The sequence below is a fragment of the Mesorhizobium sp. L103C131B0 genome, assembly GCF_000502275.1.
Classification (GTDB): Bacteria; Pseudomonadota; Alphaproteobacteria; order Rhizobiales; family Rhizobiaceae; genus Mesorhizobium.
In genome coordinates this window covers 332,501-390,171 of record NZ_AYXC01000005.1, presented here as the reverse complement: position 1 = coordinate 390,171, position 57,671 = coordinate 332,501, and the positions used below count along the sequence as shown (strand labels likewise).

Genomic DNA, 57,671 nt, shown 5'->3' with positions numbered 1-57,671 from the left:
TTGAAAGTTGCCTCGAAAGCCTCGATGCGCGGCATGGCGGTGTCGAACAGTTCGGCGACGCGGCGCCCGGCATCGGTGGACGTCGATTGCCAGGTCAGGATCGGCCCAAGCCCCTCGTCGACCACCGCCTGCACCAGGGCTGCCTGGCTTGGGAAATAGCGATAGGCGGTGGCGCGCGACACTTGCGCCGCCTCCGCGACTTCGCTGACAGACGGGGTGACGCCCGCCTGCATCAGCCGCGTCGCCGTCTCCAGCATCAGCCGTTTTGTGCGGGCCCGCGGGCCGCGTTCGGCAGCCTCGTTGGCGTCGTCGTTCCCAGCGGCTTGTTGACGTGAGACTTCCATGTCAATACGATACGCGCGTCTCAAAAAATTGCAATGACCTTTGCCTACCGAAAGGCCGGCAAAGGGCGACAGGCGGCCCGGCGCCGGTCGGCCGGTGACGGGAGAAACGCGATGAAGCGCATCTACGTGGTGGGCACAGCCGACACCAAGGGCGAGGAACTTGCCTTCCTGGCCGATGCTATTGCCGCCACCGGCAGTTCGGTTGCCCGCGTCGACATCGGAACGCGCGGTGCCACGGTGCCGGTCGATATCCCGGCCAGCGAGGTCGCGGCGCATCATCCGGGTGGAGCCAGTGGCGTGCTCGGCATCGATGATCGCGGCACGGCAGTGGCCGGCATGGGCGCCGCCTTCACCAGTTTCATTCAGTCGCGCGACGACATATCAGGCGTGATCGGCATTGGCGGCGGCGGCGGCACGTCGATCATCACTGCCGGCATGCGCGCGCTGCCGCTTGGGCTGCCCAAGATCATGGTCTCGACGCTCGCCTCCGGCGACACCGCGCCCTATGTCGACGTCTCCGACATCATCATGATGCCATCGGTCACCGATATGGCGGGACTGAACCGGCTGTCACGCGTCGTGCTGCACAATGCGGCGCAGGCAATCGCCGGCATGGCCGCCAGGCCGGCGCCGACTGCCACCGGCAAGCCGGCACTCGGGCTCACCATGTTCGGCGTCACCACGCCTTGCGTGACCGCCATCGCCGACCAGCTGCGCGCCAACTACGACTGCATGGTCTTCCACGCCACCGGAACCGGCGGCCGCTCGATGGAGAAGCTCGCGGACTCGGGCCTGCTCGCCGGCGTCATCGACATCACCACGACGGAAGTCTGCGACCTGTTGTTCGGCGGCGTGCTGCCGGCGACGGAAGACCGCTTCGGCGCTATCGCCCGCACCAAGCTGCCCTATGTCGGCTCGGTCGGCGCGCTGGACATGGTCAATTTCTGGGCGCCGCCGACCATTCCCGAGAAGTTTAGGGGCCGGCTGTTTTACGAGCACAATCCCAACGTCACGCTTATGCGCACCACGGCGAATGAATGCCGCGGCATAGGCGAGTGGATCGGCACCAGGCTCGCTCGCTGCGACGGCCCTGTGCATTTCCTGATCCCCGAAAAAGGCGTCTCGGCACTCGACATCGAGGGCGGCGCCTTCTTCGACCTCGAAGCCGACGCCGTGCTGTTCGATGCCATCGAGCGCACCATCAGGCCGAGCGCCACGCGCCGCGTCACACGCCTGCCGTTGCACATCAACGATCCGGAATTTGCCAAAGCCGCAACCGCGGCCTTCCTCGACATCGCCAGATAGTGAGAGTCAACAAATGCCCGCAATACCGCGCAAAGACATATTGAAGAAGTTCAAGGCGATGATCACCGACGGCGTGCCCATCGTCGGCGGCGGCGCCGGCACCGGCTTGTCGGCGAAGGCCGAGGAAGCCGGCGGCATCGACCTCATCATCATCTACAATTCCGGCCGCTACCGCATGGCCGGGCGCGGCTCGGCTGCCGGCCTGCTCGCCTATGGCAACGCCAACGAGATCGTCAAGGAAATGGCCTACGAGGTGCTGCCGGTGGTCAAAAAGACGCCGGTGCTGGCCGGTGTCAACGGCACCGATCCCTTCGTCATCATGCCGCTGCTGCTTGCCGAGCTGAAGACGATGGGCTTTTCCGGCGTGCAGAATTTCCCGACCATCGGCCTGTTCGATGGCAGCATGCGCCAGAGTTTTGAGGAAACCGGCATGGGCTTCGGGCTGGAGGTCGACATGATCGCCGAGGCGCACAAGCTCGATCTTCTGACCACGCCCTATGTCTTCAACCCCGACGAGGCGCGCGCCATGACAAAAGCCGGCGCCGACATCGTCGTTGCCCATATGGGGGTGACGACCGGCGGCTCGATCGGAGCCACGTCGGCCAAGTCGCTCGACGACTGCGTGGTCGAGATCGACGCCATCGCCAACGCGGCGCGCTCGGTGCGCAAGGATGTCATCCTGCTTTGCCATGGCGGGCCGATCTCGATGCCGGATGATGCCCGCTACATCCTCGACAGCTGCAAGGGCCTGCACGGCTTTTATGGCGCGAGTTCGATGGAACGGCTGCCGGCTGAAGCCGCGATCGCCAGGCAGACGGCGGATTTCAAGGCCGTCACGCCGCACGACCAGAAGAAAAAGAAGGGATGAGATCATGACCGACAAGAGCAAGGTGTTCGTATACCCGAAGGACGTGAGCGCCTTCGGCTTTGACTGGGGCAAGCTGTCGCTGACGGTGGCGCCTGAAGTGAATGGCGCTGAGCGCTTTTCCGGCGGTGTCGTCGACCTGCCCTCAGGCAAGGGCCATACGCGCCACAACCATCCCGGCGCGGAAGAGATCATCTTCGTCATCTCAGGCAATGGCGAGCAGATGGTCGAGGACGAGGAGGGCAATCCGGTCGTCGCCAACGTCGGCCCCGGCTGCACCATCTATGTGCCGGAAAGCCGTTTCCATTCGACGCTGAATACCGGCGATGGGCCGATGCAGCTCTTCGTCGTCTATTCGCCGGCCGGACCGGAACTGGTGCTGCGGGAGCTGCCGGATTTCAGGCTGATCCCGGCGGGGAAGTAATCGCGAAAGGCCCCCTTCATCCGGCCGCTTCGCGGCCACCTTCTCCCCGAGGGGAGAAGAGGCAGAAGCCAGCGCCGGCGCAAACTCCTCTCCCCTCGGAGAGAGGTCGGATAGCCCCGAATTGCCCTTCGCAATTCGGATGGCAATCCGGGTGAGGGGGTAGCGCCGAGCTAGGCTATCCCACCTCTATTCCACCCCCGTGCCCGATCCCCAAACATCACATACCCCGCATCCGTCACCGCCAGCGTATCCTCCAGCTTGATGAACCCCCGCGTCGGGTGAAGCATGGTCGTCTCCACCGACAGCACCATGTTTGTCTCCAGCGGCTTGGCGGCATAGGTGCCTTCATAGGTCACCGGATGGTTGGTCATCAGGAACGGAGCCTCATGCGTGATCAGCCCCATGCCATGGGCGAAGAAATCCGTATAGGGCGCGACCTTGGAGGCCTTCAGCACGCCCTCGGCATGCGAAATCATATCGCCGCCGACGGTGCCTGCGCTCACCTTCGAGAACGCCGCCTGCTGCACTGTCTCGACCTCGGCCAACAGATCTTCCAGTTCGGCATCCGGTTCGCCCAGAATGCCCATGCGGCAGAGATCGCCAATATAGCCGTGATAATTGCCGCCGGAATCGATCGACAGCACCTCGCCCTTTTTCCACGCCTGCGGTGACGCCGCGCGGTTGTGGCTGGCACCCAGCGTCAGCAGGCAGTATTCGAAATGCGCGCCGCGATTGGTTTCCTCGCGCCTGAGCTGCTCGATCATCTCGGCCTTGGTCGTGCCTTCATGCGCCCACCGGATGGTCGCCAGCATGGAATCCGTGATCAGCTCGGAGGCAATACGCAGCTTTTCCAGCTCGGCGTCCGTCTTGATGGCGCGCATGCTCTCCAGCATGCCGGTCGCGTCGATCAGCCTGGCATCCGGTAACGCCCTGCGGATCAGCGCATAGGCGTCCGACGGCAGGAAGGCCGGCTCGATGCCGATGCGGGCGCCGGCCTTGCCGATCTTGCTGATGTGCTCGACCGCAAGATTGGCAGCATCGAGCGTGCCCCAGCAGGCGGCATGCAGCGTCGGCGTCCAGAACGGGCTGTTCTGGTGCTCGGCGCCTTCCATGCGGTTGCCGATATAGGCGGCATGACCGGGCCCGCCCTTTTCATAGAGGACGACAGGCAGGTAACGGCTATGGCCGATCGCATCCATGGCGGCAAAGAAGATGAACCTGTAGCCGCCGAGCAGATACTGCGTGTTGTGCTTGGACGTCGCGAGCAGAACATCGATACCGGCCTCTTCCATCAGCCGGTCGACCCTCGCCTGGTCGAACGGGATATTGCTGACGGCGCTCTTGCCCGGGGCAATGTTCATTGTTCTCTCCCTGATTTCCGTGGGATCGCCGGTCGTGTAGCGGCCGATCCCTTGGCTTTCGATCAAATCTGCACCATTTTGCTCACTCTGGTCCAGCCAGAAACAAGGAAAATAGCTTCAGCAGGCAGTCACCAAGTCGTCATCGCTGCACATCAAGGCAATCTGGTCCTACCAGAATACCAGAATGAAAGGGCCACCTCTAACTGGTCCAGCGGACGAAAATTTCAAAGCCAAGCAAAGATGCGCCAATTCCGTCTCTGGCGAAACCCTTGGCAAGGGCCATAATCGCCGCGAGGATGCTGGCGGGTGCCGCCAGCTTCGAGGGGTGCGCCCATCTGGTCGCGGAGAGGACGGAGGTTGATCATGTCGGATATTTCCAGACGCACGCTGCTTGGCGGCTCAGTTTTACTGCTGGCCTCCACCGCCATGCCCACATTCAGCTGGGCGCAGACGCCGAAGAAGGGCGGCCGCCTCGTGCTTGCCGCCGATTCCGAGCCGCGCAACCTCAATCCGGCCATCGTCGCCTCCAACGGCGTCTTCTTCATCTCCAGCAAGATCGTCGAAACGCTGGCCGAAGCCTCGTTCGAAGGCAAGGACGGACTGGAACCGCGCCTTGCGCTCTCCTGGGAAGGTGCTGCCGACGGGCTGTCGGTGACCTTCAAACTGCGCGACGGCGTCAAGTGGCATGACGGCAAGCCGTTCACCTCGGCCGACGTCGCCTTCTCGGCGCTGCAGATCTGGAAGCCGCTGCAAAATCTCGGCCGCACCGTGTTCAAGGATCTGGCCAGCGTCGACACCCCTGACGATCTAACCGCCGTGTTCAAATTCGCCAAGCCGACGCCGTTCCAGCTGATCCGCAACGCCTTGCCGGCGCTGTCGAGCGTGGTGCCGAAACATATCTACGAAGTCGGCAAGATCGAGGACAACCCGGCCAACAACGCGCCCATCGGCACGGGACCGTTCGAGTTCGGCGAATACAAGGCCGGCCAGTATTACAAGCTGACCAGGAATGCCGATTACTGGGCCAAGGACGAGCCGTATCTCGACGAGATCATCTATCAGGTGCTGCCCGACCGCACGTCGGCTGCAGCGGCGCTCGAGGCCGAAGAGATCCAGCTCGCCGCCTTCTCCGCCGTGCCGCTCGCCGATCTCGACCGCATCTCCAAGGTGCCGGGCCTGAAGGTGATCTCCAAGGGCTATGAAGGGCTGACCTATCAGCTCGTCGTCGAGATCAACCATCGTCGCAAGGAACTGGCCGACGTGAAGGTCCGCCAGGCGATCGCGCATGCCATCGACAAGGACTTCGTCGTCAAGACGGTGTTCCTCGGCTATGCCGCCACCGCCACCGGCCCGGTGCCGAAGAACGATCCGCAATTCTACACTGCCGACGTGCCGATCTATCCATTCGACGTCGCCAAGGCCAACGCCTTGCTCGACGACGCGGGGTACAAGCGCGCCGATGACGGCAAGCGTTTTGCGCTGAAACTCCTGCCGGCACCCTATTTCAACGAGACGAAGCAGTTCGGCGACTATCTGCGCCAGGCGCTGGCGGCAATCGGCATCGACGCCGTGATCGTCAACAACGACTCGGCCGCGCACATCAAGGCCGTCTACACCGACCACACCTTCGACCTCGCCGTCGGCCCGCCGGTGTTCCGCGGCGACCCGGCGATCTCGACCACCATCCTGGTGCAGAGCGGCATTCCCGACGGCGTGCCGTTCTCCAACCAGGGCGGCTACAAGAACGCCGCGCTCGACGCGCTGATCGCCAAGGCTTCGGAGACGCTGGATACGTCAGCGCGCACCGACCTCTACAAGGAATTCCAGAAACAGGTCGCGGCGGACCTGCCGCTGATCAACGTCGCCGAATGGAGCTTCATCAGCGTCGCGCGCGATACCGTGGGCAACATCGCCAACAACCCGCGATGGGCGGCGTCGAACTGGGCGGACACCTATCTGGAATCGTGACACATTTGCGCGGATGAAAGTTCGCAAAGAAATTGGTGTGAAGGCATGGCGTAGGGCCGCGTTTCGTCACACCGCACCTCTCCCGACTGGCGCAGCGCTATGCCTTTCCCATGACCCGCGCCCTCACCCTCATCCGCCGTCGCCTCGTCGGCAGCATCTTCGTGCTGCTGATCGTCATCATCGGCACATTCCTCCTCCTGGAAGCTGCCCCCGGTGACGCGGTCGACGCCTACATCGTCTCGACCGGCGGCGACGCCGGCATGATCGAATTGCTGCGTCATCGCTGGGGCCTCGACCAGTCCGAGCTGACACGGCTCGCGAACTATCTCTGGGCGCTGCTGCATTTCGACCTCGGCCAGTCCGTTACCTTCTCGCGGCCAATTCGCGATGTTATCCTGGAACGCCTGCCGACGACACTGCTCCTGATGGTGACCGCCACCGCGCTCTCCTTCGGTTTGGGCTCGGCGCTCGGCATCTACGCCGGCGCCAGACCCGGCAGCTTTCGCGACTGCTTCCTGTCGATCGGCTCGCTGGCGCTTTATGCCGTGCCGGGTTTCTGGCTTGGCCTGGTGCTGATCGTCGTCTTTGCCGTCGACCTGCGCTGGCTGCCGATCGGCGGCATCGAGAGCCTGGCCTCGGACAAGACCGGTTTTGACCGCGCCACCGACATCGCCGTCCACCTCGTCCTGCCGGTTTCCGCGCTCGGCTTCATCTATCTCGCGCTCTATCTGCGCATGATGCGCGCCGGCATGGCCGAGGCGTGGCGGCAGGATTTTGTGCTCGCCGCCCGCGCCAGGGGGCTGTCACGCCGCCGCATCGTGCTCGCCCATGTCGCCCGCAACGCGCTCTTGCCGCTGGTCACCATGCTCGGCCTGCAATCGGCGCAGATGCTGGGCGGCAGCGTCGTCATCGAAAGCGTCTTTGCCGTGCCCGGGCTCGGCCGGCTGGCGCAGGAAGCGGTCGCTTCGCGCGACACGCCGCTGCTGCTCGGCATCATCCTCACCAGCGCCGTCCTCGTCATTGCCGTCAACCTTGCCGTCGACATCGCCTACGCCTTCCTCGACCCGCGCGTCGGCGCCGGCGAGGCCAGCGCGTGAGCGCGCTGCCGCGGTTCCTGCGCCGGCCGGAAGCGGTCGCCGGCGCGATCATCCTGGCGCTTCTGTTCGCCATGGCGCTGTTTGCGTCGCTGCTCTTCCCCGGCNTCCTGGCGCCTCTGTTCGCCATGGCGCTGTTTGCGTCGCTGCTCTTCCCCGGCGACCCGCAGGCCATTGCCGGACCAGCACTGCTGCCGCCCTTCCAGGACTGGTCGCTGCCGCTCGGCACCGACCGGCTCGGCCGTGACGTGCTGGCCGAACTGTTCCACGGCGCCCGCACCTCGCTGGCGGTCGGCCTGGCGGCGGCAGCGGCGGCACTCTTCATCGGCGCGGTCGTCGGCACGCTGGCCGGCTTTGCCGGCGGCCTTGTGGACGAGGGGCTGATGCGCATCACCGATGCCTTCCAGACCGTGCCGAGTTTTCTCCTGGCGCTGGCCTTCGTCAGCGTCGTCGGGCCGTCGCTCGGCGTCGTCGTCACGGCAATAGCGCTTGGCGCCTGGACCGGACCGGCGCGTGTAGCGCGCGCCGAAGTGCTGTCGATCCGCGAGCGCGATTACGTCGCCGGCGCTCGCGTCATCGGCATGCATCCGCTTGAGATCGCTTTTCGCGAGGTGTTGCCCAACGCGTTGCCGCCGGTGCTGGCCTTGTCCTCGGTGATCGTGGCCGCCGCGATCCTCACCGAGGCAGCGCTGTCCTTCCTCGGTCTCGGCGACCCCAATCGCGTCACTTGGGGCGGCATGATCGCCGAGGGCCGCACTGTGCTGCGCACCGCGCCCTTTCTGTCGATCGTTCCGGGCATCGCCTTGGTGCTGACCGTGCTTGGCGTCTATCTCACCGGCGAAGGCGTGGTCGAAACGACGGCGGTGCGGAGGAGCCTGTCGTGACCGCACTGGCTGAGATACGCGATCTGTCAGTGCGCTATCGGCGAGATGGCAGCGAGGTGACGGCGCTGAAGGGGGTCAGCCTGGATGTTATTGCCGGCGAGCGGCTGGCGATCATTGGCGAAAGCGGTTCGGGCAAGAGCACGCTGGCGCTGGCGGTGGCTGGACTGCTGCCGGCGAGCGCCAAGATTGAAGGGCATGTCAAGTGGCAATTTCAGGCGCCGCGATCCTTCCCACCCCCCTCTGTCCTGCCGGACATCTCCCCCGCAAGGGGGGAGATCAGCAGCTTTGCCCACGGCTTCCCTTCTGCAACGTTCGTGGTTGGCGAAGGCGGAGATGAGAGAGCAATCTCCCCCCTTGCGGGGGAGATGTCCGGCAGGACAGAGGGGGGTGTGACGGAACGCCGACCTCTCAAATTAACCGAGCCCAGCACGCTCCCCCTTCCCGGTCGCGACATTGGTTTCGTCTTCCAGGACCCCTCCGCCAGCCTCGACCCCGTCATGACCGTCGGCAAACAGATCGCCGAAGTCGCCCGCACCCACCTCGGCCTCGACTGGCCACAAGCTTACGCCAAAGCCAAAACCCTGCTCCAACGTGTCCGGCTGCCCGACCCACAAACCGCCATGCGTGCTTTCCCGCACCAGCTCTCCGGCGGCCAGAAGCAGCGCGTTGCTGTTGCCGCGGCCATTGCAGCCGGTCCGAAACTGCTGATCGCCGATGAGGCGACCAGCGCGCTGGACACCATTGTGCAAGCCGAAATCGTCAGCCTCATTCGGCAACTGGTGGCGGAGGACGGCATGACGCTGCTGTTCATCAGCCACGACATCGCGCTGGCCGCCGAACTCGCAGAGCGTATCGCTGTATTCCGGAACGCCGAACTGATCGAACTCGGCCCGACGGAGCAAATCATAAACGCCCCGCGCCATGCCTATACGCGAACGCTGCTCAACGCCCATCTCGGCCTCGACGCCGATCCGCTGCTACGACGGGCGCCGGCATGAACTTGCTCACCGTCTCCGGTCTTACCAAGCGATACCGTCGTGGCGGCAAGGCCATCGCGGCCGTCGACGGTGTCTCCTTCGCCATCGAACCCGGCGAGACGCTGGCGCTGGCCGGGCCCTCCGGCAGCGGCAAGTCGACGATCGCGCGGCTGGTGCTTAGGTTGATCGAGCCCGACGCCGGCACCGTCCAATTCGAAGGCGATGACTTTCTGCTCTTGAAGGGTGCGGCCCTGCGCACCAAGCGCGCGCGCCTGCAAATGGTGTTCCAGGATCCGCTCGCCGCGTTCAACCCGCGCGCCACGGTGGCTCGCGTGCTTGACGATCCCTTGCGCATCCATGCCATCGCTTCCCGCGCCGAGAGGCCGGCCCGCATTGCTGCCTTGCTGGATCGCGTCGGGCTGGCAGCCGATCTCGCCCCGCNTCTCCGGCGGCCAGCGCCAGCGCGTCGCCATCGCCCGAGCCATCGCGACCAAACCGTCGCTGATCGTGCTCGACGAGGCGGTGTCGGCGCTCGACGTTTCGGTCCGCGGACAGATCCTTGAGTTGCTGCTCGACCTGCAAGCCAGGGAACGGATCGCCTATCTCTTCATTTCGCATGATCTCGGCGTCGTACGGGCCATCGCCCACCGCGTCGTTCTTCTCAACGCCGGGCGGATCGCCGAGAGCGGCGACCCCCGCAACGTAGTCGACGCGCCGCAATCGGCAATCGGCAAGGCGCTGGTTGCGGCGGCGCCAAGATTGGACAGAAGCAGCAGGCAAGTACCATGACCGAACCAGAAGCCAGAGCCGAAAAACTCTCGCGCGAACTCGATTCCGCCTTCCGCAACCGCGCCGATCTCTACCGTCTGTTTCTCGACGAGCTGACCGGCGAACTCGGCGCGGAAAAGGCCGAGGCGATCATGATCCGCACCATCGAGCAGCGCGGCAAGGAGGTGGCGGCGGCCGCCTTCGCCCGTTTCGGACCTAACGACGCGCCGGCCATCGGCGAGGCATTTTTGGCCGTCAGCCCGGATGGCGGCCTGATGTATCCGACCGATGTCGAGCGCGGGCCGGACCACATCGCCTTCAAGGTGAAGCGTTGTCCGCTGAAGGACGCCTGGGTCGAGGCCGGTGTCGGTGATGAAAAACTCGCCACGCTCTGCCGCATCGCCGGCGCTTTCGACCGTGGTCTGTTCGAGGCAACGGGCGTGCGCTTCGACAATGTCACCTGGACGCCGGGCCACGGCCCCGGCTGCTGCCACATCGCGCTGACCAACAGGGATGCCGCCGGATAGCCAATGCTGATCAGTCGGCGGCAAACACATGCAGCTCCGTGCCCGCCTGTTCGGCAGCAGTGCGCAGGTCGGCCTTCGGTTCGCTGTCGGTGACGATATCGGCAATGTCATCGAGCCCGCAGATGCGTTCCAGACTGCTGCGGCCAAACTTGTCGTGGGTCACCACCAGCACCGTCGACAGTGAACGCGATATCATTGCGCGTTTAACGGCTGCGGCGCCCGAGATCATGTCGCTCGGACCATCGGCGCTTATCCCCGATGCCCCGATAATGGCGACGTCGGCATTGTAGCGGCGCAGGAACTCGACGGTGTCTTCGCCAAGCACGCTGCCTTCGCGGCTGTCATAGGTCCCGGGGCAAAGCAGCACGCGGAAGGTCGGATTGGCGCCGGCCACCGAGGCCACGCCGGTGGAATTGGTGATGATGGTCAGGTCGCGCTTCAGCTGCGAAAGGTTGCGCGCCACCTCATAAGTGGTCGAACCGCCATCGATCATCACGATCTGGCCCTTCTGGACCAGGCCCGCTGCGCCGCGGCCGATGCGGGCGCGCTCCTCGACCAGGGTCAGGCCGCGCTCCGAAATCACCGGCTCTGATGTCACCAGCGAGATCGTCGCACCGCCATAGGTGCGGTTGATCAGCCCGGCATCGCCGAGTTCGATGAGATCGCGGCGGATGGTCTCGCCGGCGACGCCGATGCGCCGTGCAAGTTTGGAGATGCGGATGGACGCCGACCGGCGCACTTCCGAAAGGATAAGCGCGTGCCGCTCCTTCTTCGTCAGTCGGCCCTGATCCATGATTATTCCATTCCCTTTGCAGCAATCAGTGCGTCGGCAAGCTCGGCAAACCCTTGCGCGCCGCGCCCGCTTGTGACGAAGGCAGGAGATGCCGGAAGTTCGCCGGCGAAGTCCAGCACATTAGCGACACCGACGCTGTTGGGGAAGAAGCCGAACATTGGCGCATCGTTTGGACTATCGCCGACGAAGACAATGCTGTCCTTGTCGTGGTCTATGTCTATACCAAAACAGTCGCGCAAGAATAGCCGGCTTGTTGACAGTTTGTCGTATTTGCCGAACCAGCCATTGACATGGATGGACGAGATTTTCGCCGCCGCTCCATAGCGCTGAAAGATAGCGACGATCTTCAGCACTTCAGATTTGGGCAGCGGCGCGACATCCTCGCGAAAATCGATCGCCAAATCGGCTTCGCGATAGGCCTGGTCAGCGGCGACCGCCGCACCCGGAATTTCCGCGAGCACGGCGCGTTCGATCTCGCGCAGGCGCGCCGCGTCAGCCTGCCTTTCCCCGGCACTCCTGGCATAGTGACGAACGATGCGCTTGGCAGTGCCGTCATAGCGGAAATAGAAAGCGCCGTTCTCGCCGATCACGCCATCGACCGGCCATTGCCGCGCGATCAGGTCGCACCAGCCGGCAGGGCGGCCGGTCACCGGCGCGACAAGGAAGCCGGCCTGCTTCAGCCGCTCGAGCGCCGCATAGGCTTTTGCCGGCAGCCGTCCCTTGTCGGTCAAGGTGTCGTCGATATCGGTCAGAACGACGGCGATGTTGCGCCGGTCTAGCGCGGTGAAGTCGGCAAGCGGACGCAGCACCCGCTCAGGCTCCCGCCGCAACCGTTTCGAGCGAGGCAGCCGCGACGTCGAGCATGGTGAACCTGTCGCGGATCAGCCGGGCATTGGCGACCGCCTCGTCGTAGAAGCCAGCCGGTATGGCAACCTCCTGCGGCGTGGTCGGCGCGCCGGCGGCGCGCAGTGCTGCCGCGATCTCGCGCGCCGGGCGTGCCACCCGCACCAGCCTTTCACGATGCGAGCGCCATTGCTTGGCCAGCATGGTGTTGATGGCGTTTGCCCGTTCGCGGTCCAGCAGCTTGGGCTTGAATGCCGCCCAGCAGGAACGTCCGAGCGTTTCGCCGAAGATTTCGATGAAGCGGTCTGGCGTATCGGCGGACGGCGCGAGCTGCAGCTCCCGCAGCGCCAGCACGCGTTCCTGCAGCCGCGCCATCGTCAACGTCGTCACCGCTATGTGTTCGCCGTGATGCGTCTCAGGCAATCCCTGGCCCCGCATGTCGATATAGTGGGCGATCAGATGTTCGCCCTGGCTGGCCGGATAAGAGCCGCCGCACAGTGTCATGCCGAGACCGGACATGACCAGCGTGCGCACCAGCACTTCCATCGCCTCAAGGTCGCCGGTCCCGAGTTCGCCGGCCTTGGCGATGAGCGCCTCCTCGTCCTCGGCCAGAAGCATGAACGGCGCCTCCCGGTAGGGCGTGCCGAGCAACAGATGCGCCATCAGCCAATCGGTCTGCGCGGTCGGCCGCGCCATCGAATCGCCGAAGCCGGCAGCGATCAGCCGGTGCGGCGCTCGCGCCATGACATCGAGATCGAGGAAGACACCGACCGGCAGGCTCGCCGTCAGCGATTTCTTCAGGCCGTCCTCTGTGATTGCCGCAGACACCGAGGTGTAGCCGTTCATCGACGGCGCGGTGCCGAACACCGCATAGGGCTTTTGGGTCAGATGGGCGGCATATTTGGTGATGTCATTGATCGAGCCCGATCCGACCGCGACCAGACCGCTGGCGTCTTTCGTGCGGGCGATCACCGATCGCACGGCGTCCATGTCGGGATGCGGATGGCGCGGCAGGATGATCTTGTCGACATCGATCGAGCCGCGCAGCGCAATCGACACTCTCTCGCCGAGAGCCAGCCTTGTGTCGGGATCCATGACAACGGCGAGCCTGCGGCCGAGCGGCAGCGGCTTGACCAGCGCATCGGCTTCGTCGCCGAGACCGCGCCCTATGACGATGGTCTTCAGCGGCACCGACAGCATTCCCTGGCTATCCGGGTCAGGCAGCGTGCCGGCAATAAGGCGATCGAGCATTTGTCTGGACATAGGATGCAGTCCGGTCAGTCAGCATGAAGCGGGGTCAGGGCATCGAACAAGGTGCGATACCGGCGGTAACTTCTGTCGTAGGCGGCCTTGGCGGAAGGATCAGGGTCGATCGTCTCGATGTGGCCGGCCAGCCTTTCAGCCGCCTGCTGCACTGAGGAGGTAAGGCCGATGGCTGCGGCGGCAAGGATTGCAGCACCGATCGGCGAGGCATCGGCCGCATCCGCGATCTCGACCGGCCTGCCGCTGACATCGGCACGGATTTGCGCCCATACCCGGCTGCGCGCGCCACCGCCTGAGAGCCGGATGCGCCCGGTTGTTATGCCGAGCTCGTCCAGCCGGTCGACAACGTCGCGCATGGCGAAGGCGCAGCCTTCCAGCACTGCGCGAGCGCAGGCCGCTTTGCCGTGGAAGGATGTCAGGCCGTAGAAAGCGGCACGCGCTTCGGCGATCCAGCGCGGCGCCATGGCACCGGACAAGGCCGGCAGGAACAGCAAATCGTCGCTGCCGGCAACCACCGTCGCCGCCAGTTCCGACATCGCCGCCGGCGAATCGACGCCGAAGGTTGTTAGAAACCACGTCACCGCGCCGCCCGAGAGCCATCCGGGATTGGAGATGAAATAGCCGTCGCCGAGAAAGCCATGGGTCTCGACCAGGCCGCCGGGGTCGAGGCGAAGCGTGCCGGACACCGCGCCGACCACTTCGGCCGTGCCGAGATTGCAGGCGACGACACCGGGCACGACGACCCCGGCGCCTATGGCGGCCGAAAAATCATCGCCGGTGCCGACCGCCAGCGGCGTGCTCACAGGCAGACCGGTGAGCTCGGCGCCGGCGTGCGTCAAGGCGCCGGCGATCTCAGATGCATCGTCGATGCCGGGCAATTTATCTGCATCGATGTCGAAGGCCGCCAGCAGATCGCCGGCATAGTTGTGCTCCTTCAGCCCATAGAGCATGGTCGTCGAGGCCAGCGCGTGATCGATGACGGCACGACCGCACAACGCTGCGACCACGAATGATACCGGTTGATGCCAGAGCGCCACTCGGCGCGCTTCGGGCAGGTTGCGCGCGGCCCAGCGGATTTTCGCCGCCATATGCGTGGCGTCCAGAACGAGACCGGTGCGCTCGCGGATGAAGTCCGGATCGATGGCGGCGATCTCTGCCGCCGCGCGCCGATCCATCCAGATGATGCACGGCGTCAGGGCCTGGCCGCTGCTGTCGACCGCAACACAGCCGTCGAGTTGGCCGGCAATGGCAATGCCCTTGATGTCGGACGGCGCAAGCCCAGCCTTGTCGAGCGCGCCGGCAATGGCCGGCTTGAGCGCCGCCAGCCACAGCGCCGGATTCTGTTCGGCCCAGCCGGGCGCCGGGAAGGCCGGCTGGTACAACACAGCGGCCTCGCCACGCAGCCGCAATTCGTCATCGACAACGATCGCCTTCAGGCTTTGTGTGCCGAGATCGATGCCGATGACTGGCATTAGACACGCTCGCAATCCGCGAGAACATCCCGCAGTTGCGAGAGGATAGAACCTTTCGTCGGCGAATAGGAACCGTCGAACACCGCTGTGCCAATGGTAAAAGCGTTGGCGCCGGCCAGCTTGATCGCCTTGATCCGATCGGCTGATGCCACGGCGCCGGCGACGATCAGATGCCGCGACGGACCAAGCCCGCGCCGGGCTGCGCGCACCAGTTCGGCCGGGTCGGCCTCGGTGGCGCGATAGGCGAGGATGTCGCATCCCGCACAACCCTTCTCGGCGAAGGCGCGGCAGTCGGCCTCGACATCCTCGGCCGAACCGCCGAGCTTGGTCGGATGGCCGACCGGCCGACCCGGAAAAGGGTAGTATTCGGTGCCGCTCCCCTCCAGCAACGCCATGATCTCGTCGACCTGGGTTCCACCGAGCAGGCGCCGGACGCCGAGATCCCTGGCGATGCGCGCGGAATTAAGGCAGGCCTCAGCCGTCGTCGAGACAACTTCCATGTAAGTGGTGGCGCCTGTCCGGCCAATGGCGACAGCGAGCTTGCGCAGCACATCCGGCGCGACGCCAATATCCTTGAAGCCGACATGCTTCAGGCCGACCGGCTCAATCAATTCGACCAGGTCGAGACAGTCCTCGACCGTGCGATCGTTGCGCGTCAGCATGAAGATGAAGTCCATCCGAAAGGTCCCTCGCCTGGTCGGGAAAGCCGGTTTGCTGCCGGTCTGTTAACACCTCCCAGCCATTTGTTGCAAGGTGCCACATTTTGATTTGCAGTACCACACATTTTATGACAGAACGGGCGCCAGCCCGCCAGGCACGACTTCTAGGGAGAGGGAAGAATGCTCAAGCCGCTGAGACGTACTGCGTCCAGACTGCTCGTCGCAGCCGTATTTGTGTGGCCCCTGACGTGGCAAGTGACACAAGCGGCCGCGTGGGATCTGAAAGAGGCGTCGAAACCCTATAGCGGCCAGACCATCCGCATGGTCGGCGAGGCGCTGCCGCCGCTCGAAGCGCTGAAGAAGATGGCGCCGGAGTTTGAAAAACAGACCGGCATCCATGTCGAAGTCGAGATGTACGAGCACTCGGAAGCCGTCAACAAGGTGCAGCTCGATCTCAACTCGCACCGCGGCCGCTACGACGTCATCATCCAGCCGCATCGCGAACTCGGCAAGTTCGCCACCAACAACCATCTGGTCGAAATCGCCAAGATGATGGCCGACCCGGCTTTGCGCGATCCGAGCTTCGAGCCGGAGAAGCAGCTCTACCAGACCGCCTGGCACGAAATCTCCTGGTATGACGGCAAGGAGTACGGCTTCCCCTTCACAGTGCTCAACATGTTCATGTGGTATCGCTCGGACCTGCTCGCCGATCCCAAGGAGCAGGCAGGCTTCAAGGCCAAGTATGGCTACGACCTCGCTCCCGCCAAGGACTGGAAGCAATATCGCGATATCGCCGAATGGTTCTATCGCCCCGACCAGGGCTTTTACGGCACCGCCCTGCAGGGCAAGCGCCACGAGGCGCTGTGGTATGAGTGGCTCAACTTCCTTTATTCCTTCGGCGGCGACGTGCTCGACGTGAAGAGCGGCTCGGCCTGCGGCCCGGTCATCGTCAACAGCCCCAAGGCCGTCGCCTCGCTCGAATATTACAAGAGCCTGCTGCAATTCTCGCCGCCGGACAGCCTCAACTATTTCTGGGATGATGTCATGGCGCTGATGCAGCAAGCCAAGGTCGCCGAGCTGATCATGTGGAACGACGCAACCTATGCCGTATCGGTCGACACCACGGCCTCCACCGTGGTCGGCAAGGTTGGCTTCGATCTCGTGCCGCAAGGCGACGGCGGCAAGATCGGCCAGGTCGAGGGCTGGACCTATCTGATCCCGGTCTATTCGAAGAACCAGCAGGCCGCATTCCTCTTCGTCCAGTGGATGATGGGCTATGACCGCCAGCTCGAGCAGCATCTCAATGGCGGCGCCTCGGGCCGGCCCGATGTCTATGCCTCGGCGGAGGTGCAGAAACTGCCCTACGCCAAGGCGTCGATGGAGGCCAACGAGCATGCGGTGCCGAAGGCGACGCTGCCGCAATCGGCCGAGATGACCGACATACTGGTGCGCGAACTGTCATCCTACCTCGCCGGCGAAAAGGAGGCGCAGGCCGCCCTCGACACCGCCGCCACCGACATCTCGACACTGCTCGGTTCTTGCGCACCCATGACCTATCCGGCACGATAGGCCTTGAGATGTCGCGCAGAGGCTACCCGCACAAGCGGGTAGCCGTTCTTGTCCGCAGGAAACGCCCGTGACGAACCGCACTCCATCGCCGCGCGGAATGCCGCTTCTCGACCGTGGGGTGGGGCCGCTCTTGATGCTGCCGGCGACGCTGCTCGTCGTCGTCTTCCTGGTCGGCCCGTTCTACTACATGGTCTACACCGCGCTGACCGACCTCAGCTTCGCCGACGCCAGCCATGCCGGCGCCTTCGTCGGTTTCGACAATTTCCGCAAGCTGATGCGCAACGACCCATTCTTCTGGGCATCGTTCCTGCTGACGCTGAAATTCGTCATCATCGCCGTCGGCCTGGAATTCCTGCTCGGCTTTGCGCTGGCCTTCCTGATCTTCCGCTTCGTCGCCAGCCAGCGGCTTCTCACCACACTGCTGCTCATCCCGATGATGATTGCGCCGGTCGCCGTCGGGCTGATCTGGCGGCTGCTGTTGCAGGGCGATTTCGGCATGCTCACCTTCTACATGCGCAAGGTCGGCCTGCTGGCGCAGAATTCGGCGGTGCTTTCGGCACCCGACCTGGTGTTTCCGACCATCGTCGCCATCGATGTCTGGCAGTGGACGCCTTTCGTCACCCTGATCATGCTCGCCGGCATGATGAGCCTGCCGCGCGCGCCGTTCGAGGCGGCGATGATGGATGGCGCAAAACCGTTTCAGATCTTTCGCGATGTCATGCTGCCGCTGCTGCGGCCCGTCATCGCGCTGGTGCTATTGCTGCGCGGCATCGATGCCTTCAAGGAGTTCGACAAGGTTTTCCTGATGACCGGCGGCGGTCCCGGAACGCTGACCGAACTGGTGTCGATCTATGCCTACCGCGTCAACTTCCGCAACTGGGACCTCGGCTACGGCGCCGCGGTCGCCTTCATGATCTATCTCGTCGTGCTGATCCTGTGCTCCGTCTTTTACAAGGCCGTCTACTGGTCGAGCCGCAAGCAGGCGGCGGCGTTTTGAGGGCGCGGCGATGATCGATCAGTCCACCAACCGCGCCTGGAAAAGCTTTGCCTGGTCGGTGTTGCTCGTCGCCGTCGTGGTCGCGCTGACGCCTTACGTCTGGATGGTGCTGGCGTCGTTCAAGAACCGCGTCGATCTTCTGTCTTCTGTGCCGAAATGGATTTTTTCACCGACGCTTGCCAACTATCCCGCCGTCTTCATCGACAAGGAATACTGGCCGCTGGCAATCAACTCGGTGCTGATCTCGGTGTCGTCTACGGTGCTCTGCATCGTCATCGGCGCGCCGGCTGCCTATGGCTTTGCCCGCTCCAATTTCCCCGGCAAGGAAGACCTGTTCTTCTTCTTCCTGACCACGCGCATGGCGCCGCCGATCTCGATCGCCGTGCCGCTGTTCCTGTTCTTCACCTCGCTTGGCCTGATCGACACCATCTACGCCGTTGTGATCGCCCACACCTCCTTCAACCTGTCGCTCGTCGTCTGGATGATGCGCGGCTTCTTCGCCGAAATCCCCAGGGAGATCGACGAAGCCGCGATGATGGACGGCCGCTCGCGGCTCGGCGCATTCTTCTTCGTCGTCGCGCCGCTGGCCGCACCCGGCATGGGCGCCACAGCGGTGCTCTGCTTCATCCTGTCGTGGAACGAGTTCCTCTATGCCTTCATACTCGTCGCCTTCGACGGGCGGCCGCTGACCGTCGGCATACCGGGGCTGGTGACGCCGCATGGCACGCTATGGGGCCAAGTCGCGGCGGTCGCCATCGTGGCGACGCTGCCGATCGTGCTTTTCACTTTCCTTGTCCAGAAACAGCTCGTGCGCGGCCTCACCTTCGGCGCGGTCAAGGGTTGAAGGGATCTCGCATGGCAATTGTTTTCGACGGCGTCACCAAGGCTTTCCCCGACGGGACGGTGGCGCTGCAGGCGCTCGATCTTGCTTTCGAGCCCGGCGAATTCCTGGTTCTGCTCGGGCCCTCTGGTTCCGGCAAGACGACAGCCTGCCGGCTGCTTGCCGGCCTTGAACGTCCCACGGCCGGCCGCATCATGGTCGAGGGTCGCGATGTCACCGACCTGCCGCCGCGCCTGCGCGGCATGGGCATGGTGTTCCAGAACTATGCGCTCTACAGCCATAAGAGCGTCTACGAGAACATCGCCTATCCCTTGCGCATCCGAAAAATGCCGGCCGCCGAGCTCGACCGCTGCGTGCGCGCCATGGCCGAACTCTTGGAAATAACCCGCTACCTCGACCGCCGCCCTTCGCAATTGTCGGGCGGCCAAGCGCAGCGCGTGGCTGTGGCCCGCGCACTCGTCTGGCAGCCGAGCCTCTGTCTGATGGACGAGCCGCTGTCCAATCTCGACGCCTTGTTGCGGCTCCACATGCGCACCGAGCTGAAGCGTCTGCATCGCGAGCTGAAAAAGACCTTCGTCTTCGTCACCCACGACCAGGAAGAGGCGATGACGCTGGCGACCAGGGTCGCGGTATTGCGCGAAGGCGCACTGATCCAGTACGACGACCCGCGCGAGATCTATCGGCGGCCTGCCAATCGCTTCATCGCCGAATTCATCGGCCGTCCAGCGATGAACACGTTCGATGGCGATGTCCGCGCCGGCGTCTTCCACGCCAGCGGTTTCACTTGCCCGCTTCCGGGAAAGCCTGATGGTCCCATCGTGCTCGGCATTCGCCCGGAGCAGATCCAGCTTGTCGACGCGACTGCCGGCGACGCCATCCTGTTTGCCGTCGACGTCGTCGAACCGGTCGAGCCGGACGTGCTGATCTTCGCCAATAGCGAGGCCAACGCGCTGATCGTCAGGACCGTGAATGACGATCGCGCTTTCGATCCCGGCCAGCCGCTTTATCTACGCTTTCCGCCGGCAGCGCTGCACACATTCGATGCTGTGTCGGGAGCGCGGCTGCCGTGAGCACGCTGCTCGCTTTGGTGCCGCTGGCCGCCGCAGCCTTGGTCTGGTGGCTGTTCTACAGCTTCAACCGGTCGCGGCGCTGGTTCTCGACAGGCGAACTCATCTTCTGGGACGCCATTGCACTGGTAACCCTGCAGCTTGTCTGGCTGATCTGGTTCTGAATGCGCATTCCAGCAACGCAGATCAGTAGCCCAGCGCACAACCGTCCTTGCGAGGATCGGAGGCACCGGTGAGCGTGCCCTTTTCCCAATCGATCAGCACCAGCTGGCCGCCGCCATGCGGCTCCTCGGCGATCGAAACCTGATGACCGCGCTGACGCAGGCCGGCGATCGCCTCAGCCGGAATCCCGCGCTCGGCCAGCACGGCATTGTCCTTGTAGAACACCCGTGGCGCATCCAGTGCCTGCTGCGGGTCCATCCCGAAATCGATCATGTTGGTCAACAGATGGACATGGCCGAACGGCTGGTAGCCGCCGCCCATCACCCCGAACGGCATCACCACCTTACCCCCTCGCGTCGCCATGCCAGGCATGATGGTGTGCATCGGTCGCTTTCGCGGCGCGATACGATTTGGATGGCCTTCCGTGAGGCGAAAACTGCTGCCGCGATTCTGCAGCACGACGCCTGTCTTGGGACCGACGACGCCGCTGCCGAAGGAACCGAAGGTCGAGTTGATGAAGCTGACTGCATTGCGGTCGCGGTCGACCACGGAGATATAGACGGTGTCGCTGCGCGGCAGCTCAAGCCGCGGCAGATGCGTCATGGCGAGGGCCGGATCGATGGCGGCGCGCAGCCGCTCCGCATAAGCTGCCGACAGCAGTTGTTCGACGGGGACCTGGACGAAATCCTGGTCGCCGATGAAAGTATCGCGGTCCTGGTAGGCAAGCCGGCCGGCTTCGATCTCGAGATGCAGCCGCTGGGCACTGTTCGGCTCCAACGAACCAAGGCTGAAGCCCGAAAGCACATTCAGCATGATCAGCGCCGTCATGCCCTGATTGTTCGGTGGCATCTGATGGATATCGTAGCCGCGATAGGACGTATTCACCGACGTGACGTAGTCGCCTTGGGTCTCGGCGAAATCCTCCAATGCATGCAGCCCGCCCAGCGCGCGAAGACGTTCCACCAGATCGTCCGCGACTTCACCTTCATAAAACCCTGCACGGCCTCGGTTGGAGATGATGCGCAAGGTGTCCGCCAAGTGCGGCTGCCGATGCACATCGCCGGCTTGCGGCGCCCTTCCCTCGGGCAGGAATATGCGCGCGGCATGTTCATCGGCTGAGAGCAGGGCGACCTCGTCGGCCCAGTCGAAGGCGACGCGATCATGAACGACATAGCCTTGTTCGGCATAGCGAATGGCTGGCGCCAGCGCGGCGTCGATGCCCTTTTTTCCGTGGTCCTCGAGTAGCCGGCACCATGCATCGATGGCGCCTGGTATGGTGACGGCATGCGGTCCGGCCGCAGGCAGTTCGCAATGCCCCCGCTCCAGATACCATTCGGCGGTTGCCGCAGCGGGCGAACGCCCCGAGCCGTTGAAAGCGAGAACATCGCCCTCGCCTTTGGGACTGTAGAGCACAAAACAGTCGCCGGCGATGCCGGTCGATTGCGGCTCGACGACGCCTTGCACCGCCGCAGCGCACACAGCGGCATCCATGGCATTGCCGCCGGAGCGCAGCATGTCGATGGCGGCCAGCGTCGCCAGCGGATGCGATGTCGCCGCCATCGCTTCTGTCGCGCGAACTGGCGAGCGTCCGGGGGACTGAAAATCACGCATGCAATCGCCTCCAATGATTTCGCGCCCGCCGGCCGCAGCCTTCAATGCTTGATGCGGTCGCGCATGGCGTACCACAACATCCCCAGCACATAGAGCGGGCCCCGCAGCGCCGTACCGCCCGGGAACGGCATCGGCGTCAGCGTCGAGAACAGGTCCAGCCGCGAGGCGTCGCCCGTAATCGCTTCGGCCAAGAGCTTGCCCGACAGCGTTGACAGGATGACGCCCTTGCCGGAATAGCCATGCGCGAAATAGACCTCGCCATAGTGCCCGACATGCGGCAGCCGCGACGTGGTCACCGACACCAGGCCGCCCCAGGCATGATCGATGCGGCAGCCCTTCAATTGCAGGAAGGTGGCCTCCATGTGCGGCCGCACGAAGCCGGCAATGTCGGCCGGCGGCGATGGCGTGTAGCGCTCGCCGCCGCCGAACAGCAGCCGACCGTCCGCCGACATGCGGTAGTAGTTGACGACGAAGCGCGTGTCGGACACCGCGACATTGGCCGGGATGACATTGTGTTTGCCCTCCAGCGGTTCGGTGGCGACGATGTAGTTGCCGACCGGCATGATGCGGCTGTTGACGCGCGGCTCCAGCCCATGCAGCAACGCGTCGCCGGCCAGCACGACATGTTTGGCCCTTACCGACCCCTGCGCCGTCGAGACCCGGATCGAAGGCTCGCGCTCCAGCTTTACCGCGACGGAATTTTCATGGATGACGACACCGGCCGCCACGGCGGCACGGGCAAGGCCGAGCGTGTAGTTCAGCGGATGCATATGGCCGCCAAGCGGCTCATACATGGCGCCATGATAGGGCGTGTCCACCTTGCCGCGTGCCTGCGCCGCCGACAGGATCTCGACGTCGTGGAACTTCATCACGCTCTCGAGGCATTTGGCCTCGTCTTCGAGATCCCTGAGGTCGGAGCCATTAACGGCACCGACGAGATGGCCGGTCAGCCGCAGATCGCAGTCGATGGTGTGGCGCTCGATGATGTCGAGCACCAGGCCCCGCGCCTCGAAGGCGAGGTCGAACAGCGCCTTCGCCCGCTCGGGGCCGTAGAGCTTGACCAGCCCCTTGGCGCCTTTGCGCAGGCCGGGGATCATCTGGCCGCCATTGCGGCCCGACGCGCCCCAGCCGATCTTGCCGCCTTCGAGCAGCACCACCTTCAGGCCGCGCTCGGCGGCATGAAGGGCGGCCGACAGGCCGGTGCAGCCGCCGCCGACCACCACCAGATCGGCGCCGACATCTCCCACCAGCGCCGGATGGTCCGGCGCCGGATTGGCGGTGGCGACATAGTAGGATTTGCCGATATCGAGGCCCGAATTGAAACCCGTTGAGCCGGAGGCCATGATCACACCTTCAGCAGCAAATGGTCGCGTTCCCAACTCGTCACCACGCTTTGGAACAGGTCGAGTTCGACGCTCTTGACGCGCAGATAGGTCTGGAAAAAATCCTCGCCGAGCAATGCCCGCACCGGCTCGCAAGCAGTGAAACGATCAAGCGCCTCCTCCATCGTTTTCGGCAGCGTGCTTTTGATCCTGTAGGCATTGCCCGAGGCCTCAGCCGAGCGCGCCAGCTTCTGCTCGACGCCGAGATAGCCGGCAAGCAGCGAACCGGCGATCGCCAGATAGGGATTGCAATCCGCACCCGGCAAGCGGTTCTCTACCCGCCGGGCGGCGCGGCCACCTGCCGGCACGCGCAGGCCGCAGGAGCGGTTGTCATGCGACCATTCGATGTTGGCCGGCGCGCTGTGGTTCGGCCGGATGCGGCGGAACGAGTTCACGTTGGGTGCGAACAGCGGCATGATCTCGGGCACATATTTCTGCAGGCCGCCGATGAAATGGCCGAACATTTCGGTGTCTGCATCATCTCTGTCGGCAAACAGCTCGGCGCCTGTCGTTTCATCGACGACAGACATGTGCAGATGCATCGAGCTTCCCGCCTGCGCCGCGATCGGCTTGGCCATGAAGGTCGCGTGCATGCCGCTCTGCTGCGCCGCCTGGCGAGTCAGCCGCTTGAACAGCAGCACCTGGTCGGCGAGCGGCACCGCGTCGCCGTGCAAGAGATTGATCTCCAGCTGCGCGGTGCCGGACTCATGGATCAGCGTGTCGAGCGGCAGGCCGGCGGCTGCGGCATAATCATAGACGCGCCTTATCACCGGCTCGAATTCTTCCAGCGCCACCATGTCATAGGGATGCTGCGAGCCCTCGGCGCGGCCATTGGCGCCAACCGGTGCCGTCAGCGGCTGGTCGGGATTCGGATTGGGCGCGGTCAGATAGAATTCGATTTCCGGCGCCACCACCGCGCGCCAACCGCGCTTCCGGTAGAGATCGAGCACGGCGCGCAGCACATGTCGTGGCGAGGCCATCCAGGGCTTGCCTTCCATGTGGAAGGCGTCGGCGAAGACATAGGCTTTGCCAGGGCCACCGCCCGGCGCCAGGCACAGCGTCGACATATCAGGCACCATGCGCATATCCGGGTCTTGATAGGCAAAGCCTTCGTCGATCGAACCGGAGTAGCGGCCATCGATGCTGACCAGGAAAGCGCTGCTCGGCAGGTAGAGTGCGCGGTCTTCCAGCGCCTTGAGGAATTTTGCTGTCGGCAGCGCCTTGCCGCGCAGCACGCCATTCATGTCGGGCACCAGGCACTCGACCTCCGTGATGCCGTGCTGGGCGAGCCAGGCCTTGGGATCGTTGCCGGTGAAGAGAGCGGTGTTGGTATTTTTGTCCTGCATTTTGGTTCACGTACCTATGAGAGAGAGAGTATGGCTTGCGCGGCCACATCCGTTCCAGGGGTCAGCGCCATCTTGGCAGCATTGTCCCTGAGGCGGGCGCGCATCGCATCGTCGGCCAGCAGGCCGAGAATGGCTCTCTCCAATCCCCCTTCGGTCCAGGCGTCGCGGCCGATATGGTCGCCCACGCCCGTCTCTCCCGCGCGTTGCGCATTGTCATGTCCGTCCCAGCAATAGGGCATGATCAGCGACGGCACGCCGAAGCGCAGCGCCTCGCAAAAACTGTTGTTTCCTCCGTGATGAATAAACAGGTCCGACTTCGCCACCACCGAAGGCTGCGGAAACCAAGCGTCGAGATAGACATTGTCCGGCACCGCGCGATAGGCGTCGCGCAGGCCGCCGGCATTGACGATGAAGCGCGCCGGCAGCCTGTCGAAGACGGCGAGCATGCGCTCGATCAGCCCGACATCCATCGCGCCGAGGCTGCCGAAGCTGACATAGACCAGCGGCCCGCAATTGCGCGGAAACACCGGCACCTCGAATGGCCCTTCCGAACGCACGCAGCCTTCGAGATAGACAAAGCGTTTGGGGTCGAGCGGCTCGGCCCGCTCACGCCGTACGATCGCTGGCGTCAGCAGCAGATTGAGGTCGGGTGATGTCTCGAGGAACAGGCCCTTGGGCAACGGCGCCAGGCCGGCATCCGCGCGAAAACGGTTGAAGCACTCATGCGCGGGTGCGGAGGCCGCGAGATAGCGCGCTTCGAACGCCGCACGTTGCGGGTCGTCGGCACCCATCCCCGAGAGATAGGGCGGCACCTCGGCATCCGGCAGTTCCGTCTCGGCACAGGAGACGACGCGCACCCACGGGCAGCCGGCGGCGGCGATCGCCGGGAACATGATGACGTTGTCGAGCACCACCGCGTCCGGCTTCAGCCGCGCCAGCAATTGGCGCAGCGGCGCCTCGGCGTTGACGGCGGTGTCGACGATCGCTTGCCAGGTCGGCGCGACATAGGTCTCGAGCTGGTCGATCGGGCTCAGCCGGAAATGCGGCAGGTGCCGGCGCACGAAGGCCTGCCAATAGCTCTGGCGGTCGCTGTCGCTCAGCGGCTCATCCGTCGGCAGATGGTATTCCTGGAAGCCATAGTCGGTAAAGACGCCGGAGAAGCCGGCATGGCAGATGAAGACGGGGCGAGCGCCCCGTGCGCGCAATGCCTGTGCGATACCGACGCAATTCAACGCGGCGCCGAAACTGGCTTCGGGAAACAGCGCGATGGTCGGGCTGGCTTTACGCGTCAATTATTCCTCTTCAATCCGGCCGGCTGATCATGCCGAACAGTGCGGGAGCTCCGCGGCTGGCTGCTTGCGGTCGCTGGCTGCGGGAGAGCCGCAGGTGGATGCGAAGCAGATCGGCAGCCACCTCATACTGCCGGCTTTCAAGATAGTCGAGTATGCCCGAGTGATCGCGCAACGATTGCCGCAGCCGAAACACGTTGACGCCGGAATAGATGCCCGGCAGCCGGCGCAGGCGGAGATGATCGGCCAATGCATCCGACACAAAACGGTTGGCGCAGCCCTCGGCGATCATGCCATGAAAATCCATGTCCAGCCGCTGGAACTCGCGCGTGTCGAATGTCTCGTCCGGCAGCGCTGCAAGCGCTTCCATGCCTTGCCGCAACATTGCTGCCCGCGCCCCGTCCAGCCGAAAGCCTGGCGTCAGGATGGCCGCCGGCTCCAGCACCAGGCGGAACTCGTAGCTTTCGCCTTGCGCCTCCGGATCGTCCGGCGCGCGGCGAAACAACCAGGATTGCCCAGGCGCACGATCCAGAAGATTCTCGTCGGTCAGTTTGTTAAGTGCTTTTAGTACCGTCTTGCGATCAGCGTCGTAGCGTCGCATCAGCCCCGCGATGGTCACCGTCTGGTCCAACCGTCGCGCCGAGCGGTCGCGCAGGATGGCTTCGGCGAGCTCGTCTTCCTCCGCACTGGGTAGTTCGGCGGCAATGGCGGGCTGGGCGGCGAGGTCGACCGTCAGATGATAACCGCTGTCGGCCTCCCAGCGCACCACGCCCCGTTCCGCGAGCAGGCCGAGTGCGGCGCGTACGGGCGTGCGCGAGACATTGCACAGCGAGGCGATCTGCTGTTCGGGCAGGCGGGCGCCAGGCTCGAAGCCACGCTGCCGCGCCACATCCAGGATGCGCTGCGCCAGATCGAGATGGTTGGTGCGAGGTCGTCTGGCTACGGCTTGCATGACTTTTCTCGAATGCGAATGTGGCGCATTGGTCTGGCTGATCGCCGGAACAGGGACAATCGGCCAAATTCCTCCGTCGTTGACAGATTATGGATTGACGTACTTTTTTCTGCAATAGTACTGTCGGCACAATCGGCGAGAAAAGACCGAGGGAACAGGATCAAGGCAGGCGCGCGCGTCGCCGGCCTTGGTCCGGCAAATGATTTCGACGATCAAACCGAATGGGAGACTGCCATGACCGCTACCAGCCTGCGGCGCCGTGCGCTCAATACATCCTCAATCGCTCTCGGTCTCGCCCTGACGCTCTCGGTGCCGGCCGCCGCAGCCGACCTCGTTATTTCGAACTGGGATGGGTACATGGCACCCGACGCCATGGCCGCTTTCAAGACCGCCACCGGCGTTGCCGGCGAAGTGGTGGTGCACGCCACCAATGAAGAGATCATGGGCAAGCTGATTGCCGCCGGCGGCAAGGGCTATGACGTGGTCTTCGTCTCCTCGCCCTTCGCCGAAGTATTAAACAAGCTTGGCCTGACCGAGCCGATCGACCATGCCAAGATCCCCAACCTCGCCAACCTCTATCCCGAAGCGACCAAGCTGCCGCACGATGTCGGCAACGCTTTCTCCGTGCCTTACACCTGGGGCACGACGGGCCTCTGCTACCGCTCTGACCTTGTCAAGACGGCGCCCACGAGCTGGAGCGACCTGCTCGCCCCTTCCGACGAGATGAAGGGCAAGACCACCATGCTGGCGACCGATCGCTGGCTGCTGGCCGCCGGGCAGCTCGACAAGGGCTATTCGGTCAACGAGACCGACCCGGCCAAGATGGCCGAGGTCAAGGACCTCTTGATCTCCGCCAAGAAGACCCTGCTCGCCTATGACGACACCACCTTCTATTCCAAGCTGGTTTCCGGCGAGGCGCTGATGGTGCAGGCCTGGAACGGCTGGTGCAATTACGGCATCGCCGACAAGCCGGAGATCAAATACGTCATCCCTAAAGAAGGTTCGGACCTGTGGGTCGACACGATGGTGGTGATGAAGGCGTCCGAGCACAAGGACGACGCCTTCAAGTTCATCAACTTCATGCTCGACGCCAAGAACCACGCCTGGGCGGCGCAGAACATCGACTACAAGGTGCCGAACAAGCCGGCGATGGAAAGCCTGCCGGCCGACTTCCTGGCCAAATTCCCCAACATGGCGATGCCGGTGGCCGATCTCGTCAAGTTCGAGCAGTTGCGTGACGTCGGCGAAGCCCAGCGCGACTATTCCAAGATCGTCAGCGAGATCAAGGCCGCGCAGTAAGCGGCGCAGACTTCACGGCCGGCAGCACTTCTGCCGCCGGCCCTGAGCGGTACCCGAGAAATTGTCCCAGACCCGACTTCGTTCCTCTCTGCTGATGGCCCCGGCGCTGGTCTGGCTGACCGCGCTGATGGTGGTGCCATGCGCCCTGGTGCTGGCGCTCGCCTTCTTCCGGCGCGGCGTCTATGGCGGCATCGACTACACTTTGACGCTGGAAAATTTCGGGTTGGTCTTCGACCCGCTCTATGCCGGCATCTTCCTCAACTCAGCACGTATCGCCGGCACCGCGACCTTGATTGCGGTGGTGATTGGCTATGCCGCAGCCTATGCGATCGCGGCCGCACCGCGCCGGTGGCAGCCAATTTTCCTGTTCTTCGCCGTGCTGCCGTTCTGGTCCAACTATCTGATCCGCACCTATGCCTGGATCGTGCTGCTGAACCGCGAAGGGCTGATCACCCAGTTGCTGCGCTGGTTCGGCTACACCGGCGAACCGCCCTCGATGCTCTATACCGAAGGCTCGGTCATCGCGGGCCTCGTCTACAACTATCTGCCCTTCGTCATCCTCGCCTGCTACGCGCCGCTGTCGCGCCTCAACCCGGAACTGGCCGAGGCATCGCGCGATCTCGGCGCCTCCGCTGCCACCACTTTCCGACGTGTCATCCTGCCGCTGACCGTGCCCGGCATCGCTGCGGGTGCTGTCTTCGTCTTCGTGCTGTCGATCGGCAATTTCGTCACCCCGGCGCTGCTCGGTGGCGGCCGCTTCCAGATGATCGGCAACCTCGTTTACGACCAGTTCCTGACTGCCAATGACTGGCCGTTCGGCGCAGCGCTCGCCATGGCGCTGATCGCCATCATGCTTCTGGTGCTGATGGCGCAGGCGCTCGCCGCCGACCGCGCCGCGGGGCGTGCGGCTGAGGCAAAGGGTGACGCCGATGGCTGAGCGCTGCGCAATTCTTGCCTTCTCCCCGTTCACCGGGAGAAGGTGCCCCGAAGGGGCGGATGAGGGGCGGCGTCAACCTTTGCGACGCTCAGCGCTGCCCCTCATCTGCCTGCCGGTATCTTCTACCCGTGAACAGGGAGAAGGACTCTGGTCGTTCGCTTGCCTTCCAATTGTCGGAGGCCGGCGATGACCCATTCCTTCACCCGTACGCTCGGCATGCGGACGATCCTCACCCTCGTCTTCGCCTTCCTCTACATCCCCATCGCCGTGCTGGTGGCGCTGTCCTTCAACGAAGGCGGATTGCCGACGGCATGGTCGGGCTTTTCGCTGAAATGGTATGCCTCGCTGGCCGGCAATTCCGCCATCCTTTCCGCTGCGCTCAACACGCTGATCGTGGCGTTGGTCTCCACGGCCATCGCCACGCTGCTCGGCACGCTGCTGGCCATCGGCATCGAGATGCGCCGGCAATACGGCAGGGGTCTCGAGGCGCTGATCTTCGCACCGATGATCATCCCCGACATCGTCCTGGCGATCGCTCTGCTGTCGTTCTTCTCCATGCTAAACCTGACCATGGGCCTGCACACCATCATCCTCGCCCATGTCGTCTTCAACCTCGCCTTCGTCTGCTCGGTGGTGCGCGCAAGGCTAAAGAGTTTCGACTGGTCGATCGTCGAGGCCTCCGCCGACCTCGGCGCCTCGGCTCTGACCACCTTCCGGCGTGTGACATTGCCGGTCATCGCGCCGGCAGTGATTGCCGGCGCTCTGCTTGCCTTCACGCTCTCGGTCGACGAGTTCATCATCGCCTTCTTCACCGCCGGTGCCGGCCGCGCCTCGACGACGCTGCCTATGCAGATCTACGCCATGATCCGCTTCGGCATCACGCCGGAGATCAACGCGCTGGCGACCATCGTCATGGCGGTATCCATCACCGCGCTGACCCTGTCGCAGCGGCTCAACCGTGGGATCATCGGCCAATGAGCGAACCGCGCACGCTGCTGGCCATTGATAACGTTTCGAAGAAGTTCGGCCGGGTCACCGCCGTCGACGGCATCTCGCTCGACATCCGCGAAAACGAGTTCTTCGCGCTGCTTGGACCCTCCGGCTGCGGCAAGACCACGCTGCTGCGCATGCTGGCCGGCTTCGAGACGCCAACCGACGGCCGCATACTGCTCGATGGCAAAGACATCGCCCGGACCCCGCCCAACAAGCGGCCGGTCAATCTGATGTTCCAGTCCTACGCGCTGTTCCCGCATATGAGCGTGCGCGCCAATGTCTCCTACGGGCTGGAGATGGAGCGCTTGCCGAAAGCTGAAATCCGTTCCCGCGTCGAGGCCATTCTGGCCACCACCGAGCTTGTCCCCTTCGCCGACCGTAAGCCTGAGCAATTGTCGGGTGGCCAGAAGCAGCGCGTCGCGCTCGCCCGCGCGCTGGTCAAACGGCCTCGGTTGCTGCTGCTCGACGAACCGCTGGGCGCGCTGGACAAGAAACTGCGCGGCGCCATGCAGATGGAGCTGAAGCGCCTGCAGCACGAAGTCGGCATCACCTTCGTCATCGTCACCCACGACCAGGAAGAGTCACTCGTCATGGCCGACCGCATGGCGGTGCTCAAGGACGGCCAGCTGCTGCAATGCGACACGCCGCACGTGATCTACGAGCATCCCACCGACCGTTTCGTCGCCGACTTCATCGGCGTGATGAATTTCGTACCGGGCAAGATGTCTGCGGATGGCGTGATCGCCGCGAACGGCGCGCGCATCACCGGCAAGGTTCCCGCCAAGCTCACACCCGGCGATTCCGCTGTCGCTTCGGTGCGACCCGAGCGCATCCGGCTGTTCCCGTCAGCCGAGACCGCCAACCGCATCGCCGGCACGGTTGAGGCGCTGGCCTATCACGGGCTCGACCTGCAGCTGCATGTCCGCACGCCTCTGTCGCCAAAACCATTTCTGGTGCGCGTCACCGCCGATGCCGCCGACCGCCGGCCGGTCTCGTCGGGCGATCAGGTCGAACTCGGCTGGGACGCCGCCGATGTCAGAATTTTTCAGGAATAGGAGAGCTTGATGGCGCAGAAGACGATCGCGTTTTTTCCCGAAGCGGCCTACGGCCCGGCGCTCAATTCGGTCGGCATCGCGCAAGCCGTCGAGGCGCGCGGCCATAAGGCAGTGTTCCTGTCCGACCCCGGCTTTGTCGATGTCTACAAGGGTTACGGCTTCGAAGCGCATCCGGTGAACCTGTCGGAGCCGATGCCGCCCGAGCAGATGGCGAAATTCTGGGAAGACTTCATCAACGGCCACATCCCGAACTTCCGCAAATCGCCCTACGATCAGGTCGACAATTACGTGAAGGATTGCTGGACCGCGATTGTCGACAGCGCCAAATGGGCGCAGAAGGATTTGCCGCGAGTCCTGGCCGCCATCAAGCCTGATGTCATTTGCGTCGACAATGTCATCCTGTTTCCGGCCATCAAACAGTTCGGCAAGCCTTGGGTGCGCGTCATCTCCTGCTCGGAAAACGAGATCGAGGATGAGGACATCCCGCCGCATCTCTCCGGTTGCGGCGAGAACGACCATGTCGGCCACCAGCGCTATCGCGATCATTTCAATGCGGTGATCAAGCCCATCCACGACGACTTCAACGCCTTCCTCACCGCAAACAATGAAGCGCCATACCCGGTCGGTCAGTTCTTCGAGGCCTCGCCCTATCTCAATCTGCTGCTCTATCCCGAAGCGGCAAAGTTCAAACGCCGCCATCCGCTTGATACGACGAAATTCCAGTATCTCGAAGGCTGCGTGCGGCAGGAAAAGCCATACGCCGTGCCGACCTTCGCCGAGAACAATGACGGGCCGCTGCTCTATGTCTCCTTCGGCAGCCTCGGCGCCGGCGATGTCGATTTGTTGAAGCGCATAATCGCAACACTGGGAAAGACCCGTTACCGCGCGCTGGTCAATGTCGGCGGCTACAAGGACCTGTACACGGATGTGCCGGACAACGTCATCGTCGAGAGCTGGTTTCCGCAGCCTTCAGTCATCCCGCAGGTCGATGCCGTAATCCACCACGGCGGCAACAACTCGTTCACAGAGTGCCTCTATTTCGGCAAGCCGGCCATCATCATGCCCTATGTCTGGGACGGCCACGACAACGCCACCCGCGTCCAGGAAACCGGCCACGGCTTCGGCATGCCGCGTTACGACTGGAGCGACGCCCAGCTGATCAGCAGGATCGAAGCCTGCCTGACTGACCCCAAGATGAAGATCAGGCTGGCGAAGACCTCGGCGCAGATGCAGGCCCAGAACGGGCCTGAGAAGGCAGCCGGGCTGCTGGAGGCGCTGCTGTGAGTGCGATGTTTAAGATGCCGAGCCCTGGCACCCCCCTCTGGCCTGCCGGCCATCTCCCCCTCAAGGGGGGAGATCGGCTGTCACCAATGCTTTCCCCAATCGCAGAGCTCACAAGAAATGCGCCGTCATCGAAGCTGCCGATCTCCCCCCTGGAGGGGGAGATGTCCGGCAGGACAGAGGGGGGCCTTGTAGAGCGGCAACGCACCGCGGCTGAGCATCATGACCGTGGAGCGCGCCCATGACCTCCTCCGCGCCGCACCTCCACCAGGCCTCCACCCGCACCGATCTCGTCGACTGGGGTGCCCAGCCGGATGCGTTAGATGGCGCTTCACACTCGACCGGCAGGCTGGTGCACAAGGGGCCCGACAACCAGCCGGAATCCGGCATCTGGGTGTGCACGCCCGGCCGCTGGCGGCTCTCGATTCCGCGCGACGAATTGTGCCATTTCGTCGCCGGCCGCGCGACGTACCGGTCGGATGCCGGGGAGGTGGTAGAAGTCGCAGCCGGGACCGTGGTCATGTTCCCTGCCGGCTGGACAGGCGAATGCACCGTGCATGAGACCATGCGCAACGTCTACATGCTGGCTTGAACAGCAACGGAGCTTCCCAATATGCCGACACCGCACTGGCCAAAGGCCTCGACCGTGAAACTGGAGGACTGGGGCGGGGGCAGCAACACGCTTGCCGGCTCGCCGCGCGCCTCGGGCAGGATCCTCTCGCAGAACCCGGACGGCTCAAGCGAATGCGGCCTGTGGTCGTGCACGCCAGGCAGCCGCAAGGTTACCTTTGCCGCCGACGAGTTCTGCCATTTCCTGTCGGGCCGCGGGACCTATGTCCGCGAGAATGGCGAAGAGATCCCGGTCGAGGCCGGCATGCTGGTGTTCTTCCCCGCCGGCTGGGCCGGCACCTCCACCATCACGCAAACACTGACCAAGGCCTTCATGTGCCGCTGAGCACTTTTTTAAAGGAAATCGCCATGACCACGCCCATCATGCAATCCCCGCTTGCCATCACCGACCTCGTCGACTGGGGCGTCATCCCGACCATGATCGAGGGCGTGTCCCACACCTCGGGCAAGCTGCTCTACAAGGGGCCGGAGGGCCGTTCGGAATGCGGCCTGTGGGTCTGCACCCCCGGCAAATGGCACTGCCATGTCACCCGCGACGAGTTCTGCCACTTCCTCGAGGGCCGCTGCACCTATGTGCACGAATCGGGCGAGGTCATCCAGATCGAGCCGGACACGGCGGCGTTCTTTCCTCAGAATTGGAAAGGCGTCTGCACCGTCCATGAGACCATCAAGAAGGTCTACATGATCCGCTGAGCGGACCTGAAAGGACGACCATGCAATTCTCCGCTGAACGGCCGGCTTTCTTCGTCAATCCGGACTACCGGCCGATGACCGGCACGGCAAAACCGGTGATCGATCCGGCGACGCTGGAGACCGTCGGCTCGATCTCCGCCGCAACGGACGGTGAGGTCGATGCGGTGCTATGTGCCGCAACCACGGCACAAGCCGCCTGGAAGAAGCTCGATGCCAAGAGCCGGGCAAAGCATCTGCATGCGGTCGCCAACGCCATCGAGGCGGCAGACTTCACCCGCTGCGCAGAGCTGATGGTGCGCGAGATGGGCAAGCCTTATCCCGAAGCAATCGGCGAGATCGCCAATTGCGCGCCGATCTTCCGCTACTATGCCGAGATGGCGCGCGACGACGCCGGCAAGATCGCCGGTACGACGCAGGCCGGGTCGTTCCAGTATGCGCGCTACGAGCCGTATGGCGTCTCCGTGCACATCATGCCTTACAACTTCCCGATCCTGCTGATGTGCTGGACCGTTGCGGCCTCGCTTGCCGCCGGCAATGGCTGCGTCATCAAGCCGGCCGAAGCGACGACGCTGTCGACGCTGGACTACATGACGGTGTTCCGTTCACTGCCGGAAGGGCTGGTCGCCTGCCTGCCTGGCACGGCCGCCACCGCGCAGGCGCTGATCGCCTCCGAGCGCACCCACGCTGTCGCCTTCACCGGCTCGGTCGCCGCCGGCAAAGCCGTGGCAGTCGCCTGCGCCGAGCGCATGAAGCCTTGCGTCATCGAAGCCGGCGGCAGCGATCCGCTGATCATCAGCGAGCACGCGCCGCTCGACGTGGCGGCAGCCGGCAGCGTCACCGCCGCCTTCCACCTGACCGGCCAGGTCTGCACCTCGGCCGAACGCTTCTTTGTCGTCGACTCGGTTCACGATCGCTTCGTCGAGCTGTTCGCCGAGAAGACGCGGGCGCTGCGCATCGGCAATGGCATGGACAAGACCGAGATCGGCCCGCTGGTCAGCGAAGCCGCCCGGGCGAAAGTGATGCGGCTGGTCGATGATGCTATCAGCAACGGCGCTATAGCCGTTGCCGGCGGGCGCATTCCGCCGGCGCACAACAATGGCTGGTTCTACGAGCCAACGATCCTGACCGGGGTTACACCCGATATGGCGATCGTGCGCGAAGAGTGTTTCGGGCCGGTCGCAGCGATCTGCCGCGTAAAGGATTTCGACGAAGCGATCCGGCTTGCCAATGACAGCCCGTTCGGGCTCGGCGCCTCGGTCTTCACCACCGACCTCGCCGAGGCGCATGAAGCGGCCGAGCGGCTCGAGGCCGGCATGGTCTGGGTCAACAACCCGCTGATCGACAATGACGCCCTGCCCTTCGGCGGCTGGAAGGCATCAGGCCTTGGCCGCGAGCTGGGACGCCAGGGACTCGACGCCTTCCGACGCTCCAAGATGGTCATCATCGACCACAGACCGGCGATCAAGGACTGGTGGTACCCCTACCCCGACAGCTGGTTCCGCGAGACAGGCGGCCGCAAGCACGTGTGAGCCCGGCTAGTCCATACGTAAGCTGATGCTTACGCATCTGCCGAGATAGGCCGGCTATTTCAACGCTTGAAGCTTGTCGATCGCGGCAGTGAATCCGGCAAGCGAGACCGGAATGGTCACCGGCTTGCGCGTCACCGACTCGATGCCGATGTTCAGGTTGGTTCCCGATTTCATCGCCTTGAGGAGGTCCGCCGACAAAGGGGTCGCCGCATAGGCGCCGTTCTGGTCACTGGTCTGGATGGCGATGGTCGTCTTCTGCCCCTGGTCGATCTGGTACGAGGCGCCGGAAGGCAGGAACAGCCCGTGCGGCAAGGCCAGCAGCATCGCGAGGTTGCCATTGCCGTTGTCGCGGCGAACCGTAACGGTAAGAACGCGCTGCCCCGTCTTGGCCTCGGTAAGGTTTTGGGAGACCTGGCATTGAAGCTCGGTGCCGGCCGATCCGCTAGCGCAGTTTAGCGACCATGGATTGCCTTCTGCAGGCTTTGTCTCGGCAGATTTGGTTGACTTCGGCTCTTCGGCAAGCGCCGACCCTGCCGACACGACCAGCCATAGCGCGCCGACCCAGGCGGCCCGCCCACAAACGGTTCTCAGCAATGAAGCCACCCGATCCTCGTCGTGTCAGGGTTTCGCCCAGCGCGTTGATACAACAGCCGAGCCTGGCGGGGAAGCCAATACGGTACATGAGCGCCGGCTAAATTACTGTTGCTGGATTACCACAATAAACAACTTTGAAATCTTGTACGTGTAAAGCAAACAATCATGCTCGCTATACACTGGGATTCGGATAGTATTAGCGACGGATCGTGTACTCGTCGGGGTTCGCAAGGGATGGAGACGACCGAGAAAACTCGGCAGATCAATGACATGGCGACGCACGGAAGAAGCTTCCGGGCGAATAGCAAGTATCGCCGGTCAGGTTTTTCCAGGCATCTCTGGAAGACGACTGCGCTGTCCACTCTGGCACTTGCCCTTACCGGCATAGCCGCCCATGCCGGCGACACCGGACTGTGGCAGCCGCAGGTCCGCGCCATCATCGGCGCCAACAACAATGGCGGCAACACGGCGATCGAGGGTTTCCTGCCGCTGAAGCAGAACCTCGAATCCGTTCTCTTTCTCGATGTGCGCTCGAAATACGATTTCGACGACGGCTTCGGCCAGGACGTCGGCCTCGGCGTTCGCCGCATCGTGAATCCGGATCTGATGATCGGCGGCTACGCCTATCTCAACATCCAGAACCACGACAGTCACCAGTTCGTCGCCTCGACGCTCGGCCTCGAGGCCATCACCTCAAAATACGATGCGCACGTAAACGTCTATCTGCCGATCAGCGGCGACCGCAGCACGGCCGGGCAAGAGTCGAGCCTGTCGCTGGTCGGTCATCAGCTGATCGAGCAGATATCGGCCATCGCCCACCGCGATTACGCGGCCTGGGGCATCGAGGGCGAGGTCGGCGTTCAGGTGCCGCTCAACCTGCCCGAGAACCATTCACTGCGTTTCGATGTCGGCGCCTACCATTTCGGCGATCCCGACGGCGACCACGGCAGCATCACCGGCGCCAAGGCCGGCCTGGAATATTCGATCGGCGACGTCATCGGCAAAGGCACGTCGCTGACCTTCACCGGCGAGGTGCGCAACGACAACCGCGATGACACCCAGTTCGCCGGCAGCATCCGGCTGACGGTGCCGCTCAACGCTTTCGACAAGGGCTCGTCTTCGGCCGATGACGGCGCCGAGCCGGTCTATCCGGTCAGCCCCGGCCTGCGCAAACGCGTCAACGAGCGCGTGCGTGGCGACATCGGCGTTCGCATCGAGAGCCAGGACAAAGTTACCGGCACGTCGACGCGGGTGGCGATCAATGCCGCCACCAACACGGCATTCGGCCAGTTCTTCTTTGCCGATGGTGACAACGACGCGCTCGGCCTCGGCACGATCGGCGACCCGACCACGCTCGACAATGCGGTCGCCGGCGCCGGCGCGAACGGCGTCGTCGTCGCGCTCGGCGGCAAGGGCAACATTACGACAGCCGGTGTGACGCTCGCCAACGGCCAGACCGTCATCGGCGGTGGCGGCGGTGTCCAGGCGCGGCTCGCCGACGGCAGCATCGGCACCTACAATTTCGGCGGCTCCAACGGCACCATCCAGGGCACTAACCCCGCCAACAACGTCCTGACGCTCGCCAATGGCAACACGCTGAGCGGTATCACCATCACCGGCGGCAAGGACGGCATCTTCGGCAACAACATCGCCGGCGCCACGCTGACCAACGTCACGGTCACCGGCACCGGCGGCCACGGCGCCGACTTCACCGGTACATCGACCGGCGTCAATGGCTCGAACTTCACCGCGACCGGCAACGGCCTCGACGGACTGCACATCGAAGGCGACGGCACCTATAACTTCACCGGCACGACGCTGCTGCAGGGCAATGGCGACGACGGCCTGGATATAACCGGCCACGGCACCTACACTTTCGCCACCCTCAACTCGCTCGACAACAACGATGCCGGCATTACCGTGAAGGGCACCGGGGTCGCCGGCTCGATCACCATCACCGGTGGCCAGGTGTCGGGCAACAAGGCACTCGGCGACGACGGCGTCGGTGTCTTCATCGATCCGATCACCGCCCATATCGTGCTGGATTCGATCACCCAGACCGGCGGCGCATCGGGCGTCGTGCTCGAGAATCTTTCGGGCAGCTTCACCGTCAACGGCGCGACGACGATCTCGAACACGACCGGACCGGCCATCGCGATTACGGATTCGCCGGCCGCGATCCGCTTCGGCGACATCAACATCACCGATCCCGGCACCGACGGCATGGTGTTTGCGGGCGTCAACACATCGATAATTGCCGGCAACATCGTCATTGCTGGCCTCGGCTCCGGCGTCGGCCTCGATTTCTCCGGCAGCCAGACGAATTTCACCGCGCAGTCGCTCAACATCACTGGCACAGGCGCCGCCGGCTCGATCGGCATCGATCTGTCTTCCCCGAGCGCGGGCGGGGCAACGATCGTCATCACCGATGGCGGCGCGATCGCCAATGTCGACACCGGCGTGCGCTTCGGCATTTCCGGCTCGCCGGCCAATTCGGCCAATGCCCAATTCAGTTTCGGCGACGGCTCGATTGCCGGCATCACCGCCTCCCTCGACGCGCGGGGGCTCAACCAGACGCTCGGGCTCTATGCTTTCGGCTCGACGACCTTCAGCGGCCCGCAGCTGTTCGACCAGCAGAATGTGATTTTCGTCGGCGGCATCGGATCATTGGGTGACGGCTCTTCCACGTCTAGTCTGCTTGCGATTAACCAGGCTGACCTTATCACCAACGGCACCGCGATCTTCGTGCTGGTCAATGACGGGACGCCCATCGACGCCTCTGGCGGCTTCTCGCTGAGTGCCGGACAGACACTGGCTTCGTTCGGCAACGGGCGTACTTTCTCGCTCGGCGGCATTCCCGTCAACGTCACCGGTGACAACGTCCAGCATGACCAGGTCGTCTCGGATCCTGGCGGCGCAGCCACGCTGACCGATACCGGCACCGGTGACGCCGTGACGCTGGCCAACAACACGTCGCTGCTGGACTTCAACATCGCCGGTGTGGCGAACGGCAATGGCGTGCATGGCAGCGGCGTCAGCAATATCACGATGTCGGGGCTGAATGTTTCAGGCGCCAGCCTGAATGGCGTGCTGTTCGATAGCAGCAACAGCGTCACCGGCAACAATCTGAACTCAAGCGACAACACCGGCCACGGCCTGCTGGTCGACAATGGCAACGGAAGCTACAATTTCACCGGCACGACGATACTCTCGAACAATGCCGGCTACGGCCTGTTCGTCATCGGCGGCGGAACCTACGGATTCGAGACGCTCGATGCCAAGGACAATGGCGGCGTAGGCGTCGATGTCACGTCGACGGGCGGCGGAAGCCTGACCATAACTGGCGGCACGGTTTCGGGCAACGGCCTCATGGCTGTCTCTGTCGGGACTTTCGGGCTTATCAACCCTATCGGGCTCGATGTCACGCTGGACACGGTGAGCCAAGCCGGCGGACAGACTGGAATCGGCCTGTTCAACGTCGGCGGAAATTTCTCCGTTACGGGCACGACGACGACCTCCAACACCCTTTTCGACGGCATTTTCATCACAAGCAGCTCCGCCACGGTTGATTTCGGCGGCGCGGTCACCATCACCCAGCCATCGCGCGACGGCATCTCGATCAGCAACAGTTCCGGCGCCACCACGTTCGGCACGGTGACGATCAACCAGGCCGGCCGGAACGGCATCCTCCTCAATGGCAATTCCGGCGCGATAACGTTCGGCGACGCCAGCATCGGCCAGCCGACCCAGAGCGGCATCGACGTCCAGGGTGCCAACGGCACGATCGCCTTCGCCAACATCGACATCACCGGCCTGCCGACCGGCAAGACCGGGCTGGACCTGTCGGGCAGCCAGTCGACCTTCACTGCCACCTCGCTCGACATCACCGGCGTCGGCAGTTCGACCGGCATCGACCTTTCCGGCACCACCGGCGGCTCGGTGACGATCGGCACCGGCGTCATCTCCGCGGGCACCGGCGTCCAGATGGGCACGCATGGCGCGGCAGGCACCAGCGCCAACACGACCTTCTCCTTCGGCGCCGTCAGCGGCGGCACGATCACCGGCACGACCGCCTCGCTCGACATGCGCGGCCTGCTGGCGGGCGACGGCACCTATGCCTTCAACGCCACCCATCTGGTCGGCCCGCAGCTGTTCAACACCGCCAACGTCATCTTCGTCGGCGCAGCAAACACCGGGACCGGCTCCGGCGCGAGCGTTGGCGACCTTATCAACGCCGACGCCGCCGACGGTCTGACAACCGACGCCAACACCATCTTCGTCCTTGTCAACAGCGGCGCTGGAACCATCAACACCGATGCCGACGGCTTCACGCTTGCCGACGGCCAGCAGATCGTCTCCTTCGCCAACGGCAACACCGTCGCTCTCGGCGGGCCGCCGGCCAACGTCACCGGCGCCGAGGTGGTTACTTCGGGCACCCAGGTCGATCCGTTCGGCAATGGCGCCGCCACTCTCAACAACTCGGCCGGCAGCACCATCGATCTCGCCAACGGCAACCGCGTCGCCGACCTCAGCGTCAGCAATGCGGGTTCGGGCTCGGCGATCAACGGATCGAATGTAAACGCGGCCACCATCACCGGGGTGACGATCGGCAGCGCCGTAACCGGCATCGACCTGACCGGCGCAACGGGTGCGATCAACATCAGCAACACGACGATGGGCGGCGTCAGCGGCACCGGCCTGCTGGCCAGCAACTTCGGCGGCACCGGCACCTTCAACAATTTGGACATCACCGGCGCCGGTATCGGCGTCAGCGTCACGGGCGGTTCCACGGGCACGCTGACCTTCGACAATGCGAGTTCGATCGCCGGCACGACGGGCACGGCGCTCAGCATTCTTGGAGCAACGCCTAACCTCACCTACAACGGCACCATCAATCAGACGAGTGCCGCGAGCGCGGTCATGATCAGCGGCATGACCGGCGGCTCGGCCACCTTCGCCGGCCAAATCACCGCCAGCACCGGCACGGCCAACGCCATCGACCTGACCGGCAATGCCGGCGGCACGATCAATTTCACCGGCGGGCTCGACCTCACCACCGATGGCGGCCTTGCCTTCAGCGCCATCAATGGCGGCACGCTCACCGTCACCGGCACCAACACGACCGCATCTGGGCTCGGCCCTGTCGAAAACGGCATCCATCTCGGTGGCGCCGGCGGTTTGACCATCGGCGCAGGCGGCGTCATTTTCGACAGCGTCACCGTCGACGGCTCAGGCGGCGCCGTGCAGACCGGCATCCTCATCGAAAACACCAGCGGCGGCAGCGTCACCTTCGGCGCTGTCGACATCAATCGCGTCAATGGCGATGCCATCCGCCTCACCAACGTGGCCAACGCCGTTACCTTCAATGGCACGACGACGATCGACACGGTTGTTGGCGGTGGCCCCGGCTTCGTGGTGCAAGGCAGCGCCGCGACGGTCAATGTCAACAATCTGGTGACGACGCTGGTTTCGGGCGACGACGTCAGCCTGACCAACAACACCGGCACGATCAACATCGGCGGCACCATCTCCGGTTCCGGCACCGGCAACGGCGTCGTGGTTTTTGGCGGCAGCGCCGCGATCACGGTCTCGGCCAACATCTCCAGCTCGGCAACAGCACCAGGCACGGCGGTCAAGATCGACGGCACCATCGGCGGCTCGGCCCAGTTCAGCGGCAGCGTCACGTCGACCGGCACCGGAAATCTGTTCGCCATCGGCTCGACATTGCCCCCGGCAGGCGGTGCATTCAGCTTCACCGGCCCGACCCTGTCGGCGAGCGGTGGCGGCGGCGCGGTGGTCGGTGGCCTGATCGGCACCGCAACGTTGAATGTTACCACCCCGCTATCGATCACCAATGCCTTGGGCACCGGCCTGTCCGTCTCCGGTGTCGCGAGCACCGCATCGGCAACCTTCGGGGCGGTGACCGTGACGGGCGCCGGCGGCGTCGGCATCAACATTGTCGGCAATGCCGGCCCGGTGACCTTCGGCACGACCCAGGTCACGCTGGGCACCACGAGCGGCACTGCCGGCATCAACTTCGCCGGCACCAACAACGATGTCAGCTTCGGCACGACCACCATCGACGATGTCGGCGCCAACCAGACCGGCATCGACTTCAGCGGCTCCTCGATGACGGCCGATTTCGGCCTGACGACGATCACCGGCCTGGGCGACCTGACCTCGCGCGGCATCGACCTGTCGTCGACCACCGGCAACAAGGTCATCACCTTCCTGCAGGGCTCGAAGATCGACAATGTCGGCATCGGCGTCGAATTGTCGTCCGGCCAGACCACGGCGACCTCCGCCAATGCCAACTTCACCTTCGGCGACGGCGATTCGACCGACGGGCTGGAATCCTTCATCATCGCCGCCGCCGGCGGCTTCACCGTCAACACGGTCGGTCTCGATCCGACGCTCGGCAACTACGATTTCGACGACGTGTTCTTCACCGGCAGCGCCAACCTCGCCACCGCGCCCGGTTCGATCACGCTGGTCTCGCAGTCGGGCGGCTTCATCGCCGCCGGCACGACCGGCAATCTCAGCATGGGCGTCAACACCATTTCGCTCGCCGCCGCCGATGCGCTGACCGGCACGCAGAACTTCGCCTTCGTCGGCACGATCAATCTCGGCGCCACCGCCTTCACGCTCGATTCCGGCCAGACGATCACCGGCTTCGGCAACAGCAATGTGGTTTCGACCGGCACGATCCAGCCGGCCAACGTCCAGGGCAATCTCGGCGCCACCGGCGGCAACATCACCGGCGATGAGGCCGTGGTCAGCGGGACGGCCAACCTGATGCAATTGCTCGGCGACAACGCCGTGCGCCACACCGCTTTCGACTTCAGCAGCGCGACCGGTGCCGCCTTCCTCATCGATCAGAGCGCGGTCGGCTTCAGCAATGCCAGCGGCATCACCATCGAAGGCGTGACGATCAGCAACGTCGCCGCTGGTCAGACGGCCATCCAGGTCGCCGGCCTCAACGGCAATCTGTCGATCATCAACAACAACATCAACGTTGCCGGCACGCTGCTCGACGTCAACGGCGGCACCGGCACCATTTCGGTGTCGCGCGGCATCCTGCCCAACAGCGCCACTCCGGGAACGCTGACCGGTGGCGGCATCAATATCGCCAACCGCACCGGCGGCGCGGTGACCTTCACCGACCAGGTGACGATCACCGGCGGCAACGGCGTTTCGATTTCGGGCGGCAGCGCGGCAGCTGCGGTCAACTTCAATGGCGGCCTCGACATCACGACATCGTTGGCCACCGGCCTCAGCCTTTCGGGACTGAATGGCCTCACCGTCGCCAATGCCGGTTCGACGACGATCAACGCCACGGGCCAGACCGCGCTGTCGCTGCAAGGCACACTCGGCGCCGGCGGCGTCAATTTCGACAGCATCACCTCGAGCGGCGCCACCAGCGGCATCATCCTCAACGGCGTCACCGGGGCGGTGAATGTCTCCGGCGCAACCAGCATCACCGGCACCGGCAGCTTCGGCATCGACGTCACCGGCGCCAACACCGGCACGTTCACCTTCAACACGGTGACGGTGAACAACGTCGCGACGACCGGCGGCGGCATCAACTGGGTCAGCGGCAACCTCAACATCGCCGGCCTCGCCAACATCGACACGAGCAGCGGCGTCGGCTTCTCGCAAAGCGCCGGCACGGTGAACTTCCTCAACGGCCTGACCATCGATACCACCAGCGGCACCGGCATTGTCGGGACCGGTGGCGTTATGGGCATCACCGCTTCCGCTGCAGCCCAGACGGTAAATTCGACCAGCGGCCAGGCGATCAACCTCATCAACGTCGCCGCCAGCATTGCGCTCGACTCGACCTCGTCGGGCGGCGGCACCAACAATGTTGGCCTGGCCAATGTCACCGGAACAGTCAGCCTCGGATCCGGCGCATTGAGCGGCGCTTCGGGCGTCGCATTCCTGGTCAATGGCGGCGCTGCGACCGTCAGCTATGGCGGCTCCGTCACCAAGACCACCGCCGGCAAGATCGTCGACATCTCCGGCGTCACCGGCGGTTCGGTCACACTGTCCGGCGCGCTCAGCGCCACCGGCGGTTTCGACAATGGTATCTATGTCCACGGCAACTCCGGCGGGACCATCACTCTCAGCGGTGGCACGAAGACGCTGACCACTGGCGCCAATACGGCGGTCGACTTGACGACCAACACCGGCGCGACGATCAACTTCGATACGGGTGGCCTGGTGATTACCACCACCTCCGGCACGGGCTTCAACGCCAGCGGCGGTGGCACGGTCAGCGTCGGCGCGCTCCTCAGCGACAACAGCATCACCACGACGGCCGGCGGCACCGCGTTGAACCTCAATGGCGTTACGATTGGCGCTGCGGGCATGAATTTCGACAGTGTTTCGGCCACTGCCGCCGCAACCGGCATCTCGCTGACCAATATCGCCTCGTCGGGCGGCGGGGCCATCATTCTCGGCACGGTCAACCTGCAAGGCATGACCACGCGTGGTGTCGATGTTTCCGGCACGCTTGGCGCGGCGCTGTCCTTCAACGATCTCGACATCGGCCTGAACAGCACCACGGGCGTGGCCTTCGACCTCAACGGTGCCACCATCAATGCGGCGGTGACGGCCAATGACTTCGATGTCACCAATGCCGCCGCCGCCGGCACCTCGATCGCCGTCGACCTGCGCGGCGCCATCGGCGGCCAGACGGTGCGCCTCGGTGATGCCGTGGTCGGCGGCGCCAGTTCGAGCATAGCCGGGGTTAACACCGGCGTGTTCCTCAACAGCGCCACCAACCTCGCTTTCACCTATGGCGACGGCGAATCGGCGACCGACCAGCTCTCGACCATCGGCGCCAATGTAGGCATCGACGCCTCCAGTGCGCCGGTTGCCGGCACCTACAACTTCCAGGACGTGAACTTCCAGTCGACCCCGGGCTTGGGCTTCGGTGTCGGCAAGGTCTATTTCGTCGGCGCTTCCGCGACCGGCGACGGCAGCGGCCGCGACCAGAACAATCTCGCGACGCTGACCACCGCCGAAGCGGCAGCAGTGTCGACGGACATTCTCGTCCTCGTCAACGATGGCGGCGTCATCACCGCGGCAGGCAGCAATGGCAACGATACGCTGGCGCTCGCCATCGGCGAGCAGGTGCGCGGCTTCGGCAACGGCAACATCAACCTGGCGCTGACGGTGCCCTCCCCCATCCAGCTGGCCAGCAACAGCATCTCGATCATCGACCAGACGCCCAATGGCGCCGCGACGCTGACGACGAGCGCCGGCAACAATGTCATTACGCTCGGCGCCAGCGGCAACATCATCGACGGCTTCATCCTCGATGGCAGCCCGGCGGGTGCCGCGCGTGGCGTCAAGGACAATGGCGCGGGTGCTGCGAATACCGTCATCAGCAACATGACTATCCGCAATTTTGCCACGCAGGGTATCGAGATCACGCCGTCGAACAGCACGAAGATCAACAACGTTGCTTTCTCCGGCAACGCCAGCGATGTGTGGCTGAACGCGTCCAACAGCACCATCACCAACGTCACCAGCACCGGCGCCACCGGCATTGCTTTCAAACTCGACAACACCGCCGGCACGACGACGCTGACCAACGTCAACATCACCACCGCAGCGACCGGCACCGGCATCGCCTTCGGCGGCGCGTCGGGCGCTGGCGGCACGATTGCCGGTACCAATGTCGATATATCGGGCGGCAGCGGCCTTTCGGTGACCGGCGGCAACGCGGTGATCAGCTTCGACGGCGCCAGCTCCATCATCAGCACGTCGGGCGCGGCGGCCACGATCTCGACCCGCGCTGGCGGCAGCTTCACCTTCGCCGGCTCGGTGATCGCCAACGGCGCTGCGAGCGGCATCAGCATTTCCGGCGCGACGGCGGCCAATACGGTGAGCTTCACCGGTACGGTCGATCTCGGCACCACGACGCCGATGACCGGCACCGCAGTCGCAATCAACAACGGCGCCACGGCCTCGACCGTCAGCTTCGCAAACCTCGACATCGTCACAAACGGCACCACCGGATTCAGCGCCATCAATGGCGGCACGGTCAATGTGACGACCGGCACGGTGAGCTCCACTTCCGCGCAGGCGGTCAACCTCAACGGCATCGCCACCACCGGCATCAATTTCACCTCGACCAATTCGACCGGCGGCACCAACAACGTGTCGCTGACCAATGTCACCGGCGCCGGCACTGTCAGCCTCGGCTCCGGTGCGCTCGGCGGCGCGACCGGCGCGGCCTTCCTGGTCACCGGCGGCTCGGCCAATGTCAGCTATGCCGGCTCGGTCACCAAGACCACGGCCGGAAACGTCGTCAGCATCTCCACCCGCACCGCCGGCACCACGACATTGTCGGGCACTCTCAGCGCCACCGGCGGCGTGGCCAACGGGATCCTCGTCAACGCCAACACCGGCGGCACGATCAACTTCTCCGGCGCCAGCAAGATACTGACCACCGGAGCCAACAATGCCGTCGACCTGACGGCGAACACCAACACCGCGGTCAACTTCACCGGCGGCGGCCTAGCCATCACCACCACCTCCGGCACCGGCTTCAACGCCACGAGCAACGGTACTGGCACCGTGACCGTTATCGGCTCGGGCAACACGATTTCGACCGGCAGCGGCGTCGCGGTCAACCTTGACAGCGTTGCTATCGCGGCGGGCGGCGTGACCTTCGCTTCCACAAACAAAGGCGCCGGCGGCACCAGCGCCGTCATCCTCGATTCCGTCACCGGTTCGGGAGCGATCGACCTCGGCACCGGCGCGCTGGTGGGCGGAACAAGCGCCGTGATCCGTATCGGCGATGGCCTAGGCACCGCCAACAGCGGCGGCACGGCGGCGTTCACCTATGCCGGCGCGATCACCAGCGGCAGCACCGGCCAGGCGGTCAACATCCAGGATCGCGCCCTGACCGCCGGCAACATCACCCTGTCGGGCAACATCACGCATAATGCGGCGGGCCAGATCGGCATCCTGCTGGACGACAATGTCGCCGGCATCATCACCTTCTCCGGCGCGTCGAAATCGATCACCTCGACCACGGCGGCTGGCGTCAGCCTGAGCGACAATGCCGGCGCGACGATCAACTTCACCAATGGCGGGCTGGTCATCGCCACGACCAGCGGCGCCGGTTTCAGCGCCACCGGCCCCGGTCCGGCAGCCACCACCGGCGGCACGATGACGGTGCAGGGCACCGGCAACACCATCGTGTCCGGCACGGGCACGGCCCTTAATGTCGCCAACACGACGATCGGCGCCGGCGACGTGACGTTCAGGAGCATTGCGTCCAATGGTGCAGCCAACGGCATCGTGCTCAACAACACCGGCACCAGCGGCAATCTGGTGGTGACCGGCACCGGCGCGACGGGGGGCAGCGGCGGCACGATCCAGAACTCGACCGGCGATGGCGTCAGCCTGACCGACACTCAGGATGTCAGCCTGAGCAACATGATTATCAGCGACAATGCGGGCAACGGCATAAAGGGCCTGCGGGTCAACGGCGTGGTGCTCAACGGTCTGACCCTGAACAGCAATGCCGATGCCAACACCGAGTCCGGAATCCTGTTCAACGAACTTACCGGCAACGCCTCGCACGTCACCACGTTCACCAACCTCACGGTCTCCAACTCATTCACCCATAACGTGCAGGTCATCAATTCCGGCGGCACGTTGGCGAACCTGGTGGTGAGCGGCGGCACGTTCTCGAACAACGGCGCCTCGAACAATGCCGGCAGCGACTTCATCTTCGAGGCGGACGGCGCCGGTGTCGCCGGCGCGCCGACGATGACGCTGACCGTCGACGGCGCAACCTTCACCGGCAACAACGCCTATCCCGGACCGGGAGTCATCCCTGGAACCGGTCTGTTCGTCATTGCCAATGACGGCACCGTCAACGCTCACATCGGCGAGACCACGGGAAATCTATTCAACAATCTGAACAACGGCATCAACCTCACCCAGAGCAGCAATTCCGGCGCCGGCACGGGCGGCAATCTGAATTTCACCGTCCGGAACAACACCGTCACCAACAGCGACTCGACGGCCATCAACGTGTTCAGCAGCGGCGACCTCGCACGGACGCTTGACGGCACAATCGCCAACAACGTCATCGGTACGCAAGGCGTAGCAACCTCGGGATCGCGAACCGGCAACGGCATCAGGGTTGGGCATGAAAGCCTCGGCGTCGCCAAGGTGCTGATCGACAACAACATTATCCAGAGCATCGGCGTCAACGGCATAAGCGGTGGCGACAGCGTCTCGATCACGCAGCTCGTGCAGCCGGGCACCGTGCACGCGGCGGTCACCAACAACACCATTCGCGACAATGCCGACAGCCGCGGCATCACGGTCACCGCCACATTTGCCGGCGCTATCATCAATGCCGACGTTCATGCCAACACCATCACCAACGTCAACAACGCCAATGCCATCCGCTTCCTCGCGGACGGCCTCGGCGGCGCCGACGGCACGATCAACGTACCGCAGGCGAGCGAGGCCGGTATCGAAACCGTCAATGGCGGGGCAACGGCACTGACGGACACCCGGACGTTCTTCAACCAGCCGCTGCCACTGCTGCCTGCCGCGACACCGTAGTCAGCAACCTTGGATTTCGTCCTAGGAAATATATTTTATGAATTTGATATCGACTTGTTGTCTTACTTAGGCATAATACAAGAATCCAGACAGTAAGCGGCCAACGGAGGGAACGGGGATGAGTGAGCCTTATTTAGGTGAAGTCAAGATCATTTCCTGGAACTATGCACCGCGCGGCTGGGCATTTTGTAACGGCCAGTTGTTGCCGCTTAACCAGAACCAGCCATTGTTCTCACTTCTTGGCACCAGGTACGGCGGCAACGGCCAGACAAATTTTGCCCTTCCGGATATGAGGGGACGTGCGCCGGTTCATACGGGCGGCCCTATTGGTGCAATTGTCGGCGGCCAGGGCGGCGAAGAGTTTCACACGCTCACGCTCGGCGAAATGCCGACACACAACCATTTCGTCAACGCATCGAACACTGCCGGCAACGTCAACAATCCATCCGGCGCGCTGTTGGGGGCGAACGCCAGCCCGATCTATCAGCCGCCTGGCAGCGCGGTGGCTATGGCGAAGGAAAACATCACTTTCGTCGGTGGCGGCCAGCCGCATGAGAACAGATCGCCCTATCTCGTCTTGAATTTCATCATTGCCCTGCAAGGCATATTCCCGTCGCGAAATTAAGAGGACGCTTCGATGAGCCAACCTTTTGTCGGCGAGATCAGGATGTTCGGTGGCAATTTCCCTCCGAATGGCTGGGCGTTCTGCCAAGGCCAGTTGATGCCGATCTCCGAGAACGAAACCTTGTTCAATCTGATCGGTACGACCTATGGCGGCGACGGGGAGGAAACATTCGCCCTGCCCAACCTCGCATCCCGCATCCCCGTCCATGCTGGCAAGGGCCCGCTGGTCAGCCAGACCTATATCATCGGAGAACTGGGCGGGGTCGAATCCGTCACTGTTTCAACCCAACAAATGCCGAACCATTCCCATACCTGGACCGGTTCGTCGAATATCGCCAAGAATCCGGGTCCGTCCGGCGGTGTCCTGGCGACATCGAGCCTGCTGACGCCCTATGTGGGTATCGCACCTGATGGCAACATGGCCGCCGGAGCCATTTCGCCGGCCGGCGGCAGCCAGCCTCACGACAATATGGTGCCGTTCCTCGCCGTCAGTTTCATCATCTCGCTATTTGGCATCTTCCCCCAGCAAAGCTAGAGACTTGCCATGACCAATCCGTTCGTCGCCGAAATTCGAATTTTTGCCGGAGATTTCGCCCCGACGGGGTGGGCGACCTGCGATGGCCAGCTCCTGCCAATCTCGCAGAATACGGCGCTGTTTTCGCTGCTGGGCACAGTTTACGGCGGCGACGGCAAGTCGACCTTCGCGTTGCCGAATATGGCTGGCTCCGCGCCCATGGGGCAAGGACAGGGCAATGGCTTGTCGGAGCGGTTTCTCGGCGAGACGGGTGGCGAAACGTCCATCACCCTTCTGCAAACGGAAATGCCGCAACATAATCATTTTGTCGCGATATCCACCGAGAGTGGCGCCCAGGGAACTCTTACCGATGCGGTTGTTCTGGGGAAATCGGGGGGCGGAACGCTGTATCAGAACAACACTTCGCAAAATCTGGTCCAGATGGACCCCCAGGCACTGAGCATGACGGGCAGTACGTTGCCTCACAACAACCTGCCTCCCTATCTGGCGATGACGTTCATCATTGCTATGCAAGGCGTTTATCCGGCGCGTCCGTAAGCGCCACTCCATGATCCAGCTTCCGATTGTGGACAACGGGCCTGTTATATTTTGCTGGGTGCGCGCGGCGCGGATTGATCTGACGTTCCGCCCGATGGCGGACACCGATCTGCCGTTCCTGTCGGCGCTCTACGCCTCGACCCGCGCCGAAGAACTTGCCGTCACGCCGTGGAGCGACGCGCAGAAAACGGCGTTCCTCGACATGCAGTTTCAAGCGCAGCACGCGCATTACCAGAAATACTATCCCAACGCCGACTGGCTGGTGATCGAGCAGGCAAGGCAAGATATCGGTCGCCTGTATATCGAGCGCTCGGCGAGCGAGCATTGCATCATAGATATCGCCTTCCTGNAAGGCAAGATATCGGTCGCCTGTATATCGAGCGCTCGGCGAGCGAGCATTGCATCATAGATATCGCCTTCCTGCCGGCGCATCGCGGCAAGGGGTCTGGCGGTGCGTTGCTCGCCGATCTCATCGATGAGGCCGCCGCCGTCGGCAAGTCGGTCTCGATCCATGTCGAGAAGAACAATCCAGCGCGGCGGCTCTACAAGCGCCTCGGCTTCACCGTTGCCGAGGACAAGGGCGTCTACGACCTGATGATCCGTTCGCCGTAAGGGCCGTGCCGGTCGTCACGTGCCGCGATACCAGGAGACGATGGTGAAACGTTCGTTGCACGTGACCGGGGTGACTTCATGCGTCGTTTCCGAGCGAAAGGCGACGAGAGAGCCCGGCAATGCCGGCATGGCAATGCGCAGGTCCGGGCCGCTGTAAGGCCCATGCAGGACCAGCGAGCCGCCTGCATAGCTTTCTGGCGAAGGGTTGTCCGATTGACGGTTGAGAAAGATCACCACCGAGATCTTTCGGAACCGCGACTCGTCGTGAATGAGCGGCGTGTTGCCATCCTGGTGCGGCACAAAGAAATCGCCTTGCCGATAGTGAAGGAACTGAGGTTTCTCGACCTGGCCGAGCAGCAGCCCGAAATGCCGCTCCAGAGCCGCCTTCTGCTGCGCCAACAGGGCACTCACTCGCTCTTCAGTGGCCTGCGAAACATCGGCGCGCACGGTCTTTCGGATCTCCGGCCATGCCATCTTCTGGTCGGCACGCCCCAGCAGGCCGGCCGGACGGCCCAAGGCCGCCCGAATTTCCGCGCACAGTGCGCTACACGCCGCTCCGTCAAATACGTCCGCAATCTCGATATAGTCGATCATATGTCGAGCCGCCGCGCTGCCAAATCGCCCTGATGGCCGGAGCGTCCCCGTGGCCGATCCGGTCGAAAAAAATCAGTTGAATACCGCCTCGTAAAGCCGCCCTGCCTCATCGGCAGCGATCGGCACGATGAAGATCTCATGGGCGCCGCTTTTGCCGTTGAACCGATAGATAGCCTGCGGCAGCGCCGCGTCGCGCGGCCCCCTGAACAGCAGCGTGAAGCCACCGCCGTCGCGCGGGCTGTTGGCAATGGGCTGCACCGCGCTCAGTTCCATCGTGAGCGTCTGACCGCCGGCTTCGACGGAAAAGCTCTGCCCCTGCTCGAAATCCGAAAGCGATGCCATGCGCCTGCCCTGGTTCGTCTGTCTTTCAGACGGCTCTCTTGAGATGTCTATCCCGTCAGCCAATCTCGCCGCTTCATGGCGTGCTGTCTATAGAGCTCGATCTCCAGAAGTACAAAAGAGCACGATCAAACAAACAGATAGATTTATCTTGGCCACGTAGGGTGAAGCAGCCGTCAACGCGTTGCGCACCGGCAGCCACTGGCCTAAACCGGAATGGTATAAGAGGAGAACACTAGGGATGACTGACGCGAAAACAGACACGGCCCCGGCCGGAAGCACCGCGACCAACACGCTGCCGCTGTTCTACAAAAAACCCGAGGCGCTCAATCCGCTGCGGCACGGCTCACTCGGCCTTACGGCGCGGGCCGATTTCTCCTTTGCCCGCACCGCGCACGCCATCCCCGTCGTCGCATCGGAAATGCCGGCGGCGATGCGCTCCTATCCGATCGTTTTCATTGGCGACGCCAAGGCGCCTGTCATCATCACCGGTCTGCGCCAGGACCAGAACCTGTTCGTCGGCGCCGACGGCAAATGGGCGGAGCCGCATTACATTCCCGCCTATGTCCGCCGGTACCCCTTCATCCTGGCCGATGAATCGAAAACGACCGGCCGCCTGACGTTGTGCATCGACCGCGCCAGCGAACGCGTCGTCGAGCAGACGCCTTCGTCCAAGGGCGGCGACGAGACCGCGCCCTTCTTCGACGGCAACGAGCCGGCCGAGGCCTCGAGGCAGGCGCTCGCCTTCTGCAGCCAGTTCCAGACCGACTTCAATGCGACTCGCGCCATGATCGACAAGATCGACGCGCACGGCCTGTTCGCGCCGCGGCAGAGCAAGGTGACGCTGGAGGGCGGCGAGACCCTCAACCTCACCGACTTTCAGGTGATCGACGAGCCGGCCTTCAACAAATTGAGCGACGAGGCGTTTCTTGATCTCAGGAAATCCGGCGCGCTTGCGCTGCTCTATTGCCATCTCGCCTCGAGCAACAGCTGGACCTCGCTGGCCTTCCAGGCGTCATTGCGGCGAGCTGGCTGACGCGGCCCGCGACGAAAAGCTTCGGCAAGGCGCGGGTTGTTTAAATCAACGGTTCGCGCCTTCGCACGACGATCTCTCCGCGGCTCGAATCATGCTGTTGTCGTGCAGATCGCTTGCCATGACGGGCTGGCGAACTCCCAATGCTCGACGTGTAGCTCTCGCCGAAATGCGCCGAGGCGGCATCACCCCCCGGTTCGCGGACCTCTCAATAAAGTCGAGCACGCCAGCCTTGCTGCCCTCCTCGATCGTTGAATAGCCGGTCGTCGCCATCGATCACGGTCCGAACGCAAAAAGCCCGCGTGAAGCGGGCTTTTGAGCGGCCCGAGACATAGGTGACGATTTGTACCGGACACATGGGTAACACTTTTGGCTTTTGGCCGGAGGTGTTGATGCCGTGGAAAGAGTGTTCGGTGATGGAGGAACGTCTTCGTTTTGTGGCTCGTCTTCTCGACGGGGAAGGCATGAGCGATGTGTGCCGCGAGTTCGGCATCTCGCGCAAGACCGGCTACAAGATCTTCAACCGCTACAAGGAGGACGGGCTGGATGCGCTCACCGACCGCTCGCGGCGGCCGGTGCGTTACGCCAACCAGCTTCCCGACCAGATCGAGCGGCTGATCGTGGAGAGCAAGCGGGAGAAGCCGCACTGGGGTGCCAGGAAGATACGCGAGCTGCTGGTGCGCAGGCTGGCCGGCGACGTCCGCATCCCGGCCAGGAGCACCGTTCATGCCGTGCTCGATCGCCACGGCCTTGTGAGCCAGGCCCGCAAGAGGAACCGAGCGAACAGGTCGTGGGCACGCAACTGTCCCAGGCGGTTGTGCCCAACGATCTGTGGTGCGCCGACTTCAAGGGCGAGTTCAAGCTCGGCAACCGCCAATACTGTTACCCCCTGACGGTCACCGACCAGGCCTCGCGCTACCTGCTGGCCTGCGAAGCCCTTGAATCGACAAAGGAGGTTCCGGTCCTCGAGGCTTTCGTCCGGCTCTTCAAGGAACGCGGCCTGCCGGAAGCGATCAGAAGCGACAATGGCCTGCCCTTCGCCAGCCCCAACGGCCTTTACAACCTCTCGAAGCTGTCGGTCTTCTGGCTCAGGCTCGGCATCGCCGTCGAGCGCATCAAGCCCGGTCACCCGCAGCAGAACGGCCGCCATGAGCGCATGCACCGCACCCTGAAGCAGGAGACCACGCGGCCGCCGGGCATGAACGCCCTCCAGCAGCAGGCCCGGTTCGATGCTTTCATGAGCGAATTCAACGACGAGAGGCCCCACGAGGCGATCCAAATGAAAGTGCCAGCCGAGCTCTACAGAGCTTCTTCAAGAGCCTATCAAGGCCTCCCCGAGCTGGACTACCCCTTCCATAACAAGGACATTCTCGTCACCGCCTGCGGCCGCATCTGCATGCACAGGAAGAAGATCAACATCTCCACCGTGCTCGCCGGCCAAAGGCTCGGAATCACCGAAGTCGACGACGGCATTTGGCTCATCAGCTTCATGCACTATGATCTCGGATATATCGACCTGGAACAAAGGACCTTGCAAACCATCGACAACCCGTTCGGCACGAGGTTGTCACCCATGTCTTAGGTACAGAATGTTACCCATGTCTCCGGGCCGTACATTTTTTTGTTGGTTGCGGGGACAGGATTTGAACCTGTGACCTTCAGGTTATGAGCCTGACGAGCTACCGGGCTGCTCCACCCCGCGTCACCTCCAGGGCAAGCTCTTGCTTGCTCCGGACTCTCCAGGGCAAGCTCTTGCTTGCTCCGGACTCTCCAGGGCAAGCTCNTGCTTGCTCCGGACTCTCCAGGGCAAGCTCTTGCTTGCTCCGGACTCTCCAGGGCAAGCTCTTGCTTGCTCCGGATCTGAAGCAAGCGTTTGCTTGCTTATCTGGACGTAAGCCTGGGCCTATGAACAGGATGGCTTACAGATAGGTATATGGCTGACCAAATGAAAGGGCCGCTTGCGCGGCCCGTGATCCCTTGGCGGGCCTTTTCGTAGAGAGAAGATTTCAGTTTCATCCGGTTTGCGGATGAGAGTTCAACGTGCGTTTTGCAGACCTGGCAGCGACCTACTCTCCCGCGTCTTGAGACGAAGTACCATCAGCGCTGGAGCGTTTCACGGCCGAGTTCGGAATGGGATCGGGTGCAGCCGCTCCGCCATAACCACCAGGTCGGCAAAACGCACGTTATATCGAGAAGCTGTTTTTTCGTGCCAAGGCGACGTTTGTGTCTAGCTAACGGACAAAGCCCGCAAGCGCGACTGCGCGTCGCCGGTTTTCCGGCGCCCTCGCGGAGCATAGGCCCTGTAAGGGCCGCTCATGCGTGAGCGCTGGTCAGATCATCGTGTTTCACGATGAGCATAAGGAATGAGAACGATCAAGCCGATCGAACTATTAGTACCGGTAAGCTTCAAGCGTTGCCGCTCTTCCACACCCGGCCTATCAACGTGGTCGTCTTCCACGGTTCTCAGGGAATACTCGTTTTAAGGTGGGTTTCCCGCTTAGATGCCTTCAGCGGTTATCCCGTCCGGATATAGCTACCCTGCTATGCGGCTGGCGCCACAACAGGTCCACCAGAGATCCGTCCATCCCGGTCCTCTCGTACTAGGGACAGATCCTTTCAATATTCCTACACCCACGGCAGATAGGGACCGAACTGTCTCACGACGTTCTGAACCCAACTCACGTACCGCTTTAAATGGCGAACAGCCATACCCTTGGGACCTGCTCCAGCCCCAGGATGCGATGAGTCGACATCGAGGTGCCAAACAACCCCGTCGATATGGACTCTTGGGGGTCATCAGCCTGTTATCCCCGGCGTACCTTTTATCCGTTGAGCGATGGCCCTTCCACGCGGGACCACCGGATCACTATGACCGACTTTCGTCTCTGCTCGACTTGTCAGTCTCGCAGTCAGGCAGGCTTATGCCATTGCACTCAGCGAACGATTTCCGACCGTTCTGAGCCCACCATCGCGCGCCTCCGTTACTCTTTAGGAGGCGACCGCCCCAGTCAAACTACCCACCATACATTGTCCCGGACCCGGATAACGGGCCGCGGTTAGACATCCATAGTAATAAGGGTGGTATTTCAAGGGTGGCTCCACCTGAGCTGGCGCCCAGGTTTCAAAGCCTACCACCTATCCTACACATGCCACTACGAATGCCAATGTAAAGCTATAGTAAAGGTGCACGGGGTCTTTCCGTCTAACCGCAGGAACCCCGCATCTTCACGGGGAATTCAATTTCACTGAGTCTATGCTGGAGACAGCGGGGAAGTCGTTACGCCATTCGTGCAGGTCGGAACTTACCCGACAAGGAATTTCGCTACCTTAGGACCGTTATAGTTACGGCCGCCGTTTACTGGGGCTTCGATTCAGAGCTTGCACCCCTCCTCTTAACCTTCCAGCACCGGGCAGGCGTCAGACCCTATACGTCGTCTTGCGACTTCGCAGAGCCCTGTGTTTTTGATAAACAGTCGCTACCCCCTGGTCTGTGCCACCCTCCTCTACTTGCGTAGAAAAGGGTCACGCTTCTTCCGAAGTTACGCGTGCAATTTGCCGAGTTCCTTCAGCATAGTTCTCTCAAGCGCCTTGGTATACTCTACCTGACCACCAGTGTCGGTTTCGGGTACGGTTTATAAGGAGGAGCTATTTCCTGGAACCGCTCCGCTGCCCGTTCAATCCGATAAGATTGGACAACTTGTGCGATCCGTCACTACCTCCAAGCCCACGAATATTAACGTGGTTCCCATCGACTACGCGTTTCCGCCTCGTCTTAGGGGCCGGCTAACCCTGCTCAGATTAGCTTTAAGCAGGAACCCTTGGTCTTTCGGCGGGGGAGTCTCTCACTCCCCTTACGTTACTCATGTCAGCATTCGCACTTCTGATACCTCCACCACCCCTCACGGGTACGGCTTCGTCAGCTTACAGAACGCTCCGCTACCGCTTGGCCCTTGCGGACCAAACCCTAAGCTTCGGTGTATGGCTTTAGCCCCGTTACATTTTCGGCGCAAAGACCCTTATTTAGACCAGTGAGCTGTTACGCTTTCTTTAAATGATGGCTGCTTCTAAGCCAACATCCTGGTTGTTTTGGGATCCTCACATCCTTTCCCACTTAGCCATAACTTGGGGACCTTAGCTGTAGGTCAGGGTTGTTTCCCTTTTCACGACGGACGTTAGCACCCGCCGTGTGTCTGCCGACTAGTACTCCCAGGTATTCGGAGTTTGGTTAGGTTTGGTAATCCGGTGAGGACCCCTAGCCCATCCAGTGCTCTACCCCCTGGGGTATTCGGTCGACGCTCTACCTAAATAGATTTCGCGGAGAACCAGCTATTTCCGAGTTTGATTGGCCTTTCACCCCTAGCCACAAGTCATCCCGAACTATTGCAACAGTTATGGGTTCGGTCCTCCAGTAAGTGTTACCTTACCTTCAACCTGCTCATGGCTAGATCACTCGGTTTCGGGTCTAATGCGACGAACTGAACGCCCTGTTCAGACTCGCTTTCGCTGCGCCTACACCTAGCGGTTTAAGCTTGCTCGTCACACTAAGTCGCTGACCCATTATACAAAAGGTACGTGGTGACCCTTGCGGGCTCCCACTGTTTGTAGGCAATCGGTTTCAGGTACTCTTTCACTCCCCTTGTCGGGGTGCTTTTCACCTTTCCCTCACGGTACTAGTTCGCTATCGGTCATGCACGAGTACTTAGGCTTGGAAGGTGGTCCTCCCAATTTCAGACAGGATTTCACGTGTCCCGCCTTACTCGAGGACGATTGATTGCATTACGCGTACGGGGCTGTCACCCACTATGGCCCTACTTTCCAGAAGGTTCCGCTTGTCTCTCAATCGCCACTGGCCTGGTCCGGGTTCGCTCGCCACTACTTCCGGAGTCTCGGTTGATGTCCTTTCCTACGGGTACTTAGATGTTTCAGTTCCCCGCGTTCGCCACTTTATCCCTATGTATTCAGGATAAGTTACCTATTATCGATACTTGGAAACCACAGTAGCAGATCGCTCTGCTACTCT

General features: G+C 63.2%; 43 protein-coding genes, 1 tRNA gene, 2 rRNA genes and 2 pseudogenes (2 of these 48 running past the window's edge). 30 read left to right on the top strand and 18 right to left on the bottom strand.

Going from position 1 to position 57,671, the window contains the following annotated elements; genetic code table 11:
• Positions 1-344 carry the 5' portion of a TetR/AcrR family transcriptional regulator gene (locus X730_RS151960; RefSeq protein ID WP_023826313.1) on the bottom strand. 340 nt of this gene lie to the left of the window's left edge, so 344 of the gene's 684 nt are visible here — the first part of the coding sequence; it begins with the start codon at positions 342-344; the stop codon falls past the left edge of the window.
• A 111-nt stretch (positions 345-455) separates the two neighbouring features.
• Between X730_RS151960 and X730_RS151965 the strand changes: the two genes are divergently transcribed.
• From X730_RS151965 to X730_RS151975, 3 genes are read left to right on the top strand one after another with little or no spacing between them, the layout of a single operon-like run.
• On the top strand, positions 456-1,649 hold the full coding sequence (locus tag X730_RS151965; protein WP_023826312.1) for a Tm-1-like ATP-binding domain-containing protein: 1,194 nt from the start codon (positions 456-458) through the stop codon (positions 1,647-1,649).
• A gap of 13 nt (positions 1,650-1,662) precedes the next feature.
• Positions 1,663-2,517, top strand: a complete 855-nt coding sequence (locus X730_RS151970) for a phosphoenolpyruvate hydrolase family protein (protein WP_023826311.1) — start codon at positions 1,663-1,665, stop codon at positions 2,515-2,517.
• Positions 2,518-2,521: 4 nt separating this feature from the next.
• A complete protein-coding gene (locus X730_RS151975; protein WP_023826310.1) occupies positions 2,522-2,938 on the top strand; it encodes a cupin domain-containing protein in 417 nt (138 codons plus the stop codon).
• A 170-nt stretch (positions 2,939-3,108) separates the two neighbouring features.
• Here X730_RS151975 and X730_RS151980 read toward each other — a convergent pair whose 3' ends face one another.
• Positions 3,109-4,299 (bottom strand): Xaa-Pro peptidase family protein, encoded by a 1,191-nt coding sequence (locus tag X730_RS151980; RefSeq protein WP_023826309.1) that lies wholly within the window; start codon positions 4,297-4,299, stop codon positions 3,109-3,111.
• Positions 4,300-4,662: 363 nt separating this feature from the next.
• Here X730_RS151980 and X730_RS151985 point away from each other — a divergent pair, with 363 nt between their 5' ends.
• From X730_RS151985 to X730_RS152005, 6 genes and pseudogenes are all read left to right on the top strand, one after another.
• Positions 4,663-6,267, top strand: coding sequence for an ABC transporter substrate-binding protein (locus tag X730_RS151985; RefSeq protein WP_081731578.1), 1,605 nt, complete (start codon positions 4,663-4,665; stop codon positions 6,265-6,267).
• 110 nt (positions 6,268-6,377) lie between these two features.
• On the top strand, positions 6,378-7,364 hold the full coding sequence (locus X730_RS151990; protein WP_023826307.1) for an ABC transporter permease: 987 nt from the start codon (positions 6,378-6,380) through the stop codon (positions 7,362-7,364).
• Positions 7,361-8,245, top strand: coding sequence for an ABC transporter permease (locus tag X730_RS151995; protein WP_023826306.1), 885 nt, complete (start codon positions 7,361-7,363; stop codon positions 8,243-8,245). Before X730_RS151990 ends, X730_RS151995 begins: the two co-directional genes overlap by 4 nt.
• Positions 8,242-9,243, top strand: coding sequence for an ABC transporter ATP-binding protein (locus X730_RS152000; RefSeq protein WP_023826305.1), 1,002 nt, complete (start codon positions 8,242-8,244; stop codon positions 9,241-9,243). Before X730_RS151995 ends, X730_RS152000 begins: the two co-directional genes overlap by 4 nt.
• Positions 9,240-10,011, top strand: a pseudogene (locus X730_RS01000000164440) (ATP-binding cassette domain-containing protein). The gene X730_RS152000 and the pseudogene X730_RS01000000164440 overlap by 4 nt, the downstream one beginning before the upstream one ends.
• On the top strand, positions 10,008-10,517 hold the full coding sequence (locus tag X730_RS152005) for an L-2-amino-thiazoline-4-carboxylic acid hydrolase (RefSeq protein ID WP_023704257.1): 510 nt from the start codon (positions 10,008-10,010) through the stop codon (positions 10,515-10,517). Before X730_RS01000000164440 ends, X730_RS152005 begins: the two are co-directional and overlap by 4 nt.
• A gap of 10 nt (positions 10,518-10,527) precedes the next feature.
• On the opposite strand, the gene X730_RS152010 is transcribed toward X730_RS152005, so the two are convergent.
• Genes X730_RS152010 through X730_RS152030 form a run of 5 tightly spaced genes read right to left on the bottom strand, consistent with a single transcriptional unit; the run spans position 10,528 to position 15,565 of the window.
• Complete coding sequence (locus tag X730_RS152010; RefSeq protein WP_023686645.1) at positions 10,528-11,310, bottom strand: DeoR/GlpR family DNA-binding transcription regulator; 783 nt, start codon at positions 11,308-11,310, stop codon at positions 10,528-10,530.
• Positions 11,311-11,312: 2 nt separating this feature from the next.
• Complete coding sequence (locus tag X730_RS152015; RefSeq protein WP_023692036.1) at positions 11,313-12,116, bottom strand: HAD-IIB family hydrolase; 804 nt, start codon at positions 12,114-12,116, stop codon at positions 11,313-11,315.
• A gap of 7 nt (positions 12,117-12,123) precedes the next feature.
• The gene (locus X730_RS152020) at positions 12,124-13,416 is read right to left on the bottom strand and encodes an iron-containing alcohol dehydrogenase (RefSeq protein ID WP_081731567.1); all 1,293 of its coding nucleotides are present in this window, start codon (positions 13,414-13,416) and stop codon (positions 12,124-12,126) included.
• Between the two features lie 14 nt (positions 13,417-13,430).
• Complete coding sequence (locus tag X730_RS152025) at positions 13,431-14,888, bottom strand: FGGY family carbohydrate kinase (RefSeq protein ID WP_023754216.1); 1,458 nt, start codon at positions 14,886-14,888, stop codon at positions 13,431-13,433.
• Positions 14,888-15,565: a 4-hydroxythreonine-4-phosphate dehydrogenase gene (locus X730_RS152030; RefSeq protein WP_023743084.1), complete on the bottom strand. Its 678-nt coding sequence runs from the start codon at positions 15,563-15,565 to the stop codon at positions 14,888-14,890. Before X730_RS152030 ends, X730_RS152025 begins: the two co-directional genes overlap by 1 nt.
• Before the next feature lie 237 nt (positions 15,566-15,802).
• On the opposite strand from X730_RS152030, the gene X730_RS152035 reads away from it, so the two are divergent.
• The 5 genes from X730_RS152035 to X730_RS1000000167520 all read left to right on the top strand — a co-directional run bounded on the left by X730_RS152035 (position 15,803) and on the right by X730_RS1000000167520 (position 20,185).
• Positions 15,803-17,116 (top strand): sugar ABC transporter substrate-binding protein, encoded by a 1,314-nt coding sequence (locus X730_RS152035; protein WP_023826303.1) that lies wholly within the window; start codon positions 15,803-15,805, stop codon positions 17,114-17,116.
• 67 nt (positions 17,117-17,183) lie between these two features.
• Complete coding sequence (locus X730_RS152040) at positions 17,184-18,113, top strand: sugar ABC transporter permease (protein ID WP_155922446.1); 930 nt, start codon at positions 17,184-17,186, stop codon at positions 18,111-18,113.
• A 10-nt stretch (positions 18,114-18,123) separates the two neighbouring features.
• Positions 18,124-18,957 carry a carbohydrate ABC transporter permease gene (locus tag X730_RS152045; RefSeq protein ID WP_031196887.1) on the top strand — a complete coding sequence of 278 codons (834 nt, stop codon included), beginning with the start codon at positions 18,124-18,126 and terminating at the stop codon, positions 18,955-18,957.
• 11 nt (positions 18,958-18,968) lie between these two features.
• Positions 18,969-20,024 (top strand): ABC transporter ATP-binding protein, encoded by a 1,056-nt coding sequence (locus X730_RS152050; RefSeq protein ID WP_023743081.1) that lies wholly within the window; start codon positions 18,969-18,971, stop codon positions 20,022-20,024.
• Positions 20,021-20,185, top strand: a complete 165-nt coding sequence (locus tag X730_RS1000000167520; protein WP_023701459.1) for a hypothetical protein — start codon at positions 20,021-20,023, stop codon at positions 20,183-20,185. Before X730_RS152050 ends, X730_RS1000000167520 begins: the two co-directional genes overlap by 4 nt.
• Before the next feature lie 22 nt (positions 20,186-20,207).
• Here the strand turns inward: X730_RS1000000167520 and ggt are convergent, their stop codons facing one another.
• Genes ggt through X730_RS152075 form a run of 5 tightly spaced genes read right to left on the bottom strand, consistent with a single transcriptional unit; the run spans position 20,208 to position 26,763 of the window.
• Positions 20,208-21,794: a gamma-glutamyltransferase gene (ggt, locus tag X730_RS152055; protein WP_023704262.1), complete on the bottom strand. Its 1,587-nt coding sequence runs from the start codon at positions 21,792-21,794 to the stop codon at positions 20,208-20,210.
• Between the two features lie 41 nt (positions 21,795-21,835).
• On the bottom strand, positions 21,836-23,137 hold the full coding sequence (locus X730_RS152060) for an FAD-binding oxidoreductase (RefSeq protein ID WP_023743079.1): 1,302 nt from the start codon (positions 23,135-23,137) through the stop codon (positions 21,836-21,838).
• Positions 23,138-23,139: 2 nt separating this feature from the next.
• Positions 23,140-24,522, bottom strand: a complete 1,383-nt coding sequence (locus X730_RS152065) for a glutamine synthetase family protein (RefSeq protein WP_023826302.1) — start codon at positions 24,520-24,522, stop codon at positions 23,140-23,142.
• Between the two features lie 14 nt (positions 24,523-24,536).
• Positions 24,537-25,814, bottom strand: a complete 1,278-nt coding sequence (locus tag X730_RS152070; RefSeq protein ID WP_023826301.1) for a glycosyltransferase — start codon at positions 25,812-25,814, stop codon at positions 24,537-24,539.
• Positions 25,815-25,824: 10 nt separating this feature from the next.
• Entirely contained in the window at positions 25,825-26,763 is a 939-nt protein-coding gene (locus X730_RS152075; protein ID WP_023826300.1) for a GntR family transcriptional regulator, read from the bottom strand.
• 234 nt (positions 26,764-26,997) lie between these two features.
• On the opposite strand from X730_RS152075, the gene X730_RS152080 reads away from it, so the two are divergent.
• The 9 genes from X730_RS152080 to X730_RS152120 all read left to right on the top strand — a co-directional run bounded on the left by X730_RS152080 (position 26,998) and on the right by X730_RS152120 (position 35,180).
• A complete protein-coding gene (locus tag X730_RS152080) occupies positions 26,998-28,062 on the top strand; it encodes a spermidine/putrescine ABC transporter substrate-binding protein (RefSeq protein ID WP_023826299.1) in 1,065 nt (354 codons plus the stop codon).
• A 94-nt stretch (positions 28,063-28,156) separates the two neighbouring features.
• Entirely contained in the window at positions 28,157-28,999 is an 843-nt protein-coding gene (locus X730_RS152085; protein ID WP_023672945.1) for an ABC transporter permease, read from the top strand.
• 186 nt (positions 29,000-29,185) lie between these two features.
• Entirely contained in the window at positions 29,186-29,977 is a 792-nt protein-coding gene (locus X730_RS152090) for an ABC transporter permease (RefSeq protein ID WP_023672946.1), read from the top strand.
• Positions 29,974-31,047 carry an ABC transporter ATP-binding protein gene (locus X730_RS152095; protein WP_023826298.1) on the top strand — a complete coding sequence of 358 codons (1,074 nt, stop codon included), beginning with the start codon at positions 29,974-29,976 and terminating at the stop codon, positions 31,045-31,047. Before X730_RS152090 ends, X730_RS152095 begins: the two co-directional genes overlap by 4 nt.
• Before the next feature lie 9 nt (positions 31,048-31,056).
• On the top strand, positions 31,057-32,331 hold the full coding sequence (locus X730_RS152100) for a glycosyltransferase (protein WP_023826297.1): 1,275 nt from the start codon (positions 31,057-31,059) through the stop codon (positions 32,329-32,331).
• Between the two features lie 238 nt (positions 32,332-32,569).
• Positions 32,570-32,920, top strand: a complete 351-nt coding sequence (locus tag X730_RS152105; RefSeq protein WP_023826296.1) for a cupin domain-containing protein — start codon at positions 32,570-32,572, stop codon at positions 32,918-32,920.
• A gap of 21 nt (positions 32,921-32,941) precedes the next feature.
• Positions 32,942-33,283, top strand: coding sequence for a cupin domain-containing protein (locus X730_RS152110; RefSeq protein ID WP_023672950.1), 342 nt, complete (start codon positions 32,942-32,944; stop codon positions 33,281-33,283).
• A gap of 23 nt (positions 33,284-33,306) precedes the next feature.
• Entirely contained in the window at positions 33,307-33,651 is a 345-nt protein-coding gene (locus X730_RS152115) for a cupin domain-containing protein (protein ID WP_023672951.1), read from the top strand.
• Between the two features lie 20 nt (positions 33,652-33,671).
• A complete protein-coding gene (locus tag X730_RS152120) occupies positions 33,672-35,180 on the top strand; it encodes an aldehyde dehydrogenase family protein (protein WP_023733647.1) in 1,509 nt (502 codons plus the stop codon).
• A 54-nt stretch (positions 35,181-35,234) separates the two neighbouring features.
• Here the strand turns inward: X730_RS152120 and X730_RS152125 are convergent, their stop codons facing one another.
• Positions 35,235-35,783 carry an invasion associated locus B family protein gene (locus X730_RS152125; RefSeq protein ID WP_023728599.1) on the bottom strand — a complete coding sequence of 183 codons (549 nt, stop codon included), beginning with the start codon at positions 35,781-35,783 and terminating at the stop codon, positions 35,235-35,237.
• Between the two features lie 261 nt (positions 35,784-36,044).
• Between X730_RS152125 and X730_RS152130 the strand changes: the two genes are divergently transcribed.
• The 5 genes from X730_RS152130 to X730_RS1000000167510 all read left to right on the top strand — a co-directional run bounded on the left by X730_RS152130 (position 36,045) and on the right by X730_RS1000000167510 (position 50,685).
• Positions 36,045-48,377, top strand: coding sequence for a hypothetical protein (locus tag X730_RS152130; RefSeq protein ID WP_155922445.1), 12,333 nt, complete (start codon positions 36,045-36,047; stop codon positions 48,375-48,377).
• Positions 48,378-48,495: 118 nt separating this feature from the next.
• Entirely contained in the window at positions 48,496-49,002 is a 507-nt protein-coding gene (locus X730_RS152135) for a tail fiber protein (RefSeq protein WP_023672955.1), read from the top strand.
• Positions 49,003-49,014: 12 nt separating this feature from the next.
• Positions 49,015-49,536 (top strand): tail fiber protein, encoded by a 522-nt coding sequence (locus tag X730_RS152140; protein WP_023672956.1) that lies wholly within the window; start codon positions 49,015-49,017, stop codon positions 49,534-49,536.
• Between the two features lie 9 nt (positions 49,537-49,545).
• Entirely contained in the window at positions 49,546-50,073 is a 528-nt protein-coding gene (locus X730_RS152145) for a tail fiber protein (protein WP_023672957.1), read from the top strand.
• A 324-nt stretch (positions 50,074-50,397) separates the two neighbouring features.
• Positions 50,398-50,685 carry a GNAT family N-acetyltransferase gene (locus X730_RS1000000167510; RefSeq protein ID WP_245260355.1) on the top strand — a complete coding sequence of 96 codons (288 nt, stop codon included), beginning with the start codon at positions 50,398-50,400 and terminating at the stop codon, positions 50,683-50,685.
• A gap of 15 nt (positions 50,686-50,700) precedes the next feature.
• Here X730_RS1000000167510 and X730_RS152150 read toward each other — a convergent pair whose 3' ends face one another.
• Entirely contained in the window at positions 50,701-51,279 is a 579-nt protein-coding gene (locus X730_RS152150; protein WP_023672959.1) for a 2OG-Fe(II) oxygenase, read from the bottom strand.
• Between the two features lie 72 nt (positions 51,280-51,351).
• A complete protein-coding gene (locus tag X730_RS152155) occupies positions 51,352-51,621 on the bottom strand; it encodes a hypothetical protein (RefSeq protein ID WP_023672960.1) in 270 nt (89 codons plus the stop codon).
• 238 nt (positions 51,622-51,859) lie between these two features.
• Here X730_RS152155 and X730_RS152160 point away from each other — a divergent pair, with 238 nt between their 5' ends.
• Both X730_RS152160 and X730_RS01000000164430 read left to right on the top strand, forming a co-directional pair.
• On the top strand, positions 51,860-52,654 hold the full coding sequence (locus X730_RS152160; RefSeq protein WP_023826294.1) for a SapC family protein: 795 nt from the start codon (positions 51,860-51,862) through the stop codon (positions 52,652-52,654).
• A gap of 389 nt (positions 52,655-53,043) precedes the next feature.
• Positions 53,044-54,233: pseudogene (locus X730_RS01000000164430) on the top strand (IS481 family transposase).
• A gap of 43 nt (positions 54,234-54,276) precedes the next feature.
• Here the strand turns inward: X730_RS01000000164430 and X730_RS152170 are convergent.
• The 3 genes from X730_RS152170 to X730_RS152180 all read right to left on the bottom strand — a co-directional run.
• Positions 54,277-54,353 (bottom strand) — tRNA-Met (locus X730_RS152170).
• Between the two features lie 351 nt (positions 54,354-54,704).
• Positions 54,705-54,819, bottom strand: a 5S ribosomal RNA gene (gene rrf, locus X730_RS152175).
• Between the two features lie 201 nt (positions 54,820-55,020).
• A 23S ribosomal RNA gene (locus X730_RS152180) occupies positions 55,021-57,671 on the bottom strand; it runs 151 nt beyond the window's last position.

Coding starts and splice junctions, on each gene's coding strand:
- X730_RS152155 (WP_023672960.1), bottom strand. CDS start 51,621: ATGGCATCGCTTTCGGATTTCGAGCAGGGGCAGAGCTTTTCCGTCGAA.
- X730_RS152160 (WP_023826294.1), top strand. CDS start 51,860: ATGACTGACGCGAAAACAGACACGGCCCCGGCCGGAAGCACCGCGACC.
- X730_RS152120 (WP_023733647.1), top strand. CDS start 33,672: ATGCAATTCTCCGCTGAACGGCCGGCTTTCTTCGTCAATCCGGACTAC.
- X730_RS151990 (WP_023826307.1), top strand. CDS start 6,378: ATGACCCGCGCCCTCACCCTCATCCGCCGTCGCCTCGTCGGCAGCATC.
- X730_RS152025 (WP_023754216.1), bottom strand. CDS start 14,888: ATGCCAGTCATCGGCATCGATCTCGGCACACAAAGCCTGAAGGCGATC.
- X730_RS151980 (WP_023826309.1), bottom strand. CDS start 4,299: ATGAACATTGCCCCGGGCAAGAGCGCCGTCAGCAATATCCCGTTCGAC.
- X730_RS152045 (WP_031196887.1), top strand. CDS start 18,124: ATGATCGATCAGTCCACCAACCGCGCCTGGAAAAGCTTTGCCTGGTCG.
- X730_RS152140 (WP_023672956.1), top strand. CDS start 49,015: ATGAGCCAACCTTTTGTCGGCGAGATCAGGATGTTCGGTGGCAATTTC.
- X730_RS152105 (WP_023826296.1), top strand. CDS start 32,570: ATGACCTCCTCCGCGCCGCACCTCCACCAGGCCTCCACCCGCACCGAT.
- X730_RS152065 (WP_023826302.1), bottom strand. CDS start 24,522: ATGCAGGACAAAAATACCAACACCGCTCTCTTCACCGGCAACGATCCC.
- X730_RS152030 (WP_023743084.1), bottom strand. CDS start 15,565: ATGGACTTCATCTTCATGCTGACGCGCAACGATCGCACGGTCGAGGAC.
- X730_RS152010 (WP_023686645.1), bottom strand. CDS start 11,310: ATGGATCAGGGCCGACTGACGAAGAAGGAGCGGCACGCGCTTATCCTT.
- X730_RS152130 (WP_155922445.1), top strand. CDS start 36,045: ATGGCGACGCACGGAAGAAGCTTCCGGGCGAATAGCAAGTATCGCCGG.
- X730_RS152115 (WP_023672951.1), top strand. CDS start 33,307: ATGACCACGCCCATCATGCAATCCCCGCTTGCCATCACCGACCTCGTC.
- X730_RS152085 (WP_023672945.1), top strand. CDS start 28,157: ATGGCCCCGGCGCTGGTCTGGCTGACCGCGCTGATGGTGGTGCCATGC.
- X730_RS152060 (WP_023743079.1), bottom strand. CDS start 23,137: ATGGCCTCCGGCTCAACGGGTTTCAATTCGGGCCTCGATATCGGCAAA.
- X730_RS152135 (WP_023672955.1), top strand. CDS start 48,496: ATGAGTGAGCCTTATTTAGGTGAAGTCAAGATCATTTCCTGGAACTAT.
- X730_RS152080 (WP_023826299.1), top strand. CDS start 26,998: ATGACCGCTACCAGCCTGCGGCGCCGTGCGCTCAATACATCCTCAATC.
- X730_RS152100 (WP_023826297.1), top strand. CDS start 31,057: ATGGCGCAGAAGACGATCGCGTTTTTTCCCGAAGCGGCCTACGGCCCG.
- X730_RS151975 (WP_023826310.1), top strand. CDS start 2,522: ATGACCGACAAGAGCAAGGTGTTCGTATACCCGAAGGACGTGAGCGCC.
- ggt (WP_023704262.1), bottom strand. CDS start 21,794: ATGCGTGATTTTCAGTCCCCCGGACGCTCGCCAGTTCGCGCGACAGAA.
- X730_RS152145 (WP_023672957.1), top strand. CDS start 49,546: ATGACCAATCCGTTCGTCGCCGAAATTCGAATTTTTGCCGGAGATTTC.
- X730_RS152075 (WP_023826300.1), bottom strand. CDS start 26,763: ATGCAAGCCGTAGCCAGACGACCTCGCACCAACCATCTCGATCTGGCG.
- X730_RS152090 (WP_023672946.1), top strand. CDS start 29,186: ATGACCCATTCCTTCACCCGTACGCTCGGCATGCGGACGATCCTCACC.
- X730_RS152095 (WP_023826298.1), top strand. CDS start 29,974: ATGAGCGAACCGCGCACGCTGCTGGCCATTGATAACGTTTCGAAGAAG.
- X730_RS152050 (WP_023743081.1), top strand. CDS start 18,969: ATGGCAATTGTTTTCGACGGCGTCACCAAGGCTTTCCCCGACGGGACG.
- X730_RS152150 (WP_023672959.1), bottom strand. CDS start 51,279: ATGATCGACTATATCGAGATTGCGGACGTATTTGACGGAGCGGCGTGT.
- X730_RS152110 (WP_023672950.1), top strand. CDS start 32,942: ATGCCGACACCGCACTGGCCAAAGGCCTCGACCGTGAAACTGGAGGAC.
- X730_RS152005 (WP_023704257.1), top strand. CDS start 10,008: ATGACCGAACCAGAAGCCAGAGCCGAAAAACTCTCGCGCGAACTCGAT.
- X730_RS151965 (WP_023826312.1), top strand. CDS start 456: ATGAAGCGCATCTACGTGGTGGGCACAGCCGACACCAAGGGCGAGGAA.
- X730_RS152020 (WP_081731567.1), bottom strand. CDS start 13,416: ATGTCCAGACAAATGCTCGATCGCCTTATTGCCGGCACGCTGCCTGAC.
- X730_RS151970 (WP_023826311.1), top strand. CDS start 1,663: ATGCCCGCAATACCGCGCAAAGACATATTGAAGAAGTTCAAGGCGATG.
- X730_RS151985 (WP_081731578.1), top strand. CDS start 4,663: ATGTCGGATATTTCCAGACGCACGCTGCTTGGCGGCTCAGTTTTACTG.